Genomic DNA, 57671 nt, shown 5'->3' with positions numbered 1-57671 from the left:
CCGGGTCATGGTCGAAATCGACCAGGGTTTCCGTCCGATGGTGGTGGGTGACGGGATCAACGATTCGCTGGCGCTGAAAGCCGGTGTGGTGGGCGTGGCGATGGGCGCGGGCGGTGCCGATATCGCCCTGGCGTCGGCGGATATCGTGTTGATCGGCAGTGATCTGCGACGTCTCGGAACTTGCGTGCGGTTGAGTCGCCAGTGTCGACGCACGTTGCAGGTCAACGTGATCATTGGCCTGGGCTGGACGCTGGCCATCGTCGCTTTCGCTGCGTTCGGCTGGCTCGGAGCAGCGGGGGCGATGATCGCCGCGCTGCTGCATAACCTGAGCACATTGCTGGTGCTGGGCAATGCGGGACGACTGCTACGGTTTCACGAGCCATTGGCAAAGATCCAGTCGGATAGCCGCTGACGACCCTCGAGCGAACTGTCGCCCGCACCCGCAGTCTCTAGCGAGAGGGCCCACCAATCCAGGCAGTCGCCGCTCAGGCGGTAGATGGAAGACGATAGAAAAAGGCTATAAATTCGATAGCCTGCTATTTTTCCACGATGGTCTACCCTCATTTCAGACGTCTGAAACAATCTGAAACATGGGGAGGTTATTACATGCTGGCTCAACTTCCACCGGCCTTACAGAATTTGCACCTACCGCTTCGGTTGCGGCTCTGGGACGGCCATGAATTCACGCTGGGTGCCGATCCCAGCGTCACGATTGTGGTAAAGGACCCACAAATGGTTGCGCAATTCACCCATCCCAGCCTGGATGCCCTGGGAGCGGCGTTTGTCGAAGGCAAACTCGAACTGGAGGGCTCGATCAACGAAGTCATCCGGGTGTGTGACGAGCTGAGCCAGGCTCTGGTGGACGAAGACGAGAGCCATCTACCGGTGCGTGCGGTGCACGACAAGGAAACCGACGCCAAGGCCATCTCCTATCATTACGATCTGTCCAACGCGTTTTATCAGCTCTGGCTCGACAGCGACATGGTGTATTCCTGTGCGTATTTCGAGACCGGCAGTGAAACCCTCGAGCAAGCGCAACAAGCCAAATTCCGCCACCTGTGCCGCAAGCTACGCCTGCAACCCGGCGATTACCTGCTGGACGTCGGATGCGGCTGGGGTGGGCTCGCGCGCTTTGCCGCACGGGAATTCGGCGCCAAGGTCTTCGGCATTACCCTGAGCAAGGCGCAGCTTGCGTTGGCGCGGGAGCGGGTAAAGGCCGAAGGCCTGGAGGACCAGGTAGAGCTCCAGCTTCTGGACTACCGTGACCTGCCCCAGGATGGCCGATTCGACAAAGTGGTCAGCGTCGGCATGTTCGAACACGTCGGGCATGCCAACCTGGCACAGTACTGCAAGACGCTGTACGGCGCGGTCCGTGAGGGCGGGCTGGTGATGAATCACGGGATTACCGCCAAGCACACCGACGGGCGTCCGGTAGGTCGCGGCGCGGGTGAATTTATCGAGAAGTATGTATTCCCGAACGGTGAGTTGCCTCATCTGTCGATGATTTCCGCCGAGATCAGCGAAGCGGGGCTGGAAATTGTCGATGTGGAAAGCCTGCGCATGCATTACGCGCGCACTCTCGACCATTGGAGCGAGCGCCTGGAGGACAACCTCGAAGCCGCTTCCAGGGAAGTGCCGGAACAGGCACTGCGGATCTGGCGTCTTTACCTGGCCGGCTGCGCCTATGCGTTCGCCAAGGGCTGGATAAACCTGCATCAGATCCTCGCGGTGAAGGCCCACGCCGATGGTAGCCATGAGCTGCCCTGGACCCGCGACGACATCTACACGCCTTAAAGAATCGGCGAAATCAGCCGGGCGATCCGCATCCCGACCTTCTGCAGGCGGTGGGTTTCCCGGCTTTCCCGTTTGGCCACTTCGTGGGCCTGGGCGAAGTCCTTTTCGAGCATCTGCTCGACCTCGCTGGCAAAGGCCATGTCGACGGTCAGCAGCATGACTTCGAAATTCAGCCGGAACGAACGGTTGTCCAGGTTCGCGCTGCCGATGGCGCTGATTTCCCGGTCGATCAGTACCACTTTCTGGTGCAAGAAACCCGGCTCATAACGAAACACCCGCACGCCGGCGCGCACCGCTTCGAACGCATAAAGACTGGACGCGGCGTAGACGATCCGGTGATCCGGTCGCGATGGCAACAGGATGCGCACGTCCACGCCGCGCAGCACGGCCAGGCGCAAAGCCGCGAATACCGCTTCGTCGGGAATGAAATACGGCGTGGTTATCCAGATGCGTTCGTTTGCAGCGTGAATGGCTTCGACGAAGAACAGCGAGCAGGTTTCGTAGGCATCGGCCGGACCGCTGGCCAGCAGTTGGCAGAGCACGCCGTCGTCCGGATAGGTGTCCGGCAGGATCAGCGGCGGCAGGGAACGCGCCGCCCAGAACCAATCCTCGGCGAAGGACTCCTGCATGCTCGCTACCACTGGGCCGCGTACCTCTACATGGGTGTCGCGCCACGGTGCCAGGGGTGGTTTTTCCCCCAGATATTCATCGCCCACGTTGTGCCCGCCAACGAACCCCAGGACGCCGTCCACGGCGACAATCTTGCGGTGGTTGCGAAAGTTGACCTGGAACCGGTTGAGCCAACCGCTGCGAGTGGCAAACGCTTTGACGTGAACGCCACCGTCGCGCAAGGCCTGGACATAACGATGGGGCAGGGAATGGCTACCGATACGGTCGTACAGCAGGTAGACCGCCACACCTTCAGCGGCTTTCTTCAGCAGCAACGCGTGCAAGCGCTGACCGAGCCGGTCGTCGTGGATGATGAAAAACTGCACCAGAACCGCTTCGCGAGCGCTCTCGATGGCCTGGAAAATCGCTTCGAACGTAGCGGGGCCATCAACCAGCAGACGCACCTGATTGTTTGCCAGACACGGCGTGCGTCCCAACTTCGGCATGGCCCGTAACGAGGCGTAGGCCTGGGACGCGCGAGCGGCCAGCGCTTCTTCGACCCATGGGCGCCAGTTGAGCTCGGAGATCGCCTTGCGCATTTCCTCGTTGGCTTGTCGACGTGCCTTGATGTAGCCGTCGAAGGTGCTGCGGCCGAAGACCAGGTAAGGAATCAATGTCAGGTAGGGGATGAATACCAGCGACAGGGCCCAGGCAATCGAGCCCTGGGCGGTACGCACCGTCAGCACTGCATGGACGGCGGCGATGGAGCCGAGGGTATGGAGCAGCGCGATCAGGTAACCGAAAACATGCGGGCCAAAAAAATCCATGGGGCTGCCTTGCTCCTGACATTTCAATGCTTAACAGACCATGTTCCAAGGCGAATGTCGCTATTTAATTCACTCGGCGCGGGTCTGAACCGAAGCCTGAAGGCGGCGTCTAACGGCCACTTGTCTTCTGGAGTTTGCGCAATGAATGTTCGTCTGCTGGGTTTGGCCTTGGCCGTTGGCTTGTCGGTTCCTGTGGCGGCTCAGGCGCAAATGCTTCAACCAGGCTTGTGGGAATTGACGACCAGCAACATGAAAGTCGACAACCAGAACCTGCCGGACCTGCAATTGATCCTGGGTCAACTGCAGAACCAGATGACGCCTGAACAGCGGGCAATGCTCGAAAAGCAGGGCATCACCATGGGGGGCAAGGGGATCCGGGTGTGCCTGACTCCGGCACAGGTGCAGACCAATGACATCCCGCTGCAGGATCCGCAATCAGGCTGCAAGCAGCAGATCACCGAGCGTACCGGCAACCAGTGGAAATTCCGCTTCAGTTGCCCGAAAGCCCAGGGCAACGGTGTCGCGACATTCCAGAGCGATCGCGAATTCACCACCAAGGTCAATGGCACATTCAACGCCACGGGTATCCAGCAGAACGGCAGCCTGGACACCCGCGCCGTATGGCTGGGGCAGGATTGCGGGACCGTCAAGCCGAGGGCTTGATCAGCGGCCTGTTATCAGGGCCGGCCCAGTGCCTCGTAGAGTGTGTTGAGGTTGTATTCGAAGAGACCGGTAAAGGTGCTGGCCGGTCCGCTGGCGGCGAGGGCATCGGAGTACAGCGTGCCACCGATGTGCGCGCCGCTTTCGTCGGCGATCTGCTTGAGCAGGCGCGCGTCCTTGATGTTTTCCATGAACACGGCTTTGACTTTCGCCTGACGAATCTGGGTGATCAACGCAGCGACTTCCGCTGCTGACGGTTCACGCTCGGTAGACAACCCTTGCGGCGCCAAAAACTCGATACCATAAGCCTGGCCCAGGTAACCGAACGCATCGTGGGACGTGACGATCTTGCGATTGCCCGGTGGCAACGCAGCGAACTTCGCCTTGGCTTCGGCGAGTAGTGCATAAATCTTCTTCAGGTACGCCTGGCTGTTACGTTCGTAGTCGGCCTTGTTCGCCGGGTCGGCCGCCTCCAGTGCCTTGGTAATGTTGCCGACATAAAGCACGGCGTTGGCGAGGTTATGCCAGGCGTGCGGGTCGGGGATGGTCTCGCCATCTTCTTCCAGCGAGCGTGGAATCACGCCACGGCTGGCACTGATGACCGGGGCACCGGTTTCGGTGCTGGTCACCAGGCGATCCAGCCACGGCTCGAAGCCCAACCCATTCTTGATGATCAGTTTCGCCCCGAGCAATGCCTTGGCGTCGTCCGGCGTGGGTTCATAGGTATGTGCGTCAGCGTCCGGCCCCACCATGTTGGTGATCTGGACATGCTCGCCGCCGACTTGTCGGGTCATGTCGGCAAGGATGCTGAAGCTGGTCACCACGCTGAGTTTTTCAGCAGCAGACAGGGACATGGACAGCATCAAGCTGAATATCAGGAGCAGGGCGCGCATCAGGTAACACCTCATTGGGATGTGAGCAGGGGCGGGCGGCGCAGCAAGCCGTGCACCGGACCGAATACCACGGACAACAGATATGACGCGCCCGCCACCAGGACGATGGCCGGCCCGCTGGGTAGCGAAAAATAGAAGGACAACAGCAGGCCCAGCCACACCGAGAGACAACCGAGCAATGCAGCGACCAGCATCAACATCGGCAGGCGACGACTCCAGAATCGCGACGCGGCCGCCGGCAGCATCATCAGGCCGACCACCATCAACGCGCCGATGGCCTGGAAGCCGATGACCAGGTTCAGCACCACCAAGGTCAGGAATACGCCGTGGGACAGTGGACCCAGACGGCTGACGGTTTGCAGAAACAGTGGGTCCAGGGTGTCGAGTAACAGCGGGCGGTAAATCAACGCCATCGCCACCAGACTCGCCGCCGAAACCCAAAGCATGCCGGTGAGTGTCGGGCCGTCCACCGCCAGCGCCGAGCCGAATAACAGGTGCAGCAAGTCCAGGCGTTTACCGGACATACCGAGGATCAACACCCCGGCGGCGAGGGAGATGGGGTAGATCGCCGCCAGGCTGGCGTCTTCCCGCAGGCCGGTGCGGCGGGTGATCCAGGCCGCCAGCCCGGCCATGCTCAAGCCGGCGCCCAGGCCGCCCACCGTCAAGGCTGGCAGGCTCAGACCGGCGAACCAGAAACCCAGGGCCGCGCCCGGCAAGATGCCGTGAGCTACCGCATCGCCGATCAGACTCATGCGCCGCAGAATCAGGAACACGCCTAGCGGAGCTGTGCTGCATGCCAGCACTAGGCCGCCCAACAAGGCCCTGCGCATGAAGACAAATTCCTGGAACGGCTGCCAGAAGTGGGTGGCGGTGAGCATCAAGCGACCTGTGTGTAAGGCGTCGGGGCGATCAATTCGGCGCTGCGACCCAATACGCAGCCGGACGGATTGATCAGCAAGGTATGGGGGATGTGCTGATGCACCGCAGCCAAATCGTGACAAACCACCAGCAAGGTGCGCCCTTCGCGATGCCATCGCTGAATGTTTTTCCACAGCAGTGCCTGGCCTTGTTCATCAAGGGCTGCGTGGGGTTCGTCCAGCAACAGGAGTGGCGCTTCGGTCAGGCTCAGTCGCGCGAGCAGCGCCCGTTGCAACTCGCCACCCGACAACGCCATCAGCGAACGGTGTTCCAGGCCGCTCAAGGCCCAGTCGTCTAGAACCGCCTTGAGTCGTTGGTTGCGTACGGCAGGTTCCTGTCGATTACCCCAGGAACCTGCCGCCACTAATTCCTGCAGGCTGATGGGAAATTGCCGATCCAGGTGCTGCTGTTGAGGCAGGAACGACACGCCGCCGCGCCGTTGAACGTTGAGCGAAACCTTCCCGGTCAATGGCTTCTGTAACCCGGCGATGACTTTTCAGCAGGCTGCTTTTGCCTGATCCGTTGGCGCCAATGATTGCGGTCAGGCTGCCCTCCGGGCGCTCCATGTGCAGAGGTGGAGTGAGAGGGTGCCCGGGGATACCCCAACTCAATCCCTGGCAACGAATCATGAGTCCTCCCGTTGCCAATGGCTTTGGGCGACGGTCGTGGGCGTGCAGGCTTTCCGCATGAACGACTCGTACGTCAAGAGAGGAAATCCAGGGCAGCGGTCTCAGCGCTATATTCAAGCGCCGCGCGGCATCTTCGCAGAACATCAGGTTCTGCCCATTAGCGAGCGCGAAGGCTTGCTCATCGACGCGTTTGACGGCGGTTTGAACAGCGGTGCCGAGTGCCGCCTCCGCCTCGTTGATCAGCGGTAACACCGGAAACTCATCGAGCTTGGCGTCCAAGCGTAGGTTCAGGATGGCGACGCTGCGTTGGCTATGAGGGATGGCCACGATACCTTTCTGAGAACCTAGCCACGCGAGAACTTCAGCGTGCTCCAGGTTTGTATTCGAGAAATCGTCGAGGAATTTTTGCTGGATCAACTGCCGCGCCAGCGCTGCCGAACAAGGGCAAGTGGATGAGTAAGGAATTTCGACTTGAAGTTCCACGTGGAACACTGAGTGTTTAAGGCGCGCTTTGATAACGATGGGATAACGCTTCCAGCCGGCTAATGGGCTGATCAAAGCGGGGCGCTTGTACATCAGATCGGTGCGCAGGGTCAGTGAGGCACTCCGGGACAGACCCTCGTGACTGTCCAGAAACTCTTGCAGGATCCGCCGTAACAAGTCCGGAGAGAGCGCGGTGTCCTCAAGCTTTTCGAGTGCCACATACAAACGCGACATATGGATGCCACGCGCTTCGCCATCATCGAGACTGACGCCCGCATCGGCAGAGGCGCTCAAACGCTGGCCGTCCACCAGCACCGGCACGGCGATGCCGCACATGCCCACCCAATCCAGCGGCATGGCTTGACGAGACGCCTGCGCCGCAATGTCCGGCAGAGTTAACGCGTTCATTTTCGAGGTCCATGAGAGGTTCGTTTTTGATGTTATAGTATAACAATAAAATCGACGAGACCTTTTTCATGAACAGAGTTTCATCTCGATAGTTCCACGTGAAACGTCAGCGTGAAGAATCCTGGCAGCCGTTCATGCGCCCGCACATAAAACTGCCCCTAGTACCGCCAGAACTGGAGAAACGGTTGATTGTCGTCCAGCCCACACGGCGACTGTATCCAACCCAAGCTTCGCCATCGGAGGCCAGTCCAGTGAAGAAGGTCAGTTGGCCGTATCGGCTGTTTGTCTGGGCCCAGTAGCGGTGGCCAGCCACCTCATATCCACGCAGATAAATTGTATTGCCCGCCGTAGCGACGCTGTAGGCATTGCCCTGTCCATCTACGCAGGCCAGCACATTGGCGCTGCGAGTGCAGTTGCCCAACAAAGCGCCTTGCGCCGAAACGCCCATCGCTATCAGCAGCAGTGGCGCTGCGAACAGGTATTTGAAGAGGTTGGGCATTTATAAGAACTCAGATGCGGAAAAGGGTTGGCTGTATTCAAGTGTAATACTATAACATCAAGAAAGATGACCCCCTTAGCCGAACCGAAACCTGATACGAGCCACAAAGCGGCCGCCCCGATGAGGATAACCTGATGCCCAACCGTCTTCCCGTTACCGTGCTGTCCGGATTTCTCGGGGCTGGTAAAAGCACCTTGCTCAATCATGTGCTGCGTAATCGCGACAACCTTCGCGTCGCCGTCATCGTCAACGATATGAGCGAGATCAACCTCGATGGCAGCGAAGTGCAGCGAGATGTCACCCTCAATCGCGCCGAGGAAAGATTGGTCGAAATGAGTAATGGCTGCATTTGCTGCACGCTGCGCGAGGATCTCTTGGAGGAGGTGGGCAAGCTTGCCAGGGAGGGCCGCTTCGATTATCTGCTGATCGAATCCACGGGCATTTCGGAGCCGATGCCGGTCGCCGAAACCTTCACCTTTCGCGATGAAGAAGGGCGCAGCCTGGCGGACGTTGCGAGGCTCGACACGATGGTGACGGTGGTCGATGGCGTGAACTTCATCAAGGATTACCAGGCCGCCGAAAACCTTTCCACCAGGGGCGAAACCCTGGGAGAAGAAGACGAGCGCTCGATAACCGACTTGCTGATCGAGCAGATCGAGTTCGCCGACGTGATCCTGATCAGCAAGATTGATCTTATAAGCCGCTCCGAACGAGAAGAGTTGAGCGCAATCCTGTCGCGCCTGAATGCCCAGGCGCAGGTTATTCCCATGGTCATGGGGCAGGTGCCGTTGGGGCAGATCCTCGATACGGGCCGCTTCGATTTTGAACGCGCGGCGCAGGCGCCCGGTTGGCTGCGGGAGTTGCGCGGCGAGCATGTGCCCGAAACCTTGGAATACGGCATCGCATCGACTGCTTACCGCGCCCGCCGCCCGTTTCATCCCCAACGATTCTTCAAATTTATCGACCGCCCATGGACCAACGGCACACTGCTGCGTTCCAAAGGTTTTTTCTGGCTCGCCAGCAAACATGAGGAAGCCGGCAGTTGGTCCCAGGCCGGCGGCTTGATGCGTCACGGCTTCGCCGGGCGCTGGTGGCGGTTCGTGCCGAAAAACCAGTGGCCGCAGGATGAGGAGAGCATTGCCGCGATCATGAAAAACTGGCTGGAGGCCTCTGGGGACTGCCGCCAGGAGCTGGTATTCATTGGCCAGAATATAGACTTCGCGCTGCTCGCCACCGAACTGGACGCTTGCCTGCTCACCGACGCGGAGATGAGCCTGGGCATCGAGCGCTGGCGGCAGCTGCCAGACCCGTTCGGCCCGTGGCATGACGAGGTTGCGGCGTGATGCTGGCGCCTCGTCTGAAGCAGCTGCGGCAGGTCCACGGAGACACGCCGCTTACCTTCGCGCAGATCCTGGAGGACGACACCAACCTGGCTGTGTGGCAGCGTCACCTCCCGGCGCATATCGGCGATTTCGCGGCGATGGTGCTCTCGATGGACCAACCCCTGGCCGAGTCGATGGTGCTTGAATTGCCGGGCGAGGATACGCAGCCGGTGTTGCACGGCCTTGCCGCGGGCTTCGGCGATCTGCATGGATATGAAGGGTTCGTCGCGGATGTCGCCTGGCTGGTCGGTGCGTTTGCCTGCCTCCTCGGTGCCCGGCGCGTCGGTCTGCGCTTACGCGCGTTGGATGACGCAATGTGCCCGCGTTTTCACGTCGACCATGTGCCGGTGCGGCTGATCACCACCTATGCCGGCGTCGGCAGCCAATGGCTCATGGAAGGCGTCATGGACCGTCGACGGTTGGCCCAGCCTGAAGCAGAGCCTGCCGACGCGAGTCTGATTCAGCAGATGCGCAGCGGTGATGTGGCGCTGCTCAAAGGTGAAAAGTGGCAAGGCAATGAAGGCTATGGGCTGATCCATCGCTCACCGCAACTGGCGCCCGGCGAGCGGCGTTTGATCCTTTCGCTGGATTGGCTGGCCTAAGGCTTGAGCCAGTTTCCCTGGCTTTGGCTTTCGCAAAAGGGTTTCAGGTAAGCCGCATCGGTGGCCACGCCGTAATAGTGAATATCCTGGCGATAAGGCATATTGGCGACCTGGGCGTTGCTGCAAATGCCAAATGCCCCGCCAGGGCACTGATCGACATACTGCACATCGACTTTCTGTCCGGCCAGGCTGGGTTGGCAGAAGCCGTCGGCGAACAGTTTTTGCGGAATGTTGCGGTTCTGCTGGCAGACTTTGACATCGAGCCGTTCCGCCTGGCTGTGCACTACACATGCCTGGGCCAAGGCCTGGTTCGAGGTCAGCAGCAGTAACAGCCAACCGATCATGCGCATTTAAACCTCCGTCGAAAGCTATCGCTCATGTTGCAGAACATACCCACCCATGTGATTGCCGGCCCTTTGGGAGCAGGCAAGACCAGCCTGATCAGGCAATTGCTGGCTCAGCGTCCGGCTGATGAGCGGTGGGCCGTGCTGATCAACGAGTTCGGCCAGATCGGCCTGGATGCCGCGCTGCTGACCCAGGCCGCCGATGGTATCGCATTGGGCGAAGTGGCCGGGGGCTGTTTGTGTTGCGTCAACGGAGCGCCGTTTCAGATCGGCCTAGGCCGTTTATTGCGCAAGGCGCGGCCGCACCGTCTGTTCATCGAACCATCCGGGCTGGGTCATCCGGCGCAACTCTTGCGACAGCTGAACGAAGCGCCCTGGCTTGGCGTGCTGACGATCCAGCCTTGTGTGCTGGTCCTGGATGCCCAAGCAATGGCGAACGGCAAGCCGTTGCCCGATGCGCAACGACAGGTCCTGGCAGACGCGGGTTTGCTGGTGCTAAACAAGTCCGAAGACCTTACCGACGCCGATCGCGTGGTCATTACTTCCCAATTGCCTGAGACTGCGCTGTATTGGACCCATCAGGCTGCGTTGCCGATTGATCGGCTGCCCGGCTTGGCGAATCGCGGCGACGGAGCTGTAGATAACCTGGCTGTGGATAACTTGAATGTGCCCAAGAGCCTGGCGCAGATGCCGGCCATCTGGAGTGACCCGACCTTGCCGATCTGCCTGCATCGGCAGCAGGGCGAAAGCTGGAGCATCGGTTGGCGCTGGCATCCAGATCAACGATTTGACGTCGTGCAGCTGTCTCGATGGCTGCACGGCAAAGACTGGAAACGCGCAAAGGTGGTTATCCACAGCGAGGGCGGTTGGGTTTCCGTCAATGCATTGGACGCAGGGCTGTTGGAGTGGCAAGCGAGCGAGTGGCGCCAGGATTCGCGAATCGAACTGATTTTCGCCGAACCACAAGACGTGGAAATCCTTCAAGCGGGCCTGGCGAGCTGCCGACACCCTTAAATCAGCCTCGTTTCAGGGCTTCCATTTATTGTGTTCCTGACGCCACTGGCTCAGCTCGATAACCTCGGCCCGGGGCCGGGTCTGGACCGGTTCGATGGGCGCCTGCGCGGTTTCTTCGAACGGCATCGGATAGGGGGCCAGTTCGATGTGTGCACTGTGGGCGCCGAATTGAGTGATGGTGCCGGTATGACGCGTCTCGCCCGTCACTGTGAATTCGAAGTTATAGACACGCGCCAGGCGCCGTCGCCCGCTGCCGTCTTTCATGAATCCGATCTTGCGCAGCGCCACGTTGCCATCCAGCAGCTCGATCTTGAGATTGGCGCAGTGTTGCATGACCCTCGCCAGAGCCCGTTCGCGCAAGCCGTGGTTGTGCCACAGCCAAGCGGCACCGGTAGCCAGCAGCATCAGCACGAAAATGTTTCCAAGGGTCAGCATGAACGAAGTGCTCCAACAAGTTGCCGTCAGCTTAACTGCGTCGCCGGTCTGTCGTACAGGCTGCGTTTAGTCGCATACTGCGCCGCTTGAATTTCATTCGTTTTACGGAAGCTTCCTGCATGAAACGTACGCCTCATCTGCTTGCCATCCAGTCCCATGTGATATTTGGTCACGCCGGCAACAGTGCTGCCGTGTTTCCAATGCAGCGGGTCGGCGTCAATGTATGGCCGCTCAATACCGTGCAGTTTTCCAATCACACCCAATACGGGCAGTGGGCCGGAGAAGTGCTGGCGCCTGCCCAGATTCCACTTCTGGTAGAGGGGATCGCGGCCATTGGCGAGCTGGGCAACTGCGACGCGGTGCTGTCCGGTTATCTGGGTAGCGCGGCCCAGGGGCAGGCGATCCTTGCAGGCGTTGCGCGAATCAAGGCTTGCAACCCCAAGGCGCTGTATCTGTGTGACCCGGTCATGGGGCATCCGGAGAAGGGCTGCATCGTGGCGCCCGAGGTGAGCGAGTTTCTGCTGGAAGAGGCCGCTGCCGTGGCGGACATCATGTGTCCGAACCAATTGGAACTGGACAGTTTTGCCGGGCGCAAGGCGCAATCATTGTTCGATTGCCTGGCCATGGCTCGTGGGCTGTTGGCTCGTGGACCGAAGGTTGTGCTGGTCAAGCACCTGGCTTATCCCGGCAAGCCCGATGACAGCTTCGAGATGTTGCTGGTCACGGCTGATGGAGGCTGGCACTTGCGTCGTCCATTGCTGGCGTTTCCTCGCCAGCCGGTAGGGGTAGGCGACCTGACGTCGGGGTTATTCCTGGCGCGGATACTGTTGGGCGACAGCCTGGTGGCGGCATTCGAGTTCACCGCTTCGGCGGTACACGAAGTGTTGCTGGAAACCCAGGCGTGTGCCAGCTATGAGCTGCAACTGGTCCGTGCCCAGGATCGGATCGCCCACCCGCGCGTGCGCTTCGAGGCCACGCCGATCAGCCTTTGATTGACGCAATTCAATGTGGGAGCGAGCTTGCTCGCGATGAGGGCGTTACATTCAACATGACTGTTGCCTGTTACACAGCTATCGCGAGCAAGCTCGCTCCCACATTGCATCTGCGGCGACTGCTTACGGCCCGTCCGCCTTGATTTCCTGATAGCGCCGCTCCAGCTCCTGGCGGATCTGTCGACGCTGCTGGGCTTGTTCGTAGCGGCGCTTCTCCTCACTGTTCTGCGGGTGCAGCGGCGGGACGGGCGCAGGTTTGCGTTGGTCATCCACTGCCACCATGGTGAAAAAGCAGCTGTTGGTATGGCGCACCGAGCGTTCACGAATATTCTCGGTCACGACCTTGATGCCCACTTCCATCGACGTGTTGCCGGTGTAGTTCACCGACGCCAGGAACGTCACCAGCTCGCCGACATGAATCGGCTCACGAAAGATGACCTGGTCGACCGAAAGCGTCACCACGTAACGACCGGCGTAACGGCTGGCGCAGGCATAGGCAACTTCATCGAGGTATTTGAGCAAGGTGCCGCCGTGGACATTGCCAGAGAAGTTGGCCATATCGGGGGTCATCAACACCGTCATCGACAGCTGGGCGTTTCCGGGTTCCATAACGTTCTCACGGTTCAAGGCAGCAATTCGGGGAGGCGCCTCTGCGGGCGTTGGGTTGTGGCCACTCGTTTTCCAGCCACCCATATCGGGACGCTGCGCCGTTGCTTGCCGTCACGCTTGGGTGGATCTGTTTCCATATATTGCACCGTCTTTTTGCAGGAAGTCGCGGTGTTAACCTGCAAAAGCCCGTCAACTTAGGCATTTCCTACAAAAGGACCGGAACCGCCCGACTCCGCATTGAGTCATTTCACACAAGGAGCGCCACCATGCATGCCGTTAGCTTCATTCAAGACCTGGCGATCATCATGCTGGTAGCGGGGCTGGTAACGGTACTCTTTCATCGTTTCAAGCAACCGGTGGTGCTGGGCTATATCGTTGCCGGCTTCATCATCGGCCCGCATACGCCACCGTTCGGTTTCATCCACGACGAAGAAACCATCAAGACCCTGGCCGAGCTCGGGGTGATCTTCCTCATGTTCTGCCTTGGGCTGGAATTCAGCCTGCGCAAACTGTTCAAGGTTGGCGCCACGGCGTTCATCGCAGCATTCCTCGAAATTGTCCTGATGATCTGGATCGGCTATGAAATCGGCCGCTGGTTCGGCTGGAATACCATGGACTCGCTGTTTCTCGGCGCGATCCTGGCCATCTCCTCAACCACGATCATCGTCAAGGCGCTCAATGACCTGAAAATGAAAAACGAGCGCTTTGCGCAGCTGATTTTCGGGGTACTCATCGTCGAAGATATCCTCGGCATCGGCATCATCGCCTTGCTCTCGAGCATCGCCGTCAGCGGCACGGTGAGTTCCGGCGAGGTGTTCTCCACGGTCGGCAAGTTATCGTTGTTCATGATCGTGGCGTTGGTCATCGGTATCCTGCTGGTGCCCAGATTGCTGGCGTACGTGGCGAAATTCGACAGTAACGAGATGCTGCTGATCACGGTGTTGGGACTTTGCTTCGGCTTCTGCCTGCTGGTGGTGAAGCTTGAATACAGCATGGTGCTGGGGGCATTCCTGATCGGTGCGATCATGGCCGAGTCCCGGCAGTTGCTGAAAATCGAACGCTTGGTAGAGCCGGTGCGCGACTTGTTCAGCGCGATATTTTTCGTGGCGATCGGGCTCATGCTCGATCCGGCGATCCTGCTTCAATACGCCTGGCCGATTGCCGTGATCACCGGCGCAGTCGTGCTGGGCAAGATGCTCTCCTGTGGTCTCGGCGCCTTTATCGCTGGCAATGACGGACGCACCTCCCTGCGAGTCGGGATGGGACTTTCACAGATCGGCGAATTTTCGTTCATCATCGCTTCGCTGGGCATGACCTTGCAGGTCACCAGCGATTTTCTTTACCCGGTGGCGGTGGCCGTGTCGGTACTGACCACGCTGCTGACGCCTTACTTGATCCGGGCCGCGGATCCGCTGTCAGTCAGGCTGGCCTCGGCAATGCCGCAACGGCTGACGCGCGTGCTGGGCATGTATGGCGAATGGTTGCGCAGTATTCAGCCACAGGGCGAGAGCGCCATGGTGGCCGCCATGATCAGGCGAATCCTGCTGCAGGTCGGCGTCAACCTGGCATTGGTCATCGCGATTTTTGTTTCGGGCGGCTATTTCGCCGAGCGGATGTCGGTTTACCTGCAAGCCTGGATCAGTGATCCGAGCTGGCAAAAAGCATTGATCTGGGGTGGGGCGCTGTTGTTGTCGCTACCGTTCCTGATCGCTGCGTACCGCAAGCTCAAGGCGCTATCGATGCTGCTGGCGGAGCTGGGTGTCACGCCGGAGATGGCCGGCCGCCACACGCAGCGCGTGCGTCGGGTCATCGCCGAAGTGATCCCGATCCTCTCGCTGCTGGTGATTTTCCTGCTGCTGGCAGCCTTGTCGGCCAGTATCCTGCCGACCAACAAGTTGCTGGTATTGATTGCCGTGGTGGCGACTGCGGTGGCGGCGCTGCTCTGGCGCTGGTTCGTCCGCCTGCATACGCGGATGCAGGTGGCCTTGCTCGATACGTTGGACAATCACAAGGAGTCGTCCGGACATTGACCGGCGCCAGGCATGGGCGCGTCAGCTTTCCAGCCAGACATCCCGTGCCCAGTGCCAGACCGATTCCCAGGTTTCCTCGGCAATCAGCTCTTCCTCGGCCTGCCACAGCACCACAGTGCCGTCTTCTTCGACGCAATAATAATCGTCGCCGTCCTGGCAGATCGGGATCAGGCTGCGATCGACACCCGCATCCCAGGCATTGGCTGCCACGTCGGGCAAGTAGGTATGGGATTGCGGATCGGTAACGGTCACCGGCTCCAGGCTGCCATAGACGACGTCGCTGACAGTCAGCAAAAACTCCCTGAAGACGAACGGGATATCGATGAACAGTTGCTCCTCGATCTCTACCAGCAAGTCTTCGTCAGGCAACTCCAGTGGAACCGGTACAGGTTCGTTGGCTTCACGCAGTTGTTCGATGATTTCTTCCACGTCCGGGGATCCTCTTTCTCAATGGCGCGGTTTCATATGGGGCGGTTTATACAGTAGCTCGCTATAGATGCAACCGTGAAATAGAAAACCCCGGCCGAGGCCGGGGTTTTTATTTCAACATGCGAAACGCGCAACGGTTCAACCGTTCTGGCGGATACCTGCGACCAGCCAAGGCTGGTTCTCGCCTTGGGCACGTTCCATGTTCCAGCTTTCGCTGAACGCTTCGCCCTGGTCGAAGCGAGAATCCTTCGACACGCCGACAAAGGTCAGAGTGGCGATGGTCTTGTCTGTCCGATCGTCGACGCCGTCCAGTTGCACCTGCAGGTTGTCGATGTAGGTGGACTGGTAGCCGTCGCCCAGTTCGGCGCGTTCACGCTTGAGGAACTCCAGCAATTGCGGGGTTACGAACTCCGCGATCTTGTCCATTTCGTTCGAGTCCCAGTGCTGCTGCAAGGACATGAAGTGGCTGCGAGCGGCTTCGATGAAACGTTGTTCGTTGAACCAGGCGGGTGCGTTGATCACCGGGCGGGCGGCCACTGGAGCGGCTGAGCCACCAAAGATCGAGCCGCTGGCAGGCTGCTGGTTGAACACTTCACGTTGCATTGGCGCATGACCGGCCGGAGCGAGTTGCTCCTGCTGCTTGCGACGACGGGCGGCAATGAAGCGGAAGACCAGGAAGGCGATGACCGCCATGATCAGGATGTCGAAGATCTGCATGCCCTGGAAGCCGTCGCCCATGAACATGGAGGCGAGCAGGCCACCGGCGGCGATACCGGCCAGTGGGCCGAGCCAGCGCGAAGCACCGCTGGCCTTCGTGGCAGCGCCAGCCGCACCGGCCGCGCCTGCGGTGGCAGCGGTTGAACCGGCGGCAGAGGACGGCGCCATCTGGCTGGTCTGGTGAGTCGGGGCGGCGCCCGAACTTTTACCACCGCCAAAACGCTTGGCGGCATTGGCGTCGATGGCCATCGTCAGGCCGATGCACAACGCCATGGCGATGCTAAGAAAACGTTTCATATTAAGGCATTCCCATTTGTGGATAGCACGCGCGCCATGTTGCACAGGTGAACTGTTGCTGGCTAGCGGCAGAGTGTTTCGGGCTTTTGCGTGACAGCTGAGGTTCAGCTTCAGATGCGCAAGAAGGCTTGTTCGCTTTGGGCTGTAGGAAAGGGGGACAAGTTCTATCGGAAATGTTCGGGGTTACCAAAATAAATGTGGGAGCGAGCTTGCTCGCGATAGCGGTTTGTCAGTCAGCATCAATAGTGACTGATCGATTGCCATCGCGAGCAAGCTCGCTCCCACAGGTTTCTATGTAAATCTTTAGATCGCTTCCAGCTTCGCATACCCCAGCATCAGCCATTTGCTGCCTTCGCTGAAGTTCACCTGGACCCGGGCCTGGGCACCGGCGCCTTCGAAATTGAGGATCACGCCGTCGCCAAACACCGAATGCCGCACCGCCTGGCCGAGGCTGAAGCCGGTTTCCGGAATGTCGCTACCGCCAAACAGGCTGCTGGTGCCTTGCTGGTTGCCGCCGAATGGTCGGCTGACGCTGTTGGACAGGCGTACTTCCTGGATCAGGCCTTTCGGCACTTCGCGTACGAAGCGTGACACCTTGTTGTAGGTCTCGCTGCCATACAGGCGACGGGTTTCAGCGTAGGTCAGCACCAGGTTTTGCATGGCCCGGGTGATACCGACGTAGGCCAGGCGGCGTTCCTCTTCGAGGCGTCCCGGCTCCTCCAGGCTCATCTTGTGAGGGAACAGGCCTTCCTCCATGCCCACCAGGAACACATACGGGAACTCCAGGCCCTTGGCGCTGTGCAGCGTCATCAGCTGAATGCTGTCTTCATGCTCGTCGGCCTGGGTGTCGCCGGCCTCCAGGGAGGCATGGCCGAGGAAAGCCGACAACGGGGACAGGTCTTCGTCTTCTTCGGTGTTTTCGAAGTTGCGCGCGGCGCTGACCAATTCCTCGAGGTTTTCCACCCGCGCCTGGCCTTTCTCGCCTTTTTCCGCCTCGTGGTAAGCGATCAGGCCGGACTGCTCGATGACGGTCTGGGTCATCAAGTGCAGCGGCATCTGGGCGCATTTGGCAGCCAGGTCTTCGATCAAGTCCATGAATGCCTTCAGGGCACCGGCGGCGCGGCCGGTAACGCCTTTGTTGTCGACCAGTTGGCGCATGGCATCCCACATTGACACGTGGCTATGGCGCGCATGGTCGCGAATCGCCTCGACGGTTTTCTCGCCGATGCCTCGGGTAGGCACGTTGATCACCCGCTCCAGGGCCGCGTCGTTGCCGCGTCCTTCGATCAGGCGAAGGTAGGCCATGGCGTTCTTGATTTCCGCGCGCTCGAAGAAGCGTTGGCCACCATAGATCCGGTAAGGGATCCGTTCGCGCAGCAGGGCTTCTTCCAACACCCGCGATTGGGCGTTGGAGCGATAGAGAATGGCGATATCGCTGCGAGCCAGGCCGGTTTTCAACGCGCTCTCGATGGTTTCCACCACATAGCGGGCCTCATCGTGTTCATTGAAGGCGGCGTACAGATTGATCGCCTCGCCTTCGCCGCCGTCGGTCCACAATTCCTTGCCCAGGCGCCCGGTATTGTTGGCGATCAACGCGTTGGCGGCCTTGAGGATACCGGCGGTGGAGCGGTAGTTCTGCTCCAGGCGGATGACCTCGGCGTCGGGGAAATCCGCCGAGTACTGATGGATATTTTCGATCTTGGCGCCGCGCCAGCCGTAGATCGACTGGTCGTCGTCACCCACCACCATCAGGCTGTCGCCACCCTTGGCCAGCAGGCGCAACCAGGCGTACTGAACCGCGTTGGTGTCCTGGAATTCGTCCACCAGCACATGCCGGAAGCGTTTCTGATAGTGCTCCAGCAGGCCTGGGTGGTCGCGCCACAGGTCCAGGGCTCGCAGCAGCAGCTCGGAAAAGTCGATGACCCCGGCGCGCTGGCATGCCGCTTCATAGGCTTCGTAGATGCTGCGCATGGTCGCCAGGAACAGGTCACCACTGGCCTGGATGTGCTGCGGGCGCAGGCCTTCGTCTTTCTGGCCGTTGATGAACCACTGGGCCTGACGGGCGGGCCAGCGCTGTTCGTCCAGGCCCAGTTCACGGATGACCCGCTTGACCAGACGCTGCTGGTCATCGCTGTCGAGGATCTGGAAGGTCTGGCTCAGGCCGGCCTCCTGCCAATGGGCACGCAACAGGCGGTGCGCCAGGCCGTGGAACGTGCCGACCCACATGCCGGCCGGGTTGAGGCCCATCAACTGCTCGATGCGATGGCGCATCTCGGCAGCGGCCTTGTTGGTGAAGGTCACCGACAGGATCGAATGGGGCGAGGCGTTCTCGACCTGGATCAACCAGGCGATACGGTGCACCAGCACTCGGGTCTTGCCGGAGCCGGCACCGGCCAGGACCAATTGACGACCGACGGAGGCAGCAACTGCCTGGCGTTGGGCGTCGTTCAGGGAATTCAGCAGAAGGGAGAGATCATCGCGCATCGAGGCATTCTAGGGTGCGGCGTCACCCCGGGCAAACCGAGCTTTGCATCAGCCGATAAAAAGCCTCTTGGGTGATGACCGGTTGGTCAGCGCCTACAAGCATGGGCGGGGCTCGTTTTCCAAGGTTATTACCCAATGGAATCGCGACTTTTTCGCTGTTTTTATGAGCAGGAGCAGTGTGGGATGGCCTTTGGCTTGTGTATGCTCGGTGCTCGTTTCGGGTGCAGCACGCGCCCCTGAATAAGAACAAGAACATCGCCTATGACCTCCAGTTCCGATCTGGCGGGGCCCTGCGTGGAGCCGCGCCTCATCTGCAAGCAGTACGCCACGGAAATGGCCGTCGAACGCACCAGATTGTTATATCAGGGTTCGCTGCTGCCCACGCTGTTCATGCTGCTCAACGGGCTGGTGTGCGCGGCGCTGTTATGGACGCCGTCGCGCTACTTCCTGGTCAGCGTCTGGTTGGTCTGGTTGCTGTCGCTGGTGGCGTTGCGGGTGATTCAGGTGGCCGCGTTCGACTCGGCGATACCAAGCCGCCAGGCGCACCCGATCTGGTTGCGCATGTTCCTGCTGGGTTCGGCCATGACCGGCCTGACACTGGCCGGGGCCGGTATTGCCCTGGTCCCGGCGGACAGCTTCCAGCAACAGGCCTGGGTATTCGGCCTGATCGGCGCGGCCACGCTGTCGGCGAGTGTCGCTTATGCCGTGAGCCTTGCGGGGTTCCTGTCCTTTACCTTGCCCTGCCTGTTGCCGGCCATCGGTTATCTCTTCTGGGGCGGCGACGAGCAGCAGCGTGGCTGGGGCTGGCTTGGGCTGGTGGTGTTGGTTTCGCTGAGTGTGGTGGCCTGGCAGGTCAATCGGCTGATACGGAACGGCATGCTGCGCCGGTTCCAGAACCAGGCCCTGATCGAGCATCTGCAGCAAGCACAAGCCCGCGGCGCCCAGCTTAACGAGGCATTGGCCCGGGAGGTCGAACAACGCCGTTCTGCCGAAGCCCAGCTGCGTACGGCGCAGGTTGGCCTGGAGGCGCGGGTCGCACAGCGCAGCCTTGAACTGGAGGCGGCCAGCCAGGCGCTGAGTAAAAGCGAAGCACGCCTGGCACTGGCGCTCAAGGCCAGTGAGTTGGGGTTGTGGGATTGGAACCTGCAGACCGATGAGGTCCATCACACCCAACTCAAGGAGCTGTTTGGCCTGGAACCCGAGTACATAACGGCCATGCTCAGTCATCTCACCCCGCGCCTGCATCCGCAGGATCTTCCGGCGCTCAAGCGTGCCCTGGTCGAGCATCTCAAGGGCCGCAGCGAGGATTACCAGATCGAATACCGCGTTCGTCATGGCGACGGCCATTGGGTCTGGATCGAAGACCGTGGCCGGGCGGTGGAGCGCAGCGCGAGCGGTCGGGTACTGCGCATGGTCGGCACACGGCGAGACATCAGCGCCAGCAAAGAGCTTGAACAACAGCGGCAACTGGCGGCCACGGTCTTTGAAGCGGCCAGCGAAGGCATTGTGATTTTCGACCCCAACTACGCGTTGCTGGCCGCCAACCAGGCGTTCGCCCGGGTTACCGGCTTCGATATCGCCGACATGCTGGGGCGCAGCGTGGTCGACCTGCCCTGCAGTCGCGATGCACGCCGGCACTATCCAATCATTCGCCAGGCCCTCAAGCAGCATGGCACCTGGCAAGGCGAGCTCGTGGAAGCGCGGGCCAACGGTGAACTCTATCCGCAGTGGTTGCAGTTGAATGTGGTGCGTGATCTGCGAGGAAAAGTCAGCCATGTGGTGGGCTTCTTCGCCGATCTATCGGCCCGCCGCGAATCCGAGGAGCGGATGCGCTACCTCACTCATTACGACGAGCTGACCGGATTGGCCAACCGTTCGCTGTTCCGCGAACGCCTGCACGAAGCCCATCAACGGGTTCGCCAGGGCGGGCGCCGCAGCCTGGCACTGCTGCACATCAACCTTGATCGCTTCAAGTTGCTCAATGATAGCCTCGGCCACGACATCGCCGACCAGTTGCTGCAGAAGATGGCCCGCCGCCTGATCAATGCGTTGCCGGAAGCCGACACCATTGCCAGGTTGTCCGGAGACGAGTTCGCCGTGTTGTTCGACGCCTATGGCAATCTTTCCAGCCTGGCGAGGGTAGCGACCCGGCTGTCTGCCAAGCTGCGGCTGCCACTGACGATCGAGGGACATGAGCTGGTGGTCAGCGCTTCGATCGGCATCAGCCTGTTGCCCGACAACGCCCGGGAAATCTCCACGTTGGTCAGCCAGGCGAACATGGCCATGCAACACGCCAAGCACCTGGGCGGCAATAGCTTCCAGTTCTATACCGACAGCCTTCAGGCCAGCACGCTGGAACGTCTGCAATTGGAGAACCAATTGCGCAAGGCGCTTGAGGAACAGCAACTGAGCGTTTTCTACCAACCCAAATTGTGCCTGACGACTGGCCGCCTGAACGCAGCCGAAGCGCTGGTGCGTTGGGATCATCCGACCATGGGCCAGATTCCACCCGCTGACTTCATCGGCTTGGCCGAGGAGACCGGGCTGATCGGACCGATAGGCGAATTCGTGCTCCGCCAGGCCTGCTGGCAGGCGTGCGAATGGCAGCGCCAGGGGCTTGCGCCTATCAGGGTGTCAGTCAATCTCTCGGTGCATCAGTTGCGCCAGGGAAAACTGGTCAGTCTTGTACGCCAGGTGTTGGAGGAGACCGGCCTGGCTCCGCAATACCTGGAGCTGGAGCTGACCGAGAGCCAGTTGCTCGACAGCGTCGAACACATCATCGCGACGTTCCAGCAACTGCGTGATCTTGGGGTCAAGCTGGCGATTGATGACTTTGGCACCGGCTATTCTTCGCTGAGCTATCTCAAGCGTATTCCGGTGGATTACGTGAAGATCGACCAGGCATTTGTTCGTGGCCTGGCGGAGGGCGGGGAGGACGCAGCCATCACCCGGGCAATCATCGCAATGGCTCATGGGCTGTCGCTCAAGGTAGTGGCCGAAGGTGTCGAGCGGCAGGAGCAGCTGGATTTTCTGAAAAACGAGCAATGCGACGAGGTTCAAGGCTATCTCATCAGCCGACCGGTGGGGGCCGAAGGCCTGGCCCGCCTGATGCTCGAGCAGAAATAAGACTGCTTGGTAGCAAAGGGCTCGAGGTCCTGCGATGGCTAGCCTTCGTACCGGCTACACGAAGCGTCCCCCGCCAAAACAAGGGGGAACAAGGCCAATTCAGTTACGTATTGGGCGGGCAGAAAGCCAATTCCTGTAGTATAACTACAAGCTTGCTACATCCCGGCACCCGCCCCATAACAAGAGTCCAGTCCTTTGAACCTGTTGCAACACATCGCCCAGTCGCGCCATCTGCTACGCAAGTCGGAACTGAAGGTCGCCGATCATGTACTGCTTGATCCTGCGGCTGTGATGCACAGTTCCATGGCCGACCTGGCCCATAGCGTCGGCATCAGCGAGCCGACCATCGTGCGCTTTTGCCGCGCGATTGGTTGTTCGGGTTTCCAGGACCTGAAGCTCAAATTGGCGCAGAGCCTGGCGGCGGGTGCGAGTTTTGGCCAGTTCGCGATTCATGAAGACGATTCGGTCGCCGATTACAGCCTGAAAATCTTCGACACGACCCTACACACCCTGATGGAAGTTCGCGAGAAGCTCGATCCGGTGGCGTTGCAGAAAGCGGTCACGGCCATGTCCCAGGCCCAACGTGTCGAGTTCTATGGTTTTGGTGCTTCTGGCGCGGTCGCGGCCGATGCCCAGCACAAGTTCTTCCGTCTGCTGCTCACGGCGGCGGCCTATTCCGATCCACACATGCAGGCAATGTCGGCGGTCACGTTGAAGCCTACCGACGTGGCAATCTGTATTTCCCAGTCGGGACGCTCCAAGGACTTGTTGATCACTGCGAACCTGGTACGCGAAAGCGGTGCCTCGCTGATCACCTTGTGCCCGAGCCAGACGCCATTGGCTGAATTGTCGACGGTGAACCTGGCGATCGACGTGCATGAAGACACGGAAATCTACACGCCATTGACCTCGCGCATCGCGCATCTGGTGGTTATTGACGTGTTGGCCATGGGTGTCGCCATGGCGCGCGGCCCGAGCCTGGTCAATCACCTCAAGAGTGTGAAGCGCAGCCTTCGCAGCTTGCGGTTGTCGCCCAAGTCGGTGAAGGCGCTGGATGACTGAACTCTGATCCCGGGGTTGTAGGCTTCGATGGAGCATCCTGCGAATTCATCGTTCTGTAACGCTCGCGCCGCCAAAGCGTCATCCCGCGCCGTCATCTTGTAACTCCCGTATACGTCTTGGGAGTCTCGACATGACCCAGTCCTACGAAGACCGCAGCGCCGCCAAAACCCGTCGCCAACAGGAAGACCAGCGCCGCATGGCGTTCCGCCGTGCGATCGAAGATCGCTATGAGCAACGGCAGCTTCTGGCAGAAATCAGCGAATTTCCTGACGCCGTAGAGTTCAATTACTGGCAGGCAGCGCCGGCGGCTTCCCGTCGAAACGCTCAACCAGGGCGATAATCTGGGCGCGTTCGCCGCGCACGAATGCCAGAAAGGCATGAGCCACCGGTGACAAGCGCTTAGCCCTGGCCTGCACCAGGCACCAGCTGCGGTACAGCGGCAACTCCTCCACCGGCAACTCGATGAGTGCGCCGGAGCTTAGCTCGCGGCTTACGGCGTGGCGCGTCAACAGCGCCACGCCCAGCCCGGCCACCACGCACTCGCGCTGGGCCTCCGCCGACGCCACTTCCAGCGTCTGGGTGAAATGCACCCGCTTCTCCTTGAAATACTCCTCGCACGCCAGCCGCGTGCCCGAACCGGGCTCGCGCAACAGCAGCGTATAAGGTTCCAGGTCCTGCAGACGCAGCGGGCCGATGTGGCAAAGCGGATGGTCGGGTGGCGCCACGGCAACGATCGGGTTGTTCAGAAATGGCAGGAATTCCAGGCCCATGTCCTGGGGCACCATCGACATGATCACCAGATCGTCACGGTTGTCTGAAAGGCGTCGGATTACCTGGCCGCGATTGACCACGGTGAGGTTCAGATTCACCTCGGGATGTTGGCGCTTGAACGCGGCGAACAGGTGCGGGACGAAATATTTGGCACTGGACTCTACCGCCAGCTTCAATTGCCCCTGCAGTGAACCCTGCATGTCCGAAAGCTGCATGTCGAGGTTCTCCAGCCGCCCGAAGATATCCCGACTGGCGCGTTGCAGGGCTTCGGCCGCTTCGGTCATGTAGAGTTTTTTTCCGACGTACTCAAACAGCGGCTGGCCAATCAGCTCTTCGAGGGATCGAATCTGTAGGCTAACGGCCGGTTGTGTTAGAGACATTTCATCAGCCGCGCGGCTGTATGACCTCAGGTCGCACACCTCATTGAAAATCTGCAGTTGACGCAATGTCATACGCATCAATGACTTACGCATATTTCTGGCTCTCGGGGCGGGGGCGGGCACGACGACTATAAGTCTTTGCTTATGCACGACCCAACAAATATTCATTTTTGTTAATCAACGACCGGGACTAGTGTGGAGCTGCGACCAATTGTTACATCTGGTCACATCGGCCTGGACCTCAGGCCGTGGGTATCACCGGCTCAAGGGAACCTCCAATTGATAACAAAAATCCTGATCGCCAACCGCGGTGAGATTGCCGTCCGAATCGTGCGCGCTTGCGCCGAAATGGGCATTCGCTCGGTCGCGGTCTATTCCGACGCCGACCGCCATGCCTTGCATGTCAAGCGTGCGGACGAGGCCCACAGCATCGGCGCCGATCCGCTGGCCGGCTACCTCAATCCGCGCAAACTGGTGAACCTGGCGGTGGAAACCGGCTGCGACGCGTTGCACCCCGGCTACGGCTTTCTCTCGGAAAATGCCGAACTGGCGGACATCTGCGCCGAGCGCGGGATCAAATTCATTGGCCCGTCGGCGGAGGTCATCCGCCGCATGGGCGACAAGACCGAAGCGCGCCGCAGCATGATCAAGGCCGGCGTGCCGGTGACCCCAGGCACCGAGGGCAACGTGTCGGGCATCGAAGAGGCCCTGACCGAAGGTGATCGGATCGGTTACCCGGTCATGCTCAAGGCTACTTCCGGCGGTGGTGGCCGTGGTATCCGCCGTTGTAACAGTCGCGAAGAACTCGAACAGGCCTTCCCGCGCGTTATCTCCGAAGCCACCAAGGCGTTCGGCTCGGCGGAAGTGTTCCTGGAAAAATGCATCGTCAATCCCAAGCACATTGAAGCGCAGATCCTCGGTGACAGTTTCGGCAACGTGGTGCATCTGTTCGAACGGGATTGCTCGATCCAGCGCCGTAACCAGAAACTGATCGAAATTGCTCCGAGCCCGCAGCTGACACCTGAGCAGCGCGCCTACATCGGCGACCTGTCGGTGCGCGCCGCCAAGGCCGTGGGCTACGAAAACGCCGGCACCGTGGAGTTCCTGCTCGCCGAGGGCGAGGTGTACTTCATGGAGATGAACACCCGGGTGCAGGTGGAACACACCATCACCGAAGAAATCACCGGTATCGACATCGTTCGCGAGCAGATCCGCATCGCCTCCGGGCTGCCATTGTCGGTCAAGCAGGAAGACATCCAGCACCGGGGCTTTGCGTTGCAGTTCCGCATCAACGCCGAAGACCCGAAAAACAACTTCCTGCCCAGCTTCGGCAAGATCACCCGCTATTACGCACCGGGTGGCCCTGGGGTGCGCACCGACACGGCGATCTATACCGGCTACACCATTCCGCCGTTCTACGATTCGATGTGCCTGAAACTGGTGGTCTGGGCGCTGACTTGGGAAGAAGCGATGGACCGTGGCCTGCGCGCCCTGGATGACATGCGCCTGCAGGGGGTCAAGACCACCGCCGCGTATTACCAGGAGATCCTGCGCAATCCGGAATTCCGCAGCGGCCAGTTCAACACCAGCTTTGTTGAAAGCCATCCCGAACTGACCAATTACTCGATCAAGCGCAAACCCGAAGAGCTGGCCCTGGCCATCGCCGCCGCCATTGCCGCCCACGCAGGCCTGTAAGGAATCATGATAATGTCCAAGAAGATCCACGTTACCGACACAATCCTGCGCGACGCCCATCAATCGCTGCTCGCCACCCGCATGCGTACCGAAGACATGCTGCCGATCTGCGACAAGCTCGACAAAGTCGGCTACTGGTCGCTGGAAGTCTGGGGCGGCGCCACCTTCGACGCCTGCGTGCGCTTTCTGAAAGAAGATCCGTGGGAGCGCCTGCGCCAACTGCGCGCAGCGCTGCCCAACACTCGCTTGCAGATGCTGCTGCGCGGCCAGAACCTGCTCGGCTATCGCCATTACAGCGATGACGTGGTCAAGGCGTTCGTCGCCAAGGCCGCGGTAAACGGTATCGACGTGTTCCGTATTTTCGACGCGATGAACGACGTGCGTAACCTGCGCGTCGCCATCGAAGCGGTGAAGGCTGCCGGCAAGCATGCCCAAGGCACCATCGCCTACACCACCAGCCCGGTGCACACCATCGAAGCCTTTGTGGCCCAGGCCAAGCAGATGGAGGCCATGGGCTGCGACTCGGTGGCGATCAAGGACATGGCCGGCCTGCTGACTCCTTATGCCACTGGCGAACTGGTCAAGGCGCTGAAGGCCGAGCAATCCTTGCCGGTATTCATCCACTCCCATGACACCGCCGGCCTCGCCGCGATGTGCCAGCTCAAGGCTGTCGAGAACGGCGCCGACCACATCGATACGGCAATTTCCAGCTTCGCCTGGGGCACCAGCCATCCGGGTACCGAATCGATGGTAGCCGCCCTCAAGGGCAGCGAGTTCGACACCGGCCTGGACCTGGAACTGCTGCAGGAAATCGGCCTGTATTTCTACGCTGTGCGCAAGAAGTACCACCAGTTCGAAAGCGAATTCACCGCGGTGGATACCCGCGTCCAGGTCAACCAGGTACCAGGCGGAATGATTTCCAACCTGGCCAACCAGTTGAAAGAGCAGGGCGCACTCAACCGCATGAACGAAGTACTGGCGGAAATCCCACGCGTGCGCGAAGACCTCGGCTTCCCGCCGCTGGTAACCCCGACCTCGCAGATCGTCGGCACCCAGGCATTCTTCAACGTGTTGGCCGGCGAGCGCTACAAGACCATCACCAACGAGGTGAAGCTCTATCTGCAAGGCGGCTACGGCAAGGCGCCAGGTGCGGTGAACGAGAAGCTGCGCCGCCAGGCCATCGGCAGTGAAGAGGTGATCGACGTACGGCCTGCCGACCTGCTCAAGCCGGAGATGACCCGGCTGCGTGGCGAGATCGGCGCCTTGGCCAAATCCGAGGAGGACGTGCTGACCTATGCGATGTTCCCGGACATCGGTCGCAAGTTCCTCGAAGAACGCGAAGCGGGCACCTTGACCCCTGAAGTCCTGCTGCCGATTCCGGAAGCCGGCAGCGTGAGTTCCGCGGGCGGCGAGGGTGTACCGACCGAGTTCGTCATTGACGTCCACGGCGAAACCTACCGCGTCGATATTACCGGGGTGGGCGTCAAGGCCGAAGGCAAGCGTCATTTCTATCTGTCCATCGACGGCATGCCGGAAGAGGTCGTGTTCGAACCGCTCAACGAATTTGTCAGTGGCGGCAGCAGCAAGCGCAAGCAAGCCACTGCGCCAGGCCACGTCAGCACCACCATGCCGGGCAACATCGTCGATGTGCTGGTCAAGGAAGGCGATGTGGTGAAAGCCGGCCAAGCCGTGTTGATTACCGAAGCCATGAAAATGGAGACCGAAGTCCAGGCAGCCATCCCGGGCAAGGTCACGGCCATTCATGTCGCCAAGGGCGACCGGGTCAATCCGGGCGAAATCCTGGTCGAAATCGAAGGCTGATCCAAACAGTCTCGATGCAACGTTTTACCTCGGGGGAGCAGGTGCTCCCCTTTTTTTTGCCCGTCAGAACGTCATTCGCCATTGTGCGGTCAACGCACCGTTACGGTTGTCCTGGCCCGTTTCACCGTTGTAATTCAGTCCCAGGGTATGACGTGGCGATACGGCAAAATCTAGCCCTGCCTGCCAGAGCAAGCTGTCACGGTCCAGTTCGACGCCTTTGATGGTGTAGGTATTGCCGCCGTTAACCAAGTGCTGATGGGAGCTGCCCCTGATGTCGCCGTATAGGTGCTTCCAGCCGACGTCGACGCGCGGCGTCAACCGCATGCCTTGGTCGAACACAAAAGGGCGAGCGAGGCGCAGGCCGAGGTCGCTGCTGTAGTGTTCTTGGGCCTGGTCGTGGTATCGCAACGCGGCATCGCCACCTTTTTCTACATAGGCGTCGCGTTGGTAGCGTTGGTAACCCAATTGGACGTAGGGCTCTATATCGAACTGTCCGACGTCCAGGTTGTAGCCGACCTGTCCGAAGACCTGTTGCGTCGTGGCGTCGTAACGACCTTTGAGGCGATCCCTGAAACCATTGAACGCGACATGGCGCTCGGTGTTACCGTCATGGCTACCATAAACGGCACCCAGGCGCAGGGCCAGCGGTCCTTCCTGGCGCACGGCGTAGGCGCCCACGAGCCAACTGTCGAGCGCGCCGTTGAATTGATAGCTGTCCAGTCGTGTCTGGGTCTTGCTGCCAATGACGCCCAACCGCCAATTGGAGCTGACAGCCCAATCGGTTCCCAGCACAAGACCCTTGGTCGAATGCTTGAGGGCATAGCTGCCCAATTCCTTGGCGAGGCTACCGCTGTTGCCGATGGCCTGGACCCAGACTTGGCCGTTGGCATGTTCGCCCACCGGATTGTCCCGGCCCATGGCGGAAAGCATTCCCGAGCTGATCGGTGCGACGCTGCTCAGGGTGGCGTTGCCTAGATCTGCAGTGTCGTAGCCGCCCAGTTGGTCGATGGCATCGGCGGCAGTGGCCATGTTGGTGCCAAGCAGGGCGTTGATGGCGACGTTGGGTTTGGGGGCAGGCTTGGCCTCGGCGCTGGCAACAACCGCGGGTGATGCGGTGGGCTCTGACGTTGCACGATTGGCTTGCTGCTCGGCGGCAGGCGATTGTGCAACAGGTGCCACGATGCCGGGTTCGGGCTGCGCAGGGTTGACCGGTTCCGGCTGTTGAAGGGCCTCCACGAATTCGAGCGCGTTGGCGGAGGTGGCTGCCTGTCCCAGTGGGGCATCGTTGCGCTTGAAGGTAAGCCCTACCTGTTTTTCCAGGGTGTAGTCAGGTGTGGCCGTCAAAAAGGCGAGTTCATCGACGACCTTGCCGAATGTCCCTTCAATCTTTTCCGCCTCGATCACGATGCGTCTGTTTGTGTCGACGAACTCACCCGGTACGGAGGGGATCTTCAGAGTCGCATTGCCCAACGTAGCGGTGCCGCCGACCTTGATTGTGCTGCTGCCTTTCTCGGCGTCGATTGCGTAAACCAGCGTCGCGCTCTTGGAAAACTTCAGATCATTCGTCACCGAAGGGGCTCCCGTTGCGGGGCCGACTCCCAGGGTGCCCGCCACGTCCAGCGTATCGACCGTCCCGTTGCCGTTGAAGCGGGCTTTTTTTCCCACGAAGACAGGTCCGGTGACCGTGCCTTGGTTGGTGAGCTTGCCAAGAACGTGCACCGCGCCGTTGATATGACCGCTGTTGAGTAATCTGGCCTTCGAGTCGACCAGGCTATTTGCGTCGAGACGATCGCTGTTCGACCATTCGCCTTGCTTCAAATACACATCCTGGAAATTGCGTATTTCGCCTAATTCGCCTCCCTGGGTATCCAGCTGCAAGACATTGGCTCCGCCGCCGCCGTCAGAGAGCCCGAAGAGTCTGCCTTGCTTGCTGACCATCACCAGATCGTCGCTGCCGTCCTTCAATAAGGCGTCTTCGCGAACGGTCGTCACGTTGTCGCGCTTTATATCTGCTGTTGGTGCCATGAACGCCTTGAGACGAGCCTGCATCTCGGCTGTTGTTTCCAAGGGGAGGGTTTCTCCGGCAACTGACTGAGCTATCGAAGACTCGACACAACCCAGTGCCAAGGCGATCGCCAGTGCGAGATGTTGGGGCAGGAATACATGTTTGGTAGGCATCGAATGCGATCTCTCATGGATGAGATCGCACTTTAGAAATTCCCTCTGGATGGCGATGCCAGCCATGTTCTCGCCGCAGACAGGATTTGGCGGATGGAATCTGTAGGCTGTTCGTGCCGCGATCAGCGCGTCGTCTGGTTGGATTTCAGGGTTCGCAGCTTTGCCCTACAGCTCTTACGGGCCTTTCTGTTTGATCGACATCTGAAGTTGTTCATCGGCCACACTCTGTGCTTTCGGCCGTTGAGGGATAGCGGCTTTTTGCGGGCAATCGTCGTGTTCGGAAGGCTTGTTTAGGTCCTTGGGATGAGAAGAGACGCGCTCCCTCTGAAAGCGCAATTGATCAACTGCTTGAACAAGATTGCACGAGCGCCCCCAATGGCGGCGCTTTTTGCTGCCTGTGTTTTTACATTTATGGCGGCTGTGCGGGGGACATCTTCGGGTGTGCCGGGTTCTCTTGTCCGGTCGGCTAACCCGCGTACAGCTGCCACCGATATTCGTTTAGCCGCGAACGGTGGTAGCTCCTGACTCAAGAGAGCAAAAACCGATGACCAAGTACCACCCCCTTCAAGCCAATACCAGCGTCGGCCCCACACTGTTTATCGACACAGAAGCTGGGGCCTCCGATCTTCCGGATACCGCTGCGCACCGCATCAAAGCCGCTCGCGACTTACTCAACAGTGTTTCCTGTCTCTGCATGAAAAACGCCGAGGGTTATGACCTGGAGCATTTCGCCAACGCCGCACATCTGTTGTTACAGGACGGATGTGATGCATTGGAAGTGTTGGGGTGGAGTATCGGTGGAGGTGATCCCCAATCCTCACCTGCTAGCGATTCTGCTGTACATCAGGCAGATCTTCCCGTCTAACCCCTAAGCTGCAGAGTTGGAGGAACCTTAGGATTGGGACTGATGACTTTGAATGGTCCGGCCCCTTCGCGAGCAGGCTCGCTCCCACAGGAATCCCTGTATGCCGTGAGGTCTGGGTCTGTCGAAGGTTCAGTGTGGGAGCGAGCCTGCTCGCGAAGGCGGTGGGTCAGTTGCGCAAGTGCTGGCACGTGCCTGCTCCTGCTCCTGCTGTTGCTCTGCTTTTGATTCTGATCTCAGCGCCCCATTAACCACGCTGGCCGAACGCAGGCATTGCGCAGTGGGCAACCCGGCATGGATGCCGGGTTAGCCGCGCTGGGCCATGGATGGCCCTTCGCGGCGGCCCACGGAGCAATGCCGGAGTGAGGGCACACCGAGCCCAGGCGAGGTGCCGAGTGGTGGGGCAAAGCGCTTTTGCTTACTTTTGGCGCTCTTCCAAAAGTGAGCCGCCGTAAGGGCGGAACCCCAAGCAGCCGTGACCGCAGCAACGGATATGTACACCATCCCCTAAGAGTACGCACCACCCCTGCAAACCCCAGCAACAGCTCAGCGGTTATGCAGATAAGCCTTCCCATAATGCCGCTCCATCCGCGCCTGAATCAGCTCCAACACAATGGACATCAACCAATAGATAACCGCCGCCGTAGTCAGCATCTCGATATACCGATAGCTGGAACGACCATAGGACTGCGCCAGAAACATCACCTCCCAGACCCCCATCACCGAGATCAGCGAAGAATCCTTGAGCATCGAGATGAACTGGTTGGTGGTCGGCGGGATGATGGTACGCATGGCCTGGGGCAGGGTGACGCGCCAGAAGATCACCGTTTCACCCATGCCCAGGGCGAGGGAGGCTTCTCGTTGGCCGTGAGGCACGCCGAGGATCCCGGCGCGGAAAATCTCACTCAGGTAGGCACCGTAGTTGAGTGACAGGGCGATGATTCCCGCAGCGATGGCGCCCGGGACCACGCCCAGTTGCGGCAGGCCCAGGTAGATCAGCAGGATCTGGATCAACAGCGGCGTGCCACGAAAGAACGACGCGTAGAAGCTGGCGATGCCGAACGCCACCGCGCTGCTGGACAAGCGTGCCAGCGCGGCGATGAAACCCAGCAGTGACGAGGCGACGATGGAGCACAGGCACAGGAACAGTGTCAGCACCGCGCCCTGCAGAAAGCCGTTGGGCGCCAGGTGCACGCCCAGCAGGTTTGGCAGTTTGTCGAGGATGATCGAGAACTTCAGGTCGAAACTCAGGAAGAAACTGGCGAACAGCACCAGCATCGCGGCCCAGGTCAGATACAGCCGTGTGCGAAAACCGAAGATTTTTTGCAGGCGCGACTCAGCCACCGGTGGCGGTGGCTGGATAGGGGGCGGAAAAGAACTCATTGGCTGATGTCGGCACCGATCCATTTTTGCGAAAGCTTGCTCAGGGTGCCGTCCTGCTTCAGTTGGGCAAAGACTTCACGCACCTTGCTGTTCCACTCGGCGTCGCCTTTCTCGATGGCAACCGAATTCGGCTCTGAATACAGCGGCTCGCCGGCCAGTTTGAAGCGCTTGTCTTCGGTCAGGCGTGGCTGCGCGGTCACCAGGTTGGTCAGCACCGCATCCAGCCGAACCCCGGCGCCGAGGCCCAGGTCCTGGAACGCCACGTTGTCGGTATCGTATGGCGCGATCTGCACATCCTCGAACGGGTAGCTCAGCTGGGTATCCTCGGCGCCTTCGATCACCAGGTTCTTGTTCAGGTAGCTTTCGTAGCTGGAGGCGCTGGTGAGGCCGACTTTCTTGCCGCTCAAGTCCTTGGCGCCATGGATGCTGTCGTCCTTGGCGTTGACCACGATCACCGCGGGCGAGGCGTAGTACTGCACCGGAAAATCGAACACTTCGGCGCGGGCCTTGCTCGGTGTCATTGAGCAGATGCAGATGTCGTAGCGGCCACTCCAATGGCCGGCCGCGATCACATCCCACGAGGGCGTTTCCAAGCGCAGCTTGACCCCAAGTTTTTGCGCGACGGCCTTGGCGACGTCCACGTCGAAACCGTCGAGCTGATTCTGGTCATTGAGAAAAGAGAAGGGCGGGTAGCTTTCCATCAACACGCCGACCAGTTCTTTTTTCTGCTCGATACGATCCAGCGTGGTGCCGGCAAGGATCGATGAGGAAGCGGCCAGCAGCGTCAAGCCCAGGGCAAGCGGTAGAGGTAATTTCACGATGAATCCCAGGCTGAAAAATAGGTTGTGATTGGCGGAAGAGTGCGCATTAAATAGTTATAAGAACGACTCCGATAGTGAGTATTTTTCATAAGCTTATGAGTGAATCGCATATGGCCGCAGCAAGGACAACTATTCTCGACGGCGGCATGGGCCGTGAGCTACAACGCCGTGGTGCGCCGTTTCGACAGCCCGAGTGGTCGGCCCTGGCCCTGAGCGAAGCGCCCCAGGCTGTGGAGGCAGTGCATGCGGCTTATATCGCCAGCGGCGCCGATGTGATTACCAGCAACAGCTACGCCGTGGTGCCCTTTCATATCGGTGAAGCGCGCTTTGCCGAGGAAGGCCAGGCGTTGGCGGCATTGGCGGGGGAATTGGCCCGGCGGGCAGTGGAGGCTTCAGGCAAAGCGGTGCGGGTGGCCGGATCGCTCCCTCCGCTGTTCGGTTCCTACCGTCCCGATCTGTTCGACGCGTCCCGCGCCAGCGAGCTGCTGGCGCCATTGGTTGCTGGCCTGGCGCCCCATGTCGACCTGTGGCTGGCCGAGACCCAGAGTTCGACCGTCGAGGCGCGGGCCATTCATGCCGGACTGCCGAAGGACGGCAAGCCGTTCTGGCTGTCGTTTACCTTGAAAGACGAAGACACCGATGAAGTCCCGCGCCTGCGCTCCGGCGAGCCGGTGGCGGACGCCGCGGCAGTGGCGGCGGAGCTGGGGGTCGAGACGCTGCTGTTCAATTGCAGCCAGCCCGAGGTGATTGGCGCAGCGATCGACGCGGCGCGCGAAACCTTCGAGCGCCTGGGCGTGCAAATCCACATCGGTGCCTACGCCAACGCCTTCCCGCCGCAGCCCAAGGAAGCGACAGCCAATGACGGGTTGGACCCGCTGCGCGAAGACCTCGATCCGCCGGGCTATCTGCGGTGGGCGGCAGACTGGCGCAAGCGTGGGGCCAGTCACCTGGGCGGCTGTTGCGGCATCGGGCCGGAGCACATTGCGGTGTTGGCACAGCAACTGCGCTGACCCTGGCTGCAAGCCCCGTGGCGAGGAAGCAAGCGCCTTCGTCACGCGGGCGCCGGGCGGTTCGCGCCGAGGGTCAGGCTCGGCACTGCGCGAGACTGCGCACCTGGCCATCCGCGCTTTGGTTTTCCTCACTCAGCCAGCGCTCGAAGGCTGCGCCGATCGCTGGCCATTCCAAGTCCAGCATCGAATACCACGCGGTGTCGCGGTTCTGCCCCTTGACCACCATATGCTGGCGAAATACGCCTTCAAACGTGAACCCCAGCCGCTCGGCGGCATACCGGGAACGGGCGTTGGCGTTGTTACATTTCCATTCCAGGCGTCGATAGCCCAGGGCGAAACACTCTTTCGCCAGCAGGTACACCGCCTCGGTACTTTTCGGCGAGCGCTGCATCGGCGCGCCGAAGGTGACATGGCCAATCTCGATACGGCCTTGGGCCGGCACGATGGACATCAGGCTGAGAATACCTTGCACGTCGCCACTGGCGCGGTCGATCACGCTGAAGAAATACGGATCGACGTTGGCCGCATGGTTGTTCAGCCAGGTATCGAACCCGCTGCGCTCCTTGAACGGGCCGTAGGGCAGGTAATCCCAGAGTTTCGGATCGGCGCCGGGACCTTCGAGGGCTTGCCACAATCCGTCGGCGTGACGCGCCCGGTCGAGTTTTTCCAGGCGGATGAAGCGTCCTTCGAGCAAGCGCGCAAACGGCGCCGGGACACCTTTCCAATCAGCGAGCGAAGTCGACATGCTGCGTTCCTTAAAGGGCTTTGCGAAATTGAATGTAGCCAGGTCGTTCGGCGATGCGCTCGTAGAGCTGGATCGCGGTCGCGTTGGTCTCGTGGGTCAGCCAGTGCACTTTGCAGCACCCGTCGGCCTTGGCGGTGGTGTAGACAAATTCGATGAGCTGGCGACCTGCGCCCTTGCCTCGGCAGTGTTCTGCCACCAGCAGATCCTGAAGATAGCAGGAGTTCTCGATGCTCCAGTTGGAACGATGGTAGATGAAATGCACCAGGCCCACCGCCGTGTCGCTATCCCAGGCGAGCGCGCCATGGGTGGGCTCACGGTCGTCGAGCAAACGTTGCCAGGTGCTCTGGCACACCGCGTCCGGCAATTCGGTGTTGTAGAACCGCAAGTAGGCCTGCCATAGCGGCAGCCAGGCGGCGTGGTCGGCGGCGGTGACAGGGCGGATCTCAAGCTGGCTCATGTTCACTCCTGAGGCATTTGTTCAGGCATCAGGCGTGCAAGTGCCTGGTCCTGCGGGTCGGGGCTCGCGGCGAGCCCGTTGCGAACCCCGGCGGCATCCGCGGGGCTACGGTTCTGGCTGAGCTTGCGCTTGCCTTCCAGGCGCTGGATGGGCAGGGCGAAGCCAACGATGGCCTTGAGCATGCTGTCGATGTATTCCGCCGGGGCGTCGTCGACTTTCCACGGCTCGGCCCGACCGCTTTCATGGCGCTGAGTAAGATCGCCGACCAGGTTGCGCAGCCGTTGAGGATCGCTGAACACCTCGGCCTTGCCATAGGCGTGGACGGCGAGGTAATTCCAAGTGGGCACGACCTTGCCGTGCTCGGCCTTGCCGGGGTAGAAACCCGGACTGACGTAAGCGTCGGCGCCTGCAAATATCACCAGCGCTTCGGCGCCCGCTTCCAGGTCACGCCACTGCGGATTGGCGCGAGCCATGTGTCCATGGAGGGTTCCGTTCGGCCCCTGTCGAGTGTCCAGCAGCAGCGGCAGATGGCTGGCCTGCAAGCCGTGTTCACCGTGGGTAATCAATACGGCGAGGCGACAGTCATCCATCATGCGATGCAAGTGAGGCAGGTCTTCCACAGCAAAGGCTTTTGGGTTGTACATGGAAATTTTCCTTGGCGATTGCCTGCATCGTAGGCAGGCTATTGGTCTGTTGTAAGAGCCACTTCCGGCCAATTCGACAGGTCCATTTTCAGGTGCAGCCATGCCCGATGCCATACCGCCATTGTCCTTCAACCCCGCCGGTATCGAGCTGGACCGCCGCCATGGGCTCAGTCGCCAGCTCTATCAAGCCTTGCGTGCGCGAGTATTGGACGGACGCCTGGCCAGCGGCACACGGTTGCCGGCCAGCCGCGACCTGGCGGCGGCGTTGTCGATTTCCCGCAACAGCGTGGTACGTGCCTACGACCAACTGTATGCCGAAGGCTTCATAGAAGGGCGAGTGGGCGACGGCACCTACGTGGCGAAACTTTCACCGCTGGCGTTGCCATCTGGAAAATTATCCACAAAACCATCCACAGGGTTTTCAACAGGCTTACCCACAGCCTTATCCACAATTCAGCCTGATTCCCCTGTGTTTCCATCCAGCAAAGTTATCCACAGCAACGCGCTCGAACGGGTCGAAAAGCATCATTTGGCCCAGCCCCCGAGCGGACCGCCTAGAGCGTTTCGGGTCGGTGTCCCGGCGTTCGATCTGTTTCCTTTCGACGTGTGGGCCAAGCTGAACGCGGCGTTCTGGCGAAAACCGGACCTGCAGCAGTTATGCTACGGCGATGCCCAAGGCGATGCGCGCCTGCGCGGCCTGGTCGCGGCCTACCTGCGTAGTTCACGGGGTTTGCACTGCTCGGCTGAGCAAATTGTGATCACCAGCGGCGCGCAACAGGCGATCAGCCTTTGTGCACAGTTGCTGGTGGACCCTGGCGACATCGTCGCGGTGGAAAATCCCGGCTATCGCGCCGCGGGGCATGCGTTTGCCGTGGCCGGTGGCGATGTGCGGGGCGTGCCGGTGGACAGCGACGGGCTCGATTGTGCAGCGCTGGCTGCGCTTGACCACTGTCGGCTGGCTTACGTGACGCCATCCCATCAATATCCGACCGGGGTGGTCATGAGTCTGGCACGGCGTCTGGAACTGCTGGCCTGGGCCGGGCGCAACGACGGCTGGATCGTCGAAGACGACTATGACGGCGAGTACCGCTACAGCGGCGCGCCGCTGGCGCCCTTGGCTGCGCTGGATCGTGGAGGCCGCGTCCTGTATGTCGGGACGTTCGGCAAGGTTGCGTTCCCGGCGTTGCGCCTGGGTTACCTGGTGTTGCCGCCCGGCCTGGTCGATGCCTTCGCCCGCCGTCGGGCGGTGGATGTGCGCCATTCTGAAGTCAGCACTCAAGCGGTGATGGCCGAGTTCATGGCCGCTGGACATTTCCAGCGGCACATCAGGCGTATGCGTCGAGCCGCTCTGGCCCGCCGCGATGCGCTTCTGGCGGGCTGGCCGGAGGCTGTCGCAGGCGTTGGCGCGATGCCCACCGTGGTCGCCGGGCTGCATGTCACGGTTCCAGTGCAGAGCGTCGAGCGCGAGCATGAACTGATTGCCCTGGCCACCGGCGTGGGCGTCGAAATCAATGGCCTGAGCAGTTATTGGCTGCCCGCCACGGCGCCGTCCCAAATCCGTGCAGGCATGGTGCTGGGGTTCGCCGCCGTGCCGCCTGCGGCGATAGACGCTGCGCTGGCAAGCTTGGCAAAAGCCTGGGGAGGCCGCTGATACGGAACCAGGGGCGGGTCCCGTACCAAGGCTGCAGCCTGCGTCACTGACCGGATTTTATCCGCGTCCAGGCCCTCGTCCGTGCCCGCTCGGCATCCCTCGGCAAGGGTTGCAACGTGTAGAGCGTCGCCATTGCCGCCTCGGTCGGATACAGGTTGGGATTGTTGCGGATCGCCGGATCGACCATGTCGGTGGCGTCCTTGTTCGGGTTCGGGTAGCCGACAAAATCACTGACGGGCGCGATCACCTTCGGCTGCAACAGATAGTCGATGAAGGCGTAGGCGTCGTCCGGGTTCTTCGCGCCCTTGGGAATGGCCAGCATGTCGAACCAGATCGGCGCGCCTTCCTTGGGCAGGCGCATATCCACGGTCACGCCGTTCTTGGCCTCCTTGGCGCGGTTGGCGGCCTGGGAGAAGCTGCCGGAGTAGCCGACCGCTACGCAGATGTCGCCGTTGGCGATGTCGGCCATGTATTTGGATGAGTGAAAATAGGTGATGTGCGGCCGGATTTTCATCAGCAGCGCTTCGGCCTTGGCATAGTCCGCCGGTTTCTTGCTGTTGGGATCCAGGCCCAGGTGCTGCAGGGCCAAGGGCAGGATTTCCGAAGGCGAATCGAGCAGGGCCACGCCGCACTGCTTGAGCTTGCTGATGTTTTCTTCCTTGAAGATCAGGTCCCAACTGTCCACCGGCGCATTGTCGCCCAGCGCGGCCTTGACCTTGGCCGGGTTGAAGCCGATCAGGATGGTGCCGTACATGTAGGGCACCGCAAACTTGTTGCCCGGATCGTTGGCTTCGATCAGCTTCATCAGCTTGGGATCGAGGTGGTTCCAGTTCGGCAATTTGCTGCGGTCCAGGGGCTGAAATACGCCGGCCTCGATCTGTTTGGCCAGGAACACATTGGACGGCACCACCACGTCGTAGCCGGCGTTACCGGTTAGCAGCTTGGCCTCCAGGGCTTCGTTGGTGTCGAAGATGTCGTAGACCAGTTTGACCTGGCTGTGCTGCGCCTTGAAATCTTCCAGGGCCTTGGGCGTGATGTAGTCGAACCAGTTGTAGACACGCAGGGTGCGCTCCTCGGCCTGGGCCGCGCCGCACAGCAGCGTGGCGCAGAGGGCTGGAGCCATCAGACGCTTGAGTCTTTTCATGCTGATATTCCTCATTGGGCGCTTTGAAAACCTTCGAGAACGTTCACCGCGTTGATGCCGATTTCGGTCACCGCATAACCACCCTCCATCACGAACAGCGTCGGTTTGCCGAGCGCCGCGATGCGTTTGCCCATCGCCAGGTAATCCGGACTGTCGAGCTTGAATTGAGAGATCGGGTCGTCCTTGAAGGTGTCCACGCCCAGGGAGACGACGATGACATCGGCGTCATAGTCCCGGAGCTCGCCGCAGGCCAGCTCGAGGGCGGCGCTCCAGCTGTCCCAGCCGGAACCGGCGGGCAGCGGGTAGTTGAAATTGAATCCCGTGCCGGCGCCTTCGCCGCGTTCATCGGCGTAGCCCAGGAAGAACGGGAATTCGGCTTCGGGATGGCCATGAATCGAGGCGAACAGTACATCGCTGCGTTGGTAGAAAATCGATTGAGTGCCGTTGCCATGGTGGTAGTCGACATCAAGGATCGCGACCTTCCGGTGGCCCTGGTCAAGGAACGCCTGGGCGGCGATGGCCGCGTTGTTGAGATAGCAATAGCCCCCCATCAAGTCGCTGGCGGCGTGGTGCCCCGGTGGCCGGCACAACGCGAAGGCACTGCGGGCACCATGCTGGATTTCGGCCTGGGCCGTGAGGGCGACCTGGGCTGCGCTGTAGGCGGCCTGCCAGGTGCCGGCGGTAATCGGGGCGCCGCCGTCGAAACTGTAGTAACCGAGTTGACCGTGCAGGCTCGTCGGGATCACGGTGCGCAGGGTGCGCGCCGGCCAGGTATAAGGCAGCAGGTCGCCGTCACGGTTGAATTCGCTCCAGCGGTCCCAGGCACCCTTGAAGAACTCCAGGTATTGCGGACTGTGGATGCGCTGTATCGGCGCCAGGCCAAAATCCCGTGGCGCCTCCACCGGCCCCAACGCCTGGGCCTTGACCCGCTCCAGCACATGATCGGCGCGGGAGGGCATTTCGAAGCAGGGCATCAGCTGCCCGTCCATCAACTCGCACCGTCCATGGTGCAGGTGGTGATCGTCGGAATAGATCGTCAGCATTCTTGTTCTCCGCAGGGGCTGATCCGGTATCCACAGTCTTGCGGCGCGCCGCGTTTGGGAGAACGGCAGGAGAGGCCAAAAGGGGATCGAAATGGCCAAAATAGTTGACCGTAAATCGCCCCTTGTTGGCGCGGGCATGCGCCGGTTCGGGGCAACACCGGAGATTAAGAACTCCGCTGACCCCGTGGCGAGGGAGCTTGCTCCCGCTGGGTGGCGAAGCCGCCCCAAAAACGCTTAGCGCATCTTCTACAGATAAACCGCGTTATCCGGTTTGCGACGGCTACGCCGCCGAGCGGGAGCAAGCTCCCTCGCCACGGGGGGCTGCGTTCATGGCCTGAACTGACTCGGCGCGACGCCGCTCCAGCGGACAAATGCGTGGCGGAAGCTGGCTGTTTCGCTGAAACCGAGCATTTCGGCGATCCGGTAGATCGGCAATTGATCTTCACCGAGCATCTGCTTGGCCCGTTCGAAGCGCAGTTCATCGAGCAATTCCTGGTAGCTGCAGCCCAGGTCCTTGAGATGCCGGCGCAGGGTGCGCGCCGAGCAGTTCATCTGTTCGGCCAAGCCTTCCAGGCCTGGCGGGGCATCCAGCTGCTCGGCGAGCGAGTGGCGGATGCGTCCCAGCCAGGCCTGCCGGCCGGTGAACTCGGTGTTCTGCCGGCGGCAGCGTTCGGCCATGGCGTGGTGAGTGATGGGATCAGCCAGTGGCAAGGGCTGCGCAAGCCAGTGACGATCGAAGGCGAACGCGTTGTCGATGCTGTCAAAACGCACGGGGCACTCGAACAGGGCCTCATAACGTGCCTGATAATCCGGTGCCGAGTGTTCGAAACGCGTCGCCCGCAAGGGGAGCGCATGGCCGAGCAGGTCGTTGCAGATGACCCTCAGCGAGACCATGCAGAACTCGGCATTAAACACCGCCAGGGCCGGGTTTTCCCGATAGTCGCTGGCGCTGAGCCAGATGTGCTCGCCGTCGTCTTCCAGTGTCAGCTCAAAGAGTGTTCCCAATAGCGCCGGGTAACGCAGCGCCAGGCGTAAAGCGTCACCTAAGGTGGCGCTGGTGAGCAGGGCATAGCCGAGCATGCCGTAGGACGAAACGTGCATGTTGCGGCCCAATTCCAGGCCTATGTCACGTTTGAGCGCCACGGCGTTGGCGCAGACCTGCATTTCCTGGTTGGTGGTGATGCGCGTGTCGGCGCGGCTCAGGTCCGCCATGCTGATACCGCTGCCGGCCAAAAGCGCTTCACTGGGCAAGCCTTCGTTCCTGAAGGCGTTGAGCACCAGGGAGACCGCGTTGAGCGTGGTGAGGTGGGAATGCAGCATGGTCCGTTTCCAGCCGAGGGAAGACCGGAGACGGAGCAAGTTGTATGCCGGTTGAAATCGGAAGTTCAACGCGATACCTGTGGGAGCGAGCTTGCTCGCGATTCCGGTGTGTCAGATAACCACTGATGCGACTGATACAACGCTATCGCGAGCAAGCTCGCTCCCACAGGGTTTTGCAAGGTCTCAGATCAGCTCCCCACAAAGATCCAGCTCAACCAGCCGCCGAACCTCATCCACCGGCAAGCCCGCACCGATCAACGCCTGCAACTTGCCGAATGCAGCCTCGCGGGTCATGCCGCCGCCGGACAGCACGCCGACGCCGCGCAAGCGACTGCCGGCTTCGTAGACGTCCAGCTCGACGCCGCCTTCATGGCATTGAGTGACCGCCACGACCACCACGCCGTTGTCCCGCGCCCGTTCCAGGCTGGCGAGGAAGGCCGGGTTGTCGCTCGGACCGGTGCCGCTGCCGTAGCACTCCAGGACCAGGCCCCGGATGCCGCTGCCCAGCAAGCCATCGATAACCTCGGCGCCAATGCCAGGGAACAATGGCAACGCCGCGACATTTGCCAACTGTTTCGGCTGGTTGTAATTCAACTGCGCCGGCAGCGACGAGGCCTTGATGCCGCCGCCCTGGCGCTCCAGGCGCTTGAACGGATGGCGACCAAAGCTGCGCACCTTGGCGCAGCGGGTCGGCGCCAGCAGTTCACCGTGGAAATACAGCTGGACGCCCGGTGCCAGGCCTTGGCCGAGGGCGACCAGCGCGCCACTGAGGTTTTCCCAGGCGTCGCTGTCGGTCACGCCGGCGGGCAGCATCGAACCGGTGAAGCAAACCCGCGCGTGCAAGCCGAGCAACTGGAAACTCATGGCGGCGGCGCTGTAGGCCAGTGTGTCGGTACCGTGCAGGATCAGGACACTGTCGCAGCCCTGTACATCGACGGCATCGACCACCGCTTCGCGCAGTTGCTGCCAGTAGGCCGGGGTCATGTTGGCGCTGTCGATCAGCGGCGAAATTTCCCGGAAGCGCCATTGCGGGATAACCAGTTCGGGCTGGCTGTGCAGGTAGTCGCGCATCCGCGCTTCGAAACCGGATGCCGGGGCCAGGCCGTTGGCGCTGGCCTGCATGCCGATGGTGCCGCCGGTGTAGAGCACCATGACGTGCTGGGCGGCGGGATAGGTCGAGGCATTCATGGGGTGTTCTCCGAGGACGAAAACAGCAGCTTCACTCGCTGCTGCAACATAAGGCCGAGCATGACGCCGACCTTGTGTTGTGTCACGCCGGGCGCAGGGGATGCGCCCGGTTTTTTCAAACAACCTGCTGATCAGCGTTGCGCTGCGGCCAGGCTCGCGGAGGCGTTGCCGGATTCAGCGGCGGGGTTCGACGGGTTCGCTGGCCAGGCCTTGCGGTCCAGGTCCAGGTCGGGGAATTTGCTGGAATCGAAGACCGGAACCTTGATACCAGCCGAACGCTGGTCGTCATAGTCGCGCAGGATGCGCATGCCGACCTTGAACAGCAGGAACAGCGCGATCAGGTTCACGAACGCCAGCAGCGTCATGGTGATGTCGGCGAACGCGAACACGGTGCCGAGGTTCTCGATGGCGCCCCAGAAAATCAGTCCCAGGACCAAGGCGCGATAGGCCATCAGCGCCTTGCGGTTTTCACCCAGCATGAAGCGCAGGTTGTTTTCGCCCAGGTAATAGTTGTAGAGGATCGAGGTGAACACGAACAACGACAGGGCCACGGAGATGAATATCCGGCCCCAGTCGCCGACCACGGCCGCCAGGGAGTTCTGGGTCAGGGCAATGCCGTCGCCTTCGAAGCCTGGGGTGTAGAAACCCGACAGCAGGATCAGCAGCGCGGTGCAGGTGCAGATCACGAACGTGTCGAGGAAAACGCTGAACGCCTGGACCACGCCTTGGGCGACCGGATGCTCCACCGACGCCACGGCGGCCACGTTAGGCGCACTGCCCAGGCCGGCTTCGTTGGCGAACACGCCACGCTTGACGCCCATGACGATGGCGCTGCCGATCAGGCCGCCAAAGGCCTGGTCCAGACCGAAGGCGCTCCTGACGATCGTCGCCAGCATGCCCGGTACATGTTCGAATTGCAGCACGATCACGTAGAGGGTCACGGCGATGTAGGCCAGGGTCTTGACCGGTACCAGCAGGTCCGCAACCTTGGCGATTCGCTTGATCCCGCCGATGAATACCAGGCCCAGCAGCACCGCCAGGCCGAGGCCGGTGTAGGTGGTATCGAGGCCGAAGGCGTTATTCAGGGAGTGAGTGACGGCGTGGGCTTGCAGGCCGTTGAAGGCGAAGCCGAAGGTGATCAGCAGCAGGAACGCCATGATCATGCCCAGCCAGCGTTTTTGCAGGCCGTGCTGGATGTAGTAGGACGGACCACCACGGAACTGGCCTTCGGAATCGCAGCGCTTGTAGAGCTGGCCGAGGGAGCACTCGAAGAAGCTGCTGGACATGCCGACCAGCGCGGTCACCCACATCCAGAACACCGCACCTGGCCCGCCGAGGGTCACGGCGATGCCGACACCGGCGATGTTGCCCGCGCCGACACGGCCGGCAAGGCTGAGCATCAGGGCCTGGAAGGAGCTGAGCTGGTCAGTGCTGCTTTTCAGGCTGTCCCGGAACACCGAGAACATATGAAAGAAGTGACGGAACTGGACGAAACGCGAGCGGATCGTGAAGTAGCCACCGAGCCCGACAATGAGCACGATCAGCACTTTCCCTGAGAGGAAGTCGTTGATGACTTCGAGCATGAGTATTCCTCGCTGTTTTTTGTTTAAGCAAATGCTGGCCATTTGGAAACATCGTGTTACATCGGCCGGCGCGCGGCACGACAGTTGAGGCGATGTTCGTCCCGGTCCACTTCGCGGGTTTGTTATTAGTTCGGTTTTCGCATGTTGTGAGGTCTCGCTACCGACGACCACTCATGCGAAGAGGGGCGGCACTATACCTATCAGTGCGGCGCCCGTCTGCACAGTTGTGGTGCGTGCGACGAAACGGACCCTTGTATCTTCTGGCCTATCGGTCAGGTTCTTGTGGAAGTGAGCCGGCTCTGGATAGCTGGCGACGCGGGGTACAACGGCAGCGCGTCGCTGTTTATCGCGAGTAGGCTTGCTCCTACAAATTTGCTCCCGCTTTCAGTTGTCGGTTAAAAAAAAGGGCCTGGGGAACGAGTCCCCAAGCCCTCAAAAGGTGAGAGGTGTCTAGTCCCTCGACCTGGTGAGCAGTGGTCGCGTCGATCAAGCCTTCAGTGGGACCAGACGCGGGGCAATCATGTTTTCCGGGCGCAGGATGTCGTCGAGCATGGCGTCGTCGAGCAAGCCTTCCTCGCGCACCAGTTCCAGCACGCCGCGGCCGCTTTCCAGGGCAACGCGGGCGATGCGGGTGGCGTTTTCATAGCCGATGTACGGGTTCAGGGCGGTAACCAGGCCGATCGAGTGCTCGACCAGTTCGCGGCAGCGCGCTTCGTTGGCGGTGATGCCGACGATGCAGTGTTCGCGCAGCATGTCCATGGCCCGTTGCAGCAGGCGGATCGAGTCGAAGATCTTGAAGGCGATCAGCGGCTCCATCACGTTCAGTTGCAGTTGGCCGCCTTCGGCCGCCATGGTCAGCGCCAGGTCGTTGCCGATGATCTGGAACGCGACCTGGTTGACCGCTTCAGGGATCACCGGGTTGACCTTGCCAGGCATGATCGAACTGCCTGGCTGGCGGGCCGGCAGGTTGATTTCGTTGATGCCGGTGCGCGGGCCGCTGGACAGCAGGCGCAAGTCGTTGCAGATCTTCGACAGCTTGACCGCGGTGCGCTTGAGCATGCCGGAGAAAAGCACGAAGGCGCCCATGTCGGAGGTCGCTTCGATCAGGTCGGCGGCCGGAACCAGCGGCTGGCCGCTGATGGTCGCCAGGCGTTGTACGGCCAGGGCCTGGTAACGCGGATCGGCGTTGATGCCGGTACCGATGGCGGTGCCGCCCAGGTTCACTTCGGTGAGCAATTCAGGCGCCAGGGTTTTCAGGCGCGCCAGGTCTTCGCTCAGGGTGGTGGCGAAGGCGCGAAATTCCTGGCCAAGCGTCATCGGCACGGCGTCTTGCAGTTGGGTACGGCCCATTTTCAGGACGTGGCTGAATTCCTCGCCCTTGGCGGCGAACGCCTGGATCAGGCTGTCGAGGCTGGCCAGCAACGCGTCGTGGCCCAGCAGCAGACCCAGGCGGATCGCGGTCGGGTAGGCGTCGTTGGTCGACTGCGCCATGTTCACGTCGTTGTTCGGATGCAGATACTGGTATTCGCCCTTCTGGTGACCCATGGCCTCCAGCGCGATGTTGGCGATGACTTCGTTGGCATTCATGTTGGTCGACGTGCCGGCGCCGCCCTGGATCATGTCCACCACGAACTCTTCGTGGAAATCGCCGCGGATCAATCGTGCACAGGCTTCGCTGATGGCGGCGTGCTTGGCTTCGCTGAGCTGGCCCAACTCACGGTTGGCGTCAGCGGCGGCTTGCTTGACCATTGCCAGACCGACCACCAGTTTCGGGTAATGCGAGATCGGGACGCCGGAGAGACGAAAGTTGTTGATCGCTCGCAGGGTCTGGATGCCGTAATACGCTTGCGCCGGTACTTCGAGTACGCCAAGCAGGTCTTTTTCTGTGCGGAATGATGCAGCGGAGGACATGATGGAAATCATCTCAATAAGGACCCGGTCTGAGCCGGAACGCTGTGAATCCTAGGCTTTCAGAAAATTTAGGGCCAATGCTGTTAAACACTGGCCTATGCACATTCGGCATAATGCGCGTGTGACGCCGATGACGCGGCGAACGTGTGACCTGTTTTGGTGCGTCCTACGGGAGGACGGAGATGAATCTTGAAAGCAAATGGCTGGAGGACTTCAGTGCCTTGGCCGCGACGCGCAGTTTTTCCCAGGCGGCCGAGCGCCGCTTTGTGACGCAACCCGCGTTCAGCCGGCGGATCCGCAGCCTGGAAGCGGCGCTGGGGCTGACCCTGGTCAACCGCTCCCGCACGCCGATCGAACTGACCGCGGCGGGACAGCTATTCCTGGTGACGGCGCGTACGGTGGTCGAGCAGTTGGGCGAAGTGCTGCGGCACTTGCACCACCTGGAGGGCGGGCAGGGCGAAGTTATCCAGGTAGCGGCGGCACATTCCCTGGCGTTGGGTTTCTTTCCGCGCTGGATCGCCCAGTTGCGCAACGAAGGCATGAACATCGCCACGCGGCTGGTGGCGACCAACGTCGGTGATGCCGTGCATGCGCTGCGCGAAGGGGGCTGCGACTTGATGCTGGCCTTCTACGACCCGGATTCGGCGATGCAGATGGACCCGGAGATTTTCCCGTCGCTGCACCTGGGCCAGACCGAAATGCTCCCCGTCTGCGCGGCCGATGCCGACCGCAAGCCGTTGTTCGACCTGGAGGGCGAGACCAGCGTGCCCCTGCTGGCCTACAGCGCCGGCGCTTTTCTGGGCCGTTCGGTGAACCAGTTGTTGCGCCAGCGCGCCCTGCGTTTCACCACGGTCTACGAGACGGCCATGGCTGACAGCCTGAAAAGCATGGCCTTGGAAGGCCTGGGCATCGCCTGGGTGCCGCACCTGAGTGTGCGCAACGAACTGGCCCGGGGCGAGCTGGTGATCTGCGGGGGCGCGCAATGGCACGTGCCGCTGGAAATCCGCCTGTACCGCTGCGCCCTGGTACGCAAGGCCAATGTGCGGTTGTTGTGGCGCAAGCTGGAGGGTGGCGCGGCGCAGGGTGCCATCGGATCCTGAAACAACGCATCTCCCTGTGGGAGCGAGCTTGCTCGCGATGAGGCCCTGGCATTCACAGCTGCGGTGACTGACCTGGCGCTATCGCGAGCAAGCTCGCTCCCACAGGGATCTGTGTTGTTGTTCAGCTGACCTCCGAGTCAATAAAACCGCCGCTTTAGCGCAAACGACAGATGGTCGGCGAAAGTGCGTTTAATCCGCCATTTTCGGTATACTGCCCGGCCTTCGGTCGGTCCACCCGGCCATAATTCGTACAACAAGCCACGCCGGTTTCCTGCGTGGCTTGTTGTTTTTTGACGCGCCCCAGGGCGCCCAGAGAGAAGAGGCACGACGATGAGTGCACTGGTTGGCGTGATCATGGGCTCCAAGTCCGATTGGTCCACCCTTAGCCACACCGCCGATATGCTGGAAAAGCTCGGCATCCCCTACGAGGTGAAAGTGGTGTCCGCCCACCGCACGCCGGACCTGCTGTTCCAGTACGCCGAAGAAGCCGAGGCGCGTGGCATCGAAGTGATCATCGCCGGCGCCGGCGGTGCGGCTCACCTGCCTGGCATGTGCGCGGCCAAGACGCACTTGCCGGTACTGGGCGTGCCGGTACAGTCGTCGATGCTCTCGGGCGTCGATTCGTTGCTGTCGATCGTGCAGATGCCGGCCGGCATCCCGGTTGCCACCCTGGCCATCGGCAAGGCCGGTGCGATCAACGCGGCCCTGTTGTCAGCGAGTATCCTGGGCGCCAAGCATCCGCAGTTTCATACCGTGCTGAAAAAATTCCGCGCTGAGCAGACAGACAGCGTCCTGGACAATCCAGACCCACGCATTGCCTGAGGTTGTTGACGAATGAAGATCGGTGTAATCGGTGGCGGCCAGTTGGGTCGCATGTTGGCCTTGGCGGGTACGCCGCTGGGGATGAACTTCGCTTTCCTGGATCCGGCGCCGGACGCCTGTGCCGCGGCACTGGGTGAACACCTGCGTGCCGATTACGGCGATCAGGACCACCTGCGCCAGCTGGCCGACGAAGTCGACCTGGTGACCTTCGAATTCGAAAGCGTCCCGGCCGAGACCGTTGCCTTCCTGTCCCAGTTCGTCCCGGTCTTCCCGAGCGCCGAAGCCTTGCGCATCGCCCGCGATCGGTGGTTCGAAAAGAACATGTTCAAGGAACTGGGCATTCCGACCCCGGCCTTCGCCGACATTCAGTCCCAGGCCGACCTGGAAGCCGCCGTTGCGTCCATCGGCTTGCCGGCCGTGCTCAAGACCCGCACCCTGGGTTACGACGGCAAGGGCCAGAAGGTCCTGCGCAACCCGGAAGACGTCCCCGGGACATTCGCCGAACTGGGCAGTGTCGGCTGCCTGCTGGAAGGTTTCGTGCCTTTCACCGGCGAAGTCTCGCTGATCGCCGTGCGTGCCCGTGACGGTGAAATCCGTTTCTACCCGCTGGTGCACAACACCCACAAGGACGGCATCCTCAAGCTGTCCGTCGCCAGCACCGATCACCCGCTGCAAGCCTTGGCTGAAGATTATTCCAGCCGGGTACTCAAGCAGCTCGATTATGTCGGCGTCATGGCGTTCGAGTTCTTTGAAGTGGATGGCGGCCTCAAGGCCAATGAAATCGCCCCGCGCGTGCACAACTCCGGGCACTGGACCACCGAAGGCGCCGAGTGCAGCCAGTTCGAAAACCACCTGCGGGCGGTCGCCGGGCTGCCGCTGGGGTCGACGGCCAAGGTCGGCGAAAGCGCGATGCTGAACTTCATCGGCAAGGTGCCGGACACCGAGAAAGTCCTGGCGATCGCCGACTGCCACCTGCATCACTACGGCAAGGCGTTCAAGGTCGGGCGCAAGGTTGGTCACGCCAACCTGCGTTGCGCCGACCGGGCCACGCTGGCCCAGCAGATCATCAAGGTCGAGACGCTGATCGCCGAGCAATAATCTGAAACATCGGTGGAACCATTCGTCGGCCGTCTTCTCTCATGGCAAGGTGCCAAAGTCTGACTAGGCTTTGGCATAGCTACTCAATTAGAGGGGAATACCATGGGAATCATCGGAACCATTTTTATCGGCCTGATCGTTGGCCTGCTCGCGCGTTTCCTGAAGCCTGGCGATGACAGCATGGGCTGGATCATGACCATCCTGCTGGGTATCGGCGGTTCGCTGGCAGCCACTTACGGCGGCCAGGCCCTGGGCATCTATCAGGCAGGCGAAGGCGCTGGTTTCCTCGGTGCCCTAGTGGGCGCGGTGGTGCTGCTGGTGATCTACGGCCTGATCAAAAGGAACTGATCAAAGCGCGAAAGTCCTCTGCGCGTGGCGCGCGCGGAGGGCTAGAATGCCCGGCGTCGTATTTTCCCTTATGCCGAGCCCTTTCATGCGCCGTCTACTGCTGACCTTCCTTCTGCTGGGCACTGGCCTGGCCCACGCTGCCGAGCTGCCCGAAACCGACTGGCTCGAACTGATGCCCAAGTCGGACCAGAAGGCCCTTGAGGCCATGCCCGAAATCGATCACAACTCCCCCGAAGCCAACGGCACCTTCACCGAAAAGGGTGGCCTGAAGCAGAGCAAAGGCTTGCCGGCGGTGATGTATTCGACCAAGACCGTGGCATCAATGAACGACAAGCACATCCGCATCGGCGGATACCCGGTGCCGCTGGAAACCGACGCCAAGGGCCGCAGCACGCTGTTTTTCCTGGTGCCTTACCCGGGGGCCTGCATCCACGTCCCGCCACCGCCGCCCAATCAATTGGTGCTGGTGCGTTATCCCAAGGGGCTGAAGCTGGATGATATCTACACGCCGCTGTGGGTCACCGGCACGCTGAAGATCGAAAAGGTCGACAATGACCTGGCGAGCGCGGCGTATGCGATGGAGGCGCAGAAGGTGCGGGTGGTGCAGGAGGCGGATTTGTAGAGGCTGGTGGGTCTGACACAAAACCCAATGTGGGAGCGAGCTTGCTCGCGATGGCGGTGTGCAGTCGACGCTGATGTTGACTGTCAGTCCGCTATCGCGAGCAAGCTCGCTCCCACAGTGGTTTTAATGGTGTGGCTTAGAGCGGTTTGCTGCGAATGCTCACGCCCAGGGTATGACTGGCATCCGGCAACAACGTCACCGCATCATCCATCACATTGGCCGTCTCGATACAGAGCATGCGTTGCCAGCCATCCTCGGCCATGTCGCTGAAGGCCTTGGCCCGTTCGGTCCAGGGGTTCCAGATCACCGCAGAGCGTGAACCGGTAGCGGTCAATTCGATGCGTCGCTGCCAATGCGCGTCGACGATGCTCAGCGTCGGCGGCGTATCGAGATAGATCCGGTCGGTTTCGCCGGCAAAATGCAGCTCGCCGGCCTGGGTATGGACGTTCCAGTCATCCAGGGTCTCGACGTAACGCAAGCCATCCACTCCGTCGACATGCACGTTGCGCACGTCGCTGACCGCGAAATAGCTGTGCAGCGCCTGGCTCAGGCTGACGGTTTCGCTGCCACGGTTATGGCTGGTCAGATGGATATGCAGTTGCTCGTCCATGATGATGGTCAACGTCAGGTCGACCTGATGGGGCCAGCCGGACAGACCGTTTTCGGGGTAGGGCAGCACGAATTCGATCTTCAGGCTTTCACCCTCGGCTTCGATGCCCTTGAGTTCCCAATCCATTGCCCGTACCAGGCCGTGGGCGGTAGCCGGTTCGTTGCTGACGCGCATGGCCTGGACGCTGTCGGGGTTGCGCGTCAGGTTGCCGAACCACGGCCAGCACACCGGCACGCCGGCACGGATGCTCTTGCCGGTCTTGAACGTGGCCTGGTCGTTGAGCCAGATCAGCGGCGGCTGGCCGTCCACCTGATAGCTGAGAATGTGCGCGCCTTGCTGGGCCACGAGCAACTCGGCCTGACCGTGGCGGATGCGCCAACCGTTCAGTTCATCCAGTTTGACGGCTTCGACGTTAGGCGTTGGCATGCTGCAAATCTCGTTCAGGAACATGGACTGCAATGGACCGCAAAACGGCCGCCGTGTTTAACGCGCCCGAGGTGGAACCGAGCGGGTACGACCACTGCCATCGATGGCGACGAACACGAACACCGCTTCGGTGACCTTGCGCCATTCGCTCGACAATGGGTCGTCACTCCAGACTTCGACCATCATCTGGATCGAGCTCCGGCCGATTTCCAGGGCCTGGGTGTAGAACGACAATTGCGCACCCACCGCCACCGGCACCAGGAACGCCATGCGATCGATCGCCACCGTGGCCACGCGGCCGCCGGCAACCTTGCTGGCCATCGCGGTGCCGGCGAGGTCCATCTGGGACACCAGCCAACCGCCGAAAATATCCCCGAAGCCGTTGGTTTCTCGGGGAAGCGCGGTGATTTGCAGGGCCAGATCGCCCTGTGGGATTGGATCTTCTTGTTCGAGCTCTATCATGCCGGGGGTGCCTCTGACCCGTAACGCTGTCTTGTACTTCAGGTGAGTAGCCGTCCTTAAAAAAACGATTCAGCCCGAACATGCTGCGTTCGTCACGTTTTTCGTCAAGGCGTGCCAAAGGGAAACTCTGCGAAACCGGCTGATCTCGTATTGCGCCACCAACGACGTTTTCGCACAGCAACCCCTTACAGAGTGTTGCAAGGTTGCGAGTATATCGGGCGATAGTCGTCGAGACGACCACTCGGTTCTGATTTCGACTGTCAATTACGCGCCTCTATGTGCTTTTTCGAACAATTTGCTATCGTGCCGAACCTGCCCGGGCGCCCATTCAGCGTTGTCGGGGCCGCAGAACCGACTATAAGAGAAGCCCTTGCCATGACCACTGCGCCTTCGAGCACGGCGACATCCGCACAACCCGCCCGTCCGCTGACCCGTAACGACTACAAGACCCTGTCGCTTTCTGCCTTGGGCGGTGCGCTGGAGTTCTACGATTTCATCATTTTCGTGTTCTTTGCCACCGTGGTCGGCAAATTGTTCTTCCCGGCCGAAATGCCCGAGTGGCTGCGCCTGATGCAGACGTTCGGCATCTTTGCCGCCGGTTACCTGGCCCGGCCGCTGGGCGGGATCATCATGGCCCACTTCGGCGACCTGCTGGGGCGCAAGAAGATGTTCACCCTGAGCATCTTCATGATGGCCGTGCCGACCCTGATCATGGGTCTGTTGCCTACTTACGCGCAGATCGGCATGTGGGCGCCGATTCTGTTGCTGCTGATGCGGGTAATCCAGGGCGCCGCGATTGGCGGCGAGGTGCCAGGCGCCTGGGTATTCGTTTCCGAACACGTGCCGGCGCGCCACATCGGCTATGCCTGCGGCACGCTGACCTGCGGCCTGACGGCGGGGATTTTGCTGGGTTCGCTGGTCGCCACGGCCATCAACAGCATTTATACGCCGGTGGAAGTAGCGGATTACGCCTGGCGGATCCCGTTCCTGCTGGGTGGGGTGTTCGGCCTGTTTTCGGTGTACCTGCGCCGCTGGCTCCACGAAACCCCGGTATTCGCCGAGCTGCAATTACGCAAGGCCCTGGCCGAAGAAGTGCCGTTGCGCGCGGTGCTGCGTGATCATCGCGGCGCCATCGCAATTTCGATGCTGCTGACCTGGCTGTTGTCGGCGGGCGTCATCGTGGTGATCCTGATGACCCCAACCGTGCTGCAGACCGTGTACCACTTCAGCCCGACCACCGCGTTGCAGGCCAATAGCCTGGCGATCGTATTCCTCAGTTTCGGCTGTATCGGCGCGGGTGTGCTGGCTGACCGCTTCGGCGCCGGCCGGGTGTTCGTCTTTGGTAGCGGCTTGTTGCTGATCACCTTCTGGACCTTCTATCACAGCCTGTTCGAGCACCCCGAGTGGTTGTTCCCGCTCTACGCCTTGAGCGGCTTGCTGGTGGGCACCATCGGCGCGGTGCCCTACGTTATGGTCAATGCATTCCCGGCCGTGGTGCGCTTCAGTGGGCTGTCGTTCTCCTACAACCTGGCCTACGCGATCTTCGGCGGGCTGACCCCGATGATCGTGACCCTGCTGTTGAAAGAGAGCCCGATGGGGCCGGCGTACTACGTGGCGATCATCTGCGGGATCGGGATGTTGATCGGTGGGTATCTCTGGAAGAAGGGCCGCTAACCAGCGCTTTTTTCCCGCCTGTACTGGCCTTTTCGCGAGCAGGCTCGCTCCCACATGGGTTTGCATTCCCTGGTGGGAGCGAGCCTGCTCGCGAAAAGGGCACTATGAATCATCCTGCGAAAGCCAATGCTGGCCTTTCATCCAATTGTCATATTTCAGCCATAGAGTGTTCATAAGGCTTATCGATACTTGGCCGACTTAACACACCCTATCTGCTAGGAGTAAGGCATGAAACTGAAGCGTTTGATGGCGGCAATGACGTTTGTCGCTGCTGGCGTCGCGACTGCCAACGCGGTTGCCGCTGTTGACCCTGCGATCCCGAGCTACACCAAGACCACTGGTGTGTCGGGCAACCTGTCCAGCGTCGGCTCCGATACCCTGGCTAACCTGATGACCTTGTGGGCCGAGAACTACAAGAAGGAATACCCGAACGTCAACATCCAGATCCAGGCCGCCGGTTCTTCCACCGCGCCGCCCGCGCTCACCGAAGGCACCGCCAACCTGGGCCCGATGAGCCGCAAGATGAAGGACAACGAGCTGCAGGCCTTCGAACAGAAGTACGGCTACAAGCCGACCGCTATTCCGGTTGCCGTGGACGCCCTGGCGGTATTCGTGCACAAGGACAACCCGATCAAGCACCTGACCATGGCTCAGGTCGATGCGATTTTCTCCTCGACTCGCCTGTGCGGCGCCAAGGCTGACGTCAAGACCTGGGGCGACCTGGGCGTGACCGGCGACCTGGCCAACAAGCCAGTCCAGCTGTTTGGCCGCAACTCGGTGTCCGGCACCTACGGCTACTTCAAGGAAGAAGCCCTGTGCAAAGGCGACTACAAGCCAAACGTCAACGAACAACCAGGTTCGGCTTCGGTTGTGCAGTCGATCAGCAGCTCGCTTAACGGCATCGGCTACTCGGGTATCGGCTACAAGACCGCCAGCGTGAAAACCGTTGCCCTGGCCAAGAAGGAAGGCGGCGAGTTCGTCGAGGACACCGAAGAAAACGCCCTGAACGGCAAGTATCCGCTGTCGCGTTTCCTCTACGTGTACGTCAACAAGGCGCCGAACAAGCCTCTGGCCCCGCTGGAAGCCGAGTTCGTCAAGCTGATCCTGTCCAAGCAAGGCCAGGAAGTCGTGGTCAAGGACGGCTACATCCCGGTTCCAGCCAAAGTCGCCGCCAAGGCACTGGCTGACCTGGGCCTGCAGGAAGGCGGCAACGTCGCCAAGCAGTAACGCCTGAGCCCAGGCCCCTGTGGCAGCGAGCTTGCTCGCTGCCACAGAGCAAATTTCCATCCGCTGCCGGTTACCACCGGCGGCGGATTTGTTGCGTCACTTCACTGTCATCTTTCTGTCATACAGGATCGCTAGGGTGTGCGCATGAATGATCTGGCCAACTCCACAATGACTACGACTTCCCCTCCCAAGCGCATTGACTTCAATACGCCTGAGCTGCAACGCAAGCGCCGCATCCGCGCGCTCAAGGATCGCCTCACCCGTTGGTACGTGCTGGTTGGCGGCCTCGCCGTGCTCGCCGCCATTACCTTGATCTTTTTCTTCCTGGCCTACGTGGTACTGCCGCTGTTCCAGGGCGCGGACCTGACCGCCAAGGACTCGATTACCCCTGCCTGGATGCAAGACGCCGGCAAGCCGCTGATGATCGCCATCGAAGAACAGAACCAGGTGGCGATGCGGGTTTCCGACAAGGGCGTGGCGCTGTTCTACAACCTCGACAGCGGTGCCGAACTGCGGCGTGTCGACCTGCCGATCCCGGCCGGCGCCACTGTGGCGTCCATCGGTGAAGATCAGCCCGGCAGCCCGCTGGTGGCGATCGGTCTGTCCAATGGCCAGGCCCTGGTGTTCCGCCACACTTATAAAGTCAGCTACCCCGACGGCAAGAAAACCATCTCTCCGGCCATCGAATACCCTTACGGTGAAGCGCCGATCGCGTTGAACGAGCAGGGCGCGGCCCTGGAGCATGTCAGCCTCAACGCTACCGATTCGACGTTGCTGCTGGCTGGCTCCAGCGGCGCGCAGCTCTATGTGTTGTCGCTTACCAGCGAAGAAAACATGATGACCGGTGAAATCACCAGCGAGCAGACGCGTATCGATCTGCCGCAGATGACCGAGCCGGTAAAAAACATCTTCGTCGACCCGCGCCAGCAGTGGCTGTATGTGGTCAACGGGCGTGCCCAGGCCGATGTGTTCAGCCTGCGGGACAAGAGCCTCAACGGTCGCTACAAGCTGCTCGAGAACGCTGACGCCCAAGTCACCGCCGTTGCCCAGTTGGTCGGTGGCATATCGCTGATCATTGGTGATTCCAAGGGCGGCCTGGCCCAGTGGTTCATGGCTCGCGATCCGGACGGCGAGCTGCGTTTCAAACAGATTCGGACCTTCCAGATGGGCAGCGCGCCCGTCGTCGAGATCAGCGCCGAAGAGCGTCGCAAGGGTTTCGTTGCGCTCGACGCCGCCGGCAAGCTCGGCGTGTTCCACAGTACTGCCCACCGCACCTTGCTGGTTGACCAGGTGGTCGATGGCCAAGGCCTGTTCGGCCTGTCGCCACGGGCCAACCGCCTGATCGTGGAGCAGGGCGGCAAGCTGCAACCGTTGGTCCTGGAAAACCCACACCCGGAAGTCTCGTGGAGCGCCTTGTGGAGCAAGGTCTGGTACGAAAACTACGATGAGCCCAAGTACGTCTGGCAATCGACCGCCGCCAACACCGACTTCGAACCCAAGCTGAGCCTGTCGCCGCTGACCTTCGGCACCCTGAAAGCGGCGTTCTACGCGATGCTTCTGGCCGCGCCGCTGGCGGTTGCCGCAGCGATCTACACCGCCTACTTCATGGCCCCGGGCATGCGCCGCAAGGTCAAGCCGGTGATCGAGCTGATGGAAGCGATGCCGACGGTGATCCTCGGTTTCTTCGCCGGTCTGTTCCTGGCGCCGTACGTCGAAGGGCATCTGCCGGGCATCTTCAGCCTGCTGATGTTGCTGCCGATCGGCATCCTCGTCGCCGGTTTCGCTTTCAGCCGCCTGCCGGAATCCATTCGCCTGCGAGTGCCGGACGGCTGGGAAAGCGCCTTGCTGATCCCGGTGATCCTGTTCGTCGGCTGGCTCTCGCTATACATGAGCCCATACATGGAAGCGTGGTTCTTTGGCGGCGACATGCGCATGTGGATCTCCCATGACCTGGGTATCACCTACGACCAGCGCAACGCCCTGGTGGTCGGCCTGGCGATGGGCTTCGCGGTGATCCCGAACATCTATTCCATCGCCGAAGACGCCGTGTTCAGTGTGCCTCGCGGCCTGACCCTGGGCTCGCTGGCCCTGGGCGCCACCCCATGGCAGACCATGACCCGCGTGGTCATCCTCACCGCCAGCCCGGGCATCTTCTCGGCGCTGATGATCGGCATGGGCCGGGCGGTGGGCGAGACGATGATCGTGCTGATGGCCACCGGCAACACCCCGGTCATGGAAATGAACCTGTTCGAAGGCCTGCGCACCCTGGCGGCCAACGTCGCGGTGGAGATGCCTGAATCGGAAGTCGGCGGAAGCCATTACCGCGTGCTGTTCCTGTCGGCCTTGGTGCTGCTGTTGTTCACCTTCGTCATGAACACCCTCGCCGAGCTGATCCGTCAGCGTCTGCGCAAGAAATATTCGTCGCTTTAAGAAAGGTAGAAGTCTGTGAAACAGAACTCCCTGAAAGGATGGTTCAAGAGCGGCGCCCCGGGCGTCTGGATCAGCGGTGGCGCGGTGTCCATCGCGGTCATCATGACCATTGGCCTGTTGGCGGTGATTGCCGTGCGCGGCCTGGGCCACTTCTGGCCGGCCGACCTGATCCACGCCAGCTACAACGTACCGGGCATGCCGGCGCACCTGGTGGTCGGCGAAGTCGTACAGAAAGAAGAAGTGCCTCGCGAGCGCCTGAAAAGCGCTGGCCTGCCGGTGCCGGACGAAGGCCCGGAGTTCATGACCCGTGAGCTGGTCAAGGTCGGTAACCGCGATCTCAACGGCACCGATTTCACCTGGATCGTCGGCGATTGGCTGACCAACCAGACCACACCAGCGGAGCTGATGGCGCTTGAGCGCCGCGAGTGGGGCAACTTCTACGGTTATCTGGTCAACGTCAAGGAACAAGGCAAGGTCATCGCCGAAGGCGAAGCCGCCTGGCCGCAGTTGCAGGCGCGTATCGAGCGGGTCAATCAACTGGCCGACGAACTCAAGACTCTGGAAAAAGTCGACATCGGCGCGATCAACGCCGGCCTCGAGCGCATCCGCCTGCACGGTCGCAAGCTGGAGCTGGACGGCAAGCTCGACGCCGCCGCCCAGGCTGACCTGGAAAGCGAACGCGCCGAACTCAACGCCCGCTACAAGGACATCGAAGCGCGCCTGACCGACCTGCATGCGCAGTTCAACCGCGACAGCCTGACGGCCCGCGATGCCAACGGCAAGGAAGTGGAGATCGAGATCGGCAAAGTGGTGCACGCCTACCAGCCAAACGGCATGGGCACCTTCACCAAGATGGGTTTCTATTTCAGCAAGGTCTGGGAATTCCTCAGCGACGACCCGCGTGAAGCCAACACCGAAGGCGGGATCTTCCCGGCGATTTTCGGCACCGTGATGATGACTCTGATCATGGCGATGATCGTTACGCCGTTCGGCGTACTGGCG

50 protein-coding genes and 2 pseudogenes (2 of these 52 cut by a window edge) are annotated in these 57671 nt (G+C 60.9%); 25 read left to right on the top strand and 27 right to left on the bottom strand.

The window, feature by feature from the left end; translation table 11 throughout:
* Positions 1-412: the 3' portion of a heavy metal translocating P-type ATPase gene (locus tag PSH78_RS26325; RefSeq protein WP_305497717.1), read on the top strand. 1499 nt of this gene lie to the left of the window's left edge; the window shows 412 of its 1911 coding nt (coding positions 1500-1911); its start codon lies off the left edge, out of view; it ends in the stop codon at positions 410-412.
* A gap of 194 nt (positions 413-606) precedes the next feature.
* A complete protein-coding gene (gene cfaB / locus PSH78_RS26320; protein WP_305497716.1) occupies positions 607-1794 on the top strand; it encodes a C17 cyclopropane fatty acid synthase CfaB in 1188 nt (395 codons plus the stop codon).
* Here the strand turns inward: cfaB and cls are convergent.
* Positions 1791-3230 carry a cardiolipin synthase gene (gene cls, locus PSH78_RS26315; protein WP_305497715.1) on the bottom strand — a complete coding sequence of 480 codons (1440 nt, stop codon included), beginning with the start codon at positions 3228-3230 and terminating at the stop codon, positions 1791-1793. The two genes, cfaB and cls, sit on opposite strands and share 4 nt — an antisense overlap.
* Positions 3231-3371: 141 nt before the next feature.
* On the opposite strand from cls, the gene PSH78_RS26310 reads away from it, so the two are divergent.
* On the top strand, positions 3372-3893 hold the full coding sequence (locus PSH78_RS26310; protein ID WP_305497714.1) for a DUF3617 domain-containing protein: 522 nt from the start codon (positions 3372-3374) through the stop codon (positions 3891-3893).
* A 14-nt stretch (positions 3894-3907) separates the two neighbouring features.
* On the opposite strand, the gene PSH78_RS26305 is transcribed toward PSH78_RS26310, so the two are convergent.
* From PSH78_RS26305 to PSH78_RS26285, 5 genes and pseudogenes are all read right to left on the bottom strand, one after another.
* The gene (locus PSH78_RS26305; protein ID WP_305497713.1) at positions 3908-4783 is read right to left on the bottom strand and encodes a metal ABC transporter substrate-binding protein; all 876 of its coding nucleotides are present in this window, start codon (positions 4781-4783) and stop codon (positions 3908-3910) included.
* An 11-nt stretch (positions 4784-4794) separates the two neighbouring features.
* The gene (locus PSH78_RS26300; protein WP_305497712.1) at positions 4795-5661 is read right to left on the bottom strand and encodes a metal ABC transporter permease; all 867 of its coding nucleotides are present in this window, start codon (positions 5659-5661) and stop codon (positions 4795-4797) included.
* Positions 5661-6330: pseudogene (locus PSH78_RS26295) on the bottom strand (metal ABC transporter ATP-binding protein). Before PSH78_RS26295 ends, PSH78_RS26300 begins: the two are co-directional and overlap by 1 nt.
* Positions 6327-7221, bottom strand: a pseudogene (gene folE2, locus PSH78_RS26290) (GTP cyclohydrolase FolE2). The pseudogenes PSH78_RS26295 and folE2 overlap by 4 nt, the downstream one beginning before the upstream one ends.
* 106 nt (positions 7222-7327) lie before the next feature.
* On the bottom strand, positions 7328-7720 hold the full coding sequence (locus PSH78_RS26285; RefSeq protein WP_370871036.1) for a glutamine synthetase: 393 nt from the start codon (positions 7718-7720) through the stop codon (positions 7328-7330).
* 134 nt (positions 7721-7854) lie between these two features.
* On the opposite strand from PSH78_RS26285, the gene zigA reads away from it, so the two are divergent.
* Complete coding sequence (gene zigA, locus PSH78_RS26280) at positions 7855-9063, top strand: zinc metallochaperone GTPase ZigA (RefSeq protein ID WP_305497711.1); 1209 nt, start codon at positions 7855-7857, stop codon at positions 9061-9063.
* The gene (locus tag PSH78_RS26275; RefSeq protein ID WP_305497710.1) at positions 9063-9704 is read left to right on the top strand and encodes a DUF1826 domain-containing protein; all 642 of its coding nucleotides are present in this window, start codon (positions 9063-9065) and stop codon (positions 9702-9704) included. Before zigA ends, PSH78_RS26275 begins: the two co-directional genes overlap by 1 nt.
* Here the strand turns inward: PSH78_RS26275 and PSH78_RS26270 are convergent.
* The gene (locus PSH78_RS26270) at positions 9701-10054 is read right to left on the bottom strand and encodes an NADH:ubiquinone oxidoreductase (protein WP_305497709.1); all 354 of its coding nucleotides are present in this window, start codon (positions 10052-10054) and stop codon (positions 9701-9703) included. The two genes, PSH78_RS26275 and PSH78_RS26270, sit on opposite strands and share 4 nt — an antisense overlap.
* Positions 10055-10081: 27 nt before the next feature.
* Here PSH78_RS26270 and PSH78_RS26265 point away from each other — a divergent pair, with 27 nt between their 5' ends.
* Entirely contained in the window at positions 10082-11062 is a 981-nt protein-coding gene (locus PSH78_RS26265) for a GTP-binding protein (protein ID WP_305497708.1), read from the top strand.
* A 12-nt stretch (positions 11063-11074) separates the two neighbouring features.
* On the opposite strand, the gene PSH78_RS26260 is transcribed toward PSH78_RS26265, so the two are convergent.
* Positions 11075-11497: a DUF3301 domain-containing protein gene (locus tag PSH78_RS26260; RefSeq protein ID WP_305497707.1), complete on the bottom strand. Its 423-nt coding sequence runs from the start codon at positions 11495-11497 to the stop codon at positions 11075-11077.
* Positions 11498-11616: 119 nt separating this feature from the next.
* On the opposite strand from PSH78_RS26260, the gene pdxY reads away from it, so the two are divergent.
* Entirely contained in the window at positions 11617-12489 is an 873-nt protein-coding gene (gene pdxY, locus PSH78_RS26255; protein WP_305497706.1) for a pyridoxal kinase PdxY, read from the top strand.
* A gap of 123 nt (positions 12490-12612) precedes the next feature.
* Here the strand turns inward: pdxY and PSH78_RS26250 are convergent, their stop codons facing one another.
* On the bottom strand, positions 12613-13098 hold the full coding sequence (locus PSH78_RS26250; protein WP_305497705.1) for an acyl-CoA thioesterase: 486 nt from the start codon (positions 13096-13098) through the stop codon (positions 12613-12615).
* A gap of 266 nt (positions 13099-13364) precedes the next feature.
* Here PSH78_RS26250 and PSH78_RS26245 point away from each other — a divergent pair, with 266 nt between their 5' ends.
* Positions 13365-15128, top strand: coding sequence for a cation:proton antiporter (locus PSH78_RS26245; RefSeq protein ID WP_305497704.1), 1764 nt, complete (start codon positions 13365-13367; stop codon positions 15126-15128).
* Positions 15129-15149: 21 nt separating this feature from the next.
* On the opposite strand, the gene PSH78_RS26240 is transcribed toward PSH78_RS26245, so the two are convergent.
* From PSH78_RS26240 to uvrD, 3 genes are all read right to left on the bottom strand, one after another.
* The gene (locus tag PSH78_RS26240) at positions 15150-15557 is read right to left on the bottom strand and encodes an SMI1/KNR4 family protein (protein WP_003187120.1); all 408 of its coding nucleotides are present in this window, start codon (positions 15555-15557) and stop codon (positions 15150-15152) included.
* Between the two features lie 138 nt (positions 15558-15695).
* Positions 15696-16571, bottom strand: coding sequence for a Tim44 domain-containing protein (locus tag PSH78_RS26235; RefSeq protein WP_305497703.1), 876 nt, complete (start codon positions 16569-16571; stop codon positions 15696-15698).
* Positions 16572-16874: 303 nt separating this feature from the next.
* On the bottom strand, positions 16875-19055 hold the full coding sequence (gene uvrD, locus PSH78_RS26230; protein ID WP_305497702.1) for a DNA helicase II: 2181 nt from the start codon (positions 19053-19055) through the stop codon (positions 16875-16877).
* 261 nt (positions 19056-19316) lie between these two features.
* Here uvrD and PSH78_RS26225 point away from each other — a divergent pair, with 261 nt between their 5' ends.
* The 3 genes from PSH78_RS26225 (at position 19317) to PSH78_RS26215 (ending at position 23583) form a co-directional block, all read left to right on the top strand.
* Positions 19317-22181, top strand: coding sequence for an EAL domain-containing protein (locus PSH78_RS26225; protein WP_305497701.1), 2865 nt, complete (start codon positions 19317-19319; stop codon positions 22179-22181).
* 195 nt (positions 22182-22376) lie between these two features.
* Entirely contained in the window at positions 22377-23243 is an 867-nt protein-coding gene (gene hexR / locus PSH78_RS26220) for a transcriptional regulator HexR (protein WP_003187110.1), read from the top strand.
* Between the two features lie 130 nt (positions 23244-23373).
* The gene (locus tag PSH78_RS26215; RefSeq protein WP_305497700.1) at positions 23374-23583 is read left to right on the top strand and encodes a PA3496 family putative envelope integrity protein; all 210 of its coding nucleotides are present in this window, start codon (positions 23374-23376) and stop codon (positions 23581-23583) included.
* Here PSH78_RS26215 and PSH78_RS26210 read toward each other — a convergent pair.
* The gene (locus PSH78_RS26210) at positions 23525-24487 is read right to left on the bottom strand and encodes a LysR family transcriptional regulator (protein ID WP_305497699.1); all 963 of its coding nucleotides are present in this window, start codon (positions 24485-24487) and stop codon (positions 23525-23527) included. The genes PSH78_RS26215 and PSH78_RS26210 overlap by 59 nt on opposite strands.
* A 186-nt stretch (positions 24488-24673) precedes the next feature.
* Here PSH78_RS26210 and PSH78_RS26205 point away from each other — a divergent pair, with 186 nt between their 5' ends.
* A complete protein-coding gene (locus PSH78_RS26205) occupies positions 24674-26089 on the top strand; it encodes an acetyl-CoA carboxylase biotin carboxylase subunit (protein ID WP_003206982.1) in 1416 nt (471 codons plus the stop codon).
* 12 nt (positions 26090-26101) lie between these two features.
* A complete protein-coding gene (gene oadA / locus PSH78_RS26200) occupies positions 26102-27910 on the top strand; it encodes a sodium-extruding oxaloacetate decarboxylase subunit alpha (RefSeq protein ID WP_305497698.1) in 1809 nt (602 codons plus the stop codon).
* Between the two features lie 63 nt (positions 27911-27973).
* On the opposite strand, the gene PSH78_RS26195 is transcribed toward oadA, so the two are convergent.
* Positions 27974-30154 carry an autotransporter domain-containing protein gene (locus PSH78_RS26195; protein ID WP_370871035.1) on the bottom strand — a complete coding sequence of 727 codons (2181 nt, stop codon included), beginning with the start codon at positions 30152-30154 and terminating at the stop codon, positions 27974-27976.
* 478 nt (positions 30155-30632) lie between these two features.
* Here PSH78_RS26195 and PSH78_RS26190 point away from each other — a divergent pair, with 478 nt between their 5' ends.
* Positions 30633-30953, top strand: a complete 321-nt coding sequence (locus PSH78_RS26190) for a hypothetical protein (RefSeq protein WP_305497697.1) — start codon at positions 30633-30635, stop codon at positions 30951-30953.
* Between the two features lie 543 nt (positions 30954-31496).
* On the opposite strand, the gene PSH78_RS26185 is transcribed toward PSH78_RS26190, so the two are convergent.
* Positions 31497-32333 (bottom strand): amino acid ABC transporter permease, encoded by an 837-nt coding sequence (locus PSH78_RS26185; protein WP_305497696.1) that lies wholly within the window; start codon positions 32331-32333, stop codon positions 31497-31499.
* Positions 32330-33151, bottom strand: a complete 822-nt coding sequence (locus PSH78_RS26180) for an ABC transporter substrate-binding protein (protein WP_305497695.1) — start codon at positions 33149-33151, stop codon at positions 32330-32332. Before PSH78_RS26180 ends, PSH78_RS26185 begins: the two co-directional genes overlap by 4 nt.
* A gap of 113 nt (positions 33152-33264) precedes the next feature.
* On the opposite strand from PSH78_RS26180, the gene PSH78_RS26175 reads away from it, so the two are divergent.
* Positions 33265-34164: a homocysteine S-methyltransferase family protein gene (locus tag PSH78_RS26175; RefSeq protein ID WP_305497694.1), complete on the top strand. Its 900-nt coding sequence runs from the start codon at positions 33265-33267 to the stop codon at positions 34162-34164.
* Positions 34165-34237: 73 nt separating this feature from the next.
* On the opposite strand, the gene PSH78_RS26170 is transcribed toward PSH78_RS26175, so the two are convergent.
* The 3 genes from PSH78_RS26170 to PSH78_RS26160 are packed head-to-tail and all read right to left on the bottom strand — an operon-like array spanning position 34238 to position 36010.
* Positions 34238-34909 carry a GNAT family N-acetyltransferase gene (locus tag PSH78_RS26170; protein WP_305497693.1) on the bottom strand — a complete coding sequence of 224 codons (672 nt, stop codon included), beginning with the start codon at positions 34907-34909 and terminating at the stop codon, positions 34238-34240.
* Positions 34910-34919: 10 nt separating this feature from the next.
* Positions 34920-35366: a GNAT family N-acetyltransferase gene (locus tag PSH78_RS26165; RefSeq protein WP_305497692.1), complete on the bottom strand. Its 447-nt coding sequence runs from the start codon at positions 35364-35366 to the stop codon at positions 34920-34922.
* 2 nt (positions 35367-35368) lie between these two features.
* Positions 35369-36010, bottom strand: coding sequence for an FMN-binding negative transcriptional regulator (locus PSH78_RS26160; RefSeq protein ID WP_305497691.1), 642 nt, complete (start codon positions 36008-36010; stop codon positions 35369-35371).
* A 100-nt stretch (positions 36011-36110) separates the two neighbouring features.
* On the opposite strand from PSH78_RS26160, the gene PSH78_RS26155 reads away from it, so the two are divergent.
* Positions 36111-37661, top strand: coding sequence for a PLP-dependent aminotransferase family protein (locus PSH78_RS26155; RefSeq protein WP_305497690.1), 1551 nt, complete (start codon positions 36111-36113; stop codon positions 37659-37661).
* A 43-nt stretch (positions 37662-37704) separates the two neighbouring features.
* Here the strand turns inward: PSH78_RS26155 and PSH78_RS26150 are convergent, their stop codons facing one another.
* The 6 genes from PSH78_RS26150 to aspA all read right to left on the bottom strand — a co-directional run bounded on the left by PSH78_RS26150 (position 37705) and on the right by aspA (position 45850).
* Entirely contained in the window at positions 37705-38805 is a 1101-nt protein-coding gene (locus PSH78_RS26150; protein ID WP_305497689.1) for a polyamine ABC transporter substrate-binding protein, read from the bottom strand.
* Positions 38806-38816: 11 nt separating this feature from the next.
* A complete protein-coding gene (locus tag PSH78_RS26145) occupies positions 38817-39848 on the bottom strand; it encodes a histone deacetylase family protein (RefSeq protein ID WP_305497688.1) in 1032 nt (343 codons plus the stop codon).
* A 327-nt stretch (positions 39849-40175) separates the two neighbouring features.
* Positions 40176-41168 (bottom strand): AraC family transcriptional regulator, encoded by a 993-nt coding sequence (locus PSH78_RS26140; protein ID WP_305497687.1) that lies wholly within the window; start codon positions 41166-41168, stop codon positions 40176-40178.
* 183 nt (positions 41169-41351) lie between these two features.
* Positions 41352-42356, bottom strand: coding sequence for an asparaginase (locus tag PSH78_RS26135; protein ID WP_305497686.1), 1005 nt, complete (start codon positions 42354-42356; stop codon positions 41352-41354).
* Between the two features lie 131 nt (positions 42357-42487).
* A complete protein-coding gene (locus PSH78_RS26130; RefSeq protein WP_305497685.1) occupies positions 42488-43939 on the bottom strand; it encodes a sodium:alanine symporter family protein in 1452 nt (483 codons plus the stop codon).
* 486 nt (positions 43940-44425) lie between these two features.
* Positions 44426-45850 carry an aspartate ammonia-lyase gene (aspA, locus tag PSH78_RS26125; RefSeq protein ID WP_030139110.1) on the bottom strand — a complete coding sequence of 475 codons (1425 nt, stop codon included), beginning with the start codon at positions 45848-45850 and terminating at the stop codon, positions 44426-44428.
* Between the two features lie 182 nt (positions 45851-46032).
* On the opposite strand from aspA, the gene PSH78_RS26120 reads away from it, so the two are divergent.
* The 5 genes from PSH78_RS26120 to PSH78_RS26100 all read left to right on the top strand — a co-directional run bounded on the left by PSH78_RS26120 (position 46033) and on the right by PSH78_RS26100 (position 49840).
* Positions 46033-46950, top strand: coding sequence for a LysR substrate-binding domain-containing protein (locus PSH78_RS26120; protein ID WP_305497684.1), 918 nt, complete (start codon positions 46033-46035; stop codon positions 46948-46950).
* 330 nt (positions 46951-47280) lie between these two features.
* Positions 47281-47772 carry a 5-(carboxyamino)imidazole ribonucleotide mutase gene (gene purE / locus PSH78_RS26115; RefSeq protein WP_003196369.1) on the top strand — a complete coding sequence of 164 codons (492 nt, stop codon included), beginning with the start codon at positions 47281-47283 and terminating at the stop codon, positions 47770-47772.
* Between the two features lie 12 nt (positions 47773-47784).
* Positions 47785-48870: a 5-(carboxyamino)imidazole ribonucleotide synthase gene (locus PSH78_RS26110; RefSeq protein ID WP_305497683.1), complete on the top strand. Its 1086-nt coding sequence runs from the start codon at positions 47785-47787 to the stop codon at positions 48868-48870.
* A gap of 102 nt (positions 48871-48972) precedes the next feature.
* Positions 48973-49218 (top strand): GlsB/YeaQ/YmgE family stress response membrane protein, encoded by a 246-nt coding sequence (locus PSH78_RS26105; RefSeq protein WP_256229514.1) that lies wholly within the window; start codon positions 48973-48975, stop codon positions 49216-49218.
* An 85-nt stretch (positions 49219-49303) separates the two neighbouring features.
* A complete protein-coding gene (locus PSH78_RS26100; protein WP_305497682.1) occupies positions 49304-49840 on the top strand; it encodes a DUF3299 domain-containing protein in 537 nt (178 codons plus the stop codon).
* Between the two features lie 136 nt (positions 49841-49976).
* Here the strand turns inward: PSH78_RS26100 and PSH78_RS26095 are convergent, their stop codons facing one another.
* Both PSH78_RS26095 and PSH78_RS26090 read right to left on the bottom strand, forming a co-directional pair.
* Positions 49977-50876, bottom strand: coding sequence for a D-hexose-6-phosphate mutarotase (locus tag PSH78_RS26095; protein ID WP_305497681.1), 900 nt, complete (start codon positions 50874-50876; stop codon positions 49977-49979).
* Between the two features lie 57 nt (positions 50877-50933).
* Positions 50934-51338, bottom strand: coding sequence for an acyl-CoA thioesterase (locus PSH78_RS26090; protein WP_003177184.1), 405 nt, complete (start codon positions 51336-51338; stop codon positions 50934-50936).
* Between the two features lie 375 nt (positions 51339-51713).
* Here PSH78_RS26090 and PSH78_RS26085 point away from each other — a divergent pair, with 375 nt between their 5' ends.
* The 4 genes from PSH78_RS26085 to pstA all read left to right on the top strand — a co-directional run.
* The gene (locus PSH78_RS26085) at positions 51714-53012 is read left to right on the top strand and encodes an MFS transporter (protein ID WP_305497680.1); all 1299 of its coding nucleotides are present in this window, start codon (positions 51714-51716) and stop codon (positions 53010-53012) included.
* 228 nt (positions 53013-53240) lie between these two features.
* Entirely contained in the window at positions 53241-54239 is a 999-nt protein-coding gene (locus PSH78_RS26080; RefSeq protein WP_092333675.1) for a phosphate ABC transporter substrate-binding protein PstS, read from the top strand.
* A gap of 396 nt (positions 54240-54635) precedes the next feature.
* Positions 54636-56669, top strand: a complete 2034-nt coding sequence (locus PSH78_RS26075) for an ABC transporter permease subunit (RefSeq protein ID WP_305501417.1) — start codon at positions 54636-54638, stop codon at positions 56667-56669.
* A 15-nt stretch (positions 56670-56684) separates the two neighbouring features.
* On the top strand, positions 56685-57671 hold the 5' portion of the coding sequence (gene pstA / locus PSH78_RS26070) for a phosphate ABC transporter permease PstA (RefSeq protein WP_305497679.1). It continues 684 nt past the right edge of the window; 987 of the gene's 1671 nt are visible here — the first part of the coding sequence; it begins with the start codon at positions 56685-56687; its stop codon lies beyond the right edge, outside the window.

The sequence above is a fragment of the Pseudomonas sp. FP198 genome (assembly GCF_030687895.1).
Taxonomy (GTDB): Bacteria; Pseudomonadota; Gammaproteobacteria; order Pseudomonadales; family Pseudomonadaceae; genus Aquipseudomonas.
The sequence above is the reverse complement of the archived record's forward strand: the minus strand, read 5'-3'. Positions and strand labels throughout refer to the sequence as shown.

Coding starts and splice junctions, on each gene's coding strand:
- cfaB (WP_305497716.1), top strand. CDS start 607: ATGCTGGCTCAACTTCCACCGGCCTTACAGAATTTGCACCTACCGCTT.
- cls (WP_305497715.1), bottom strand. CDS start 3,230: ATGGATTTTTTTGGCCCGCATGTTTTCGGTTACCTGATCGCGCTGCTC.
- PSH78_RS26310 (WP_305497714.1), top strand. CDS start 3,372: ATGAATGTTCGTCTGCTGGGTTTGGCCTTGGCCGTTGGCTTGTCGGTT.
- PSH78_RS26305 (WP_305497713.1), bottom strand. CDS start 4,783: ATGCGCGCCCTGCTCCTGATATTCAGCTTGATGCTGTCCATGTCCCTG.
- PSH78_RS26300 (WP_305497712.1), bottom strand. CDS start 5,661: ATGCTCACCGCCACCCACTTCTGGCAGCCGTTCCAGGAATTTGTCTTC.
- PSH78_RS26285 (WP_370871036.1), bottom strand. CDS start 7,720: ATGCCCAACCTCTTCAAATACCTGTTCGCAGCGCCACTGCTGCTGATA.
- zigA (WP_305497711.1), top strand. CDS start 7,855: ATGCCCAACCGTCTTCCCGTTACCGTGCTGTCCGGATTTCTCGGGGCT.
- PSH78_RS26275 (WP_305497710.1), top strand. CDS start 9,063: ATGCTGGCGCCTCGTCTGAAGCAGCTGCGGCAGGTCCACGGAGACACG.
- PSH78_RS26270 (WP_305497709.1), bottom strand. CDS start 10,054: ATGCGCATGATCGGTTGGCTGTTACTGCTGCTGACCTCGAACCAGGCC.
- PSH78_RS26265 (WP_305497708.1), top strand. CDS start 10,082: ATGTTGCAGAACATACCCACCCATGTGATTGCCGGCCCTTTGGGAGCA.
- PSH78_RS26260 (WP_305497707.1), bottom strand. CDS start 11,497: ATGCTGACCCTTGGAAACATTTTCGTGCTGATGCTGCTGGCTACCGGT.
- pdxY (WP_305497706.1), top strand. CDS start 11,617: ATGAAACGTACGCCTCATCTGCTTGCCATCCAGTCCCATGTGATATTT.
- PSH78_RS26250 (WP_305497705.1), bottom strand. CDS start 13,098: ATGGAACCCGGAAACGCCCAGCTGTCGATGACGGTGTTGATGACCCCC.
- PSH78_RS26245 (WP_305497704.1), top strand. CDS start 13,365: ATGCATGCCGTTAGCTTCATTCAAGACCTGGCGATCATCATGCTGGTA.
- PSH78_RS26235 (WP_305497703.1), bottom strand. CDS start 16,571: ATGAAACGTTTTCTTAGCATCGCCATGGCGTTGTGCATCGGCCTGACG.
- uvrD (WP_305497702.1), bottom strand. CDS start 19,055: ATGCGCGATGATCTCTCCCTTCTGCTGAATTCCCTGAACGACGCCCAA.
- PSH78_RS26225 (WP_305497701.1), top strand. CDS start 19,317: ATGACCTCCAGTTCCGATCTGGCGGGGCCCTGCGTGGAGCCGCGCCTC.
- PSH78_RS26215 (WP_305497700.1), top strand. CDS start 23,374: ATGACCCAGTCCTACGAAGACCGCAGCGCCGCCAAAACCCGTCGCCAA.
- PSH78_RS26210 (WP_305497699.1), bottom strand. CDS start 24,487: ATGCGTAAGTCATTGATGCGTATGACATTGCGTCAACTGCAGATTTTC.
- oadA (WP_305497698.1), top strand. CDS start 26,102: ATGTCCAAGAAGATCCACGTTACCGACACAATCCTGCGCGACGCCCAT.
- PSH78_RS26195 (WP_370871035.1), bottom strand. CDS start 30,154: ATGGCTGGCATCGCCATCCAGAGGGAATTTCTAAAGTGCGATCTCATC.
- PSH78_RS26190 (WP_305497697.1), top strand. CDS start 30,633: ATGACCAAGTACCACCCCCTTCAAGCCAATACCAGCGTCGGCCCCACA.
- PSH78_RS26185 (WP_305497696.1), bottom strand. CDS start 32,333: ATGAGTTCTTTTCCGCCCCCTATCCAGCCACCGCCACCGGTGGCTGAG.
- PSH78_RS26175 (WP_305497694.1), top strand. CDS start 33,265: ATGGCCGCAGCAAGGACAACTATTCTCGACGGCGGCATGGGCCGTGAG.
- PSH78_RS26170 (WP_305497693.1), bottom strand. CDS start 34,909: ATGTCGACTTCGCTCGCTGATTGGAAAGGTGTCCCGGCGCCGTTTGCG.
- PSH78_RS26165 (WP_305497692.1), bottom strand. CDS start 35,366: ATGAGCCAGCTTGAGATCCGCCCTGTCACCGCCGCCGACCACGCCGCC.
- PSH78_RS26160 (WP_305497691.1), bottom strand. CDS start 36,010: ATGTACAACCCAAAAGCCTTTGCTGTGGAAGACCTGCCTCACTTGCAT.
- PSH78_RS26155 (WP_305497690.1), top strand. CDS start 36,111: ATGCCCGATGCCATACCGCCATTGTCCTTCAACCCCGCCGGTATCGAG.
- PSH78_RS26150 (WP_305497689.1), bottom strand. CDS start 38,805: ATGAAAAGACTCAAGCGTCTGATGGCTCCAGCCCTCTGCGCCACGCTG.
- PSH78_RS26145 (WP_305497688.1), bottom strand. CDS start 39,848: ATGCTGACGATCTATTCCGACGATCACCACCTGCACCATGGACGGTGC.
- PSH78_RS26140 (WP_305497687.1), bottom strand. CDS start 41,168: ATGCTGCATTCCCACCTCACCACGCTCAACGCGGTCTCCCTGGTGCTC.
- PSH78_RS26135 (WP_305497686.1), bottom strand. CDS start 42,356: ATGAATGCCTCGACCTATCCCGCCGCCCAGCACGTCATGGTGCTCTAC.
- PSH78_RS26130 (WP_305497685.1), bottom strand. CDS start 43,939: ATGCTCGAAGTCATCAACGACTTCCTCTCAGGGAAAGTGCTGATCGTG.
- aspA (WP_030139110.1), bottom strand. CDS start 45,850: ATGTCCTCCGCTGCATCATTCCGCACAGAAAAAGACCTGCTTGGCGTA.
- PSH78_RS26120 (WP_305497684.1), top strand. CDS start 46,033: ATGAATCTTGAAAGCAAATGGCTGGAGGACTTCAGTGCCTTGGCCGCG.
- purE (WP_003196369.1), top strand. CDS start 47,281: ATGAGTGCACTGGTTGGCGTGATCATGGGCTCCAAGTCCGATTGGTCC.
- PSH78_RS26110 (WP_305497683.1), top strand. CDS start 47,785: ATGAAGATCGGTGTAATCGGTGGCGGCCAGTTGGGTCGCATGTTGGCC.
- PSH78_RS26105 (WP_256229514.1), top strand. CDS start 48,973: ATGGGAATCATCGGAACCATTTTTATCGGCCTGATCGTTGGCCTGCTC.
- PSH78_RS26100 (WP_305497682.1), top strand. CDS start 49,304: ATGCGCCGTCTACTGCTGACCTTCCTTCTGCTGGGCACTGGCCTGGCC.
- PSH78_RS26095 (WP_305497681.1), bottom strand. CDS start 50,876: ATGCCAACGCCTAACGTCGAAGCCGTCAAACTGGATGAACTGAACGGT.
- PSH78_RS26090 (WP_003177184.1), bottom strand. CDS start 51,338: ATGATAGAGCTCGAACAAGAAGATCCAATCCCACAGGGCGATCTGGCC.
- PSH78_RS26085 (WP_305497680.1), top strand. CDS start 51,714: ATGACCACTGCGCCTTCGAGCACGGCGACATCCGCACAACCCGCCCGT.
- PSH78_RS26080 (WP_092333675.1), top strand. CDS start 53,241: ATGAAACTGAAGCGTTTGATGGCGGCAATGACGTTTGTCGCTGCTGGC.
- PSH78_RS26075 (WP_305501417.1), top strand. CDS start 54,636: ATGCAAGACGCCGGCAAGCCGCTGATGATCGCCATCGAAGAACAGAAC.